Origin of the sequence: Streptomyces sp. CC224B, from assembly GCF_030010595.1 — a bacterium.
GTDB classification, from domain to species: domain Bacteria; phylum Actinomycetota; class Actinomycetes; order Streptomycetales; family Streptomycetaceae; genus Streptomyces; species Streptomyces longispororuber.
On sequence record NZ_JASCXL010000020.1, the window covers coordinates 1 to 57,671 of the forward strand.

37 protein-coding genes and 1 pseudogene (2 of these 38 only partly in view) are annotated in these 57,671 nt (G+C 71.3%); 14 read left to right on the plus strand and 24 right to left on the minus strand.

The window, feature by feature from the left end; all coding sequences use genetic code 11:
• Window positions 1-342 precede the first annotated feature (342 nt).
• The 4 genes from QK440_RS10465 (at window position 343) to QK440_RS10480 (ending at window position 6,396) form a co-directional block, all read left to right on the plus strand.
• On the plus strand, window positions 343-1,005 hold the full coding sequence (locus QK440_RS10465) for a response regulator transcription factor (protein ID WP_190139663.1): 663 nt from the start codon (window positions 343-345) through the stop codon (window positions 1,003-1,005).
• A gap of 78 nt (window positions 1,006-1,083) precedes the next feature.
• Entirely contained in the window at window positions 1,084-2,367 is a 1,284-nt protein-coding gene (locus QK440_RS10470; protein ID WP_282792751.1) for a ribonuclease D, read from the plus strand.
• 676 nt (window positions 2,368-3,043) lie between these two features.
• Complete coding sequence (locus tag QK440_RS10475; protein WP_282792752.1) at window positions 3,044-4,270, plus strand: acetyl-CoA C-acyltransferase; 1,227 nt, start codon at window positions 3,044-3,046, stop codon at window positions 4,268-4,270.
• Window positions 4,267-6,396 carry a 3-hydroxyacyl-CoA dehydrogenase NAD-binding domain-containing protein gene (locus QK440_RS10480; RefSeq protein WP_282792753.1) on the plus strand — a complete coding sequence of 710 codons (2,130 nt, stop codon included), beginning with the start codon at window positions 4,267-4,269 and terminating at the stop codon, window positions 6,394-6,396. The genes QK440_RS10475 and QK440_RS10480 overlap by 4 nt, the downstream gene beginning before the upstream one ends.
• Window positions 6,397-6,540: 144 nt before the next feature.
• Here QK440_RS10480 and QK440_RS10485 read toward each other — a convergent pair whose 3' ends face one another.
• Window positions 6,541-7,575: a hypothetical protein gene (locus tag QK440_RS10485; RefSeq protein ID WP_282792805.1), complete on the minus strand. Its 1,035-nt coding sequence runs from the start codon at window positions 7,573-7,575 to the stop codon at window positions 6,541-6,543.
• Window positions 7,576-7,695: 120 nt separating this feature from the next.
• Here QK440_RS10485 and QK440_RS10490 point away from each other — a divergent pair, with 120 nt between their 5' ends.
• Window positions 7,696-8,070 carry an NTP pyrophosphohydrolase gene (locus QK440_RS10490; protein ID WP_282792754.1) on the plus strand — a complete coding sequence of 125 codons (375 nt, stop codon included), beginning with the start codon at window positions 7,696-7,698 and terminating at the stop codon, window positions 8,068-8,070.
• A gap of 2,021 nt (window positions 8,071-10,091) precedes the next feature.
• Here QK440_RS10490 and QK440_RS10495 read toward each other — a convergent pair.
• The 3 genes from QK440_RS10495 to QK440_RS10505 all read right to left on the minus strand — a co-directional run bounded on the left by QK440_RS10495 (window position 10,092) and on the right by QK440_RS10505 (window position 14,725).
• Window positions 10,092-12,302, minus strand: coding sequence for a DUF87 domain-containing protein (locus tag QK440_RS10495; protein ID WP_282792755.1), 2,211 nt, complete (start codon window positions 12,300-12,302; stop codon window positions 10,092-10,094).
• Between the two features lie 49 nt (window positions 12,303-12,351).
• The gene (locus QK440_RS10500; protein ID WP_282792756.1) at window positions 12,352-13,476 is read right to left on the minus strand and encodes a hypothetical protein; all 1,125 of its coding nucleotides are present in this window, start codon (window positions 13,474-13,476) and stop codon (window positions 12,352-12,354) included.
• 118 nt (window positions 13,477-13,594) lie between these two features.
• Entirely contained in the window at window positions 13,595-14,725 is a 1,131-nt protein-coding gene (locus QK440_RS10505) for a DNA methyltransferase (RefSeq protein WP_282792757.1), read from the minus strand.
• 29 nt (window positions 14,726-14,754) lie between these two features.
• Here QK440_RS10505 and QK440_RS10510 point away from each other — a divergent pair, with 29 nt between their 5' ends.
• On the plus strand, window positions 14,755-15,054 hold the full coding sequence (locus QK440_RS10510) for a helix-turn-helix transcriptional regulator (protein ID WP_282792758.1): 300 nt from the start codon (window positions 14,755-14,757) through the stop codon (window positions 15,052-15,054).
• 492 nt (window positions 15,055-15,546) lie between these two features.
• Here the strand turns inward: QK440_RS10510 and QK440_RS10515 are convergent, their stop codons facing one another.
• From QK440_RS10515 to QK440_RS10545, 7 genes and pseudogenes are all read right to left on the minus strand, one after another.
• Complete coding sequence (locus QK440_RS10515; protein ID WP_282792759.1) at window positions 15,547-16,317, minus strand: transposase family protein; 771 nt, start codon at window positions 16,315-16,317, stop codon at window positions 15,547-15,549.
• Window positions 16,318-16,358: 41 nt separating this feature from the next.
• Window positions 16,359-17,167: pseudogene (locus QK440_RS10520) on the minus strand (IS5 family transposase); the annotation flags it as partial.
• A 477-nt stretch (window positions 17,168-17,644) separates the two neighbouring features.
• On the minus strand, window positions 17,645-18,724 hold the full coding sequence (locus QK440_RS10525; protein ID WP_282792760.1) for an NlpC/P60 family protein: 1,080 nt from the start codon (window positions 18,722-18,724) through the stop codon (window positions 17,645-17,647).
• Between the two features lie 25 nt (window positions 18,725-18,749).
• The gene (locus QK440_RS10530) at window positions 18,750-19,232 is read right to left on the minus strand and encodes a poly-gamma-glutamate biosynthesis protein PgsC/CapC (RefSeq protein ID WP_190139669.1); all 483 of its coding nucleotides are present in this window, start codon (window positions 19,230-19,232) and stop codon (window positions 18,750-18,752) included.
• The gene (gene pgsB / locus QK440_RS10535) at window positions 19,229-21,169 is read right to left on the minus strand and encodes a poly-gamma-glutamate synthase PgsB (RefSeq protein WP_282792761.1); all 1,941 of its coding nucleotides are present in this window, start codon (window positions 21,167-21,169) and stop codon (window positions 19,229-19,231) included. Before pgsB ends, QK440_RS10530 begins: the two co-directional genes overlap by 4 nt.
• Before the next feature lie 6 nt (window positions 21,170-21,175).
• Window positions 21,176-23,419: a HAMP domain-containing protein gene (locus tag QK440_RS10540; protein ID WP_282792762.1), complete on the minus strand. Its 2,244-nt coding sequence runs from the start codon at window positions 23,417-23,419 to the stop codon at window positions 21,176-21,178.
• 278 nt (window positions 23,420-23,697) lie between these two features.
• Entirely contained in the window at window positions 23,698-24,894 is a 1,197-nt protein-coding gene (locus QK440_RS10545) for a CapA family protein (RefSeq protein WP_282792763.1), read from the minus strand.
• Window positions 24,895-24,917: 23 nt separating this feature from the next.
• Between QK440_RS10545 and QK440_RS10550 the strand changes: the two genes are divergently transcribed.
• Entirely contained in the window at window positions 24,918-26,036 is a 1,119-nt protein-coding gene (locus QK440_RS10550; protein ID WP_282792764.1) for a hypothetical protein, read from the plus strand.
• A 60-nt stretch (window positions 26,037-26,096) separates the two neighbouring features.
• Here the strand turns inward: QK440_RS10550 and QK440_RS10555 are convergent, their stop codons facing one another.
• From QK440_RS10555 to QK440_RS10605, 11 genes are all read right to left on the minus strand, one after another.
• On the minus strand, window positions 26,097-27,578 hold the full coding sequence (locus QK440_RS10555; protein ID WP_282792765.1) for a glycosyltransferase family 39 protein: 1,482 nt from the start codon (window positions 27,576-27,578) through the stop codon (window positions 26,097-26,099).
• A 73-nt stretch (window positions 27,579-27,651) separates the two neighbouring features.
• Window positions 27,652-29,184 carry an amino acid permease gene (locus QK440_RS10560; RefSeq protein ID WP_282792766.1) on the minus strand — a complete coding sequence of 511 codons (1,533 nt, stop codon included), beginning with the start codon at window positions 29,182-29,184 and terminating at the stop codon, window positions 27,652-27,654.
• A 270-nt stretch (window positions 29,185-29,454) separates the two neighbouring features.
• Complete coding sequence (gene dxs, locus QK440_RS10565) at window positions 29,455-31,371, minus strand: 1-deoxy-D-xylulose-5-phosphate synthase (RefSeq protein ID WP_282792767.1); 1,917 nt, start codon at window positions 31,369-31,371, stop codon at window positions 29,455-29,457.
• Between the two features lie 257 nt (window positions 31,372-31,628).
• Entirely contained in the window at window positions 31,629-32,885 is a 1,257-nt protein-coding gene (locus tag QK440_RS10570) for a sugar ABC transporter permease (protein ID WP_282792806.1), read from the minus strand.
• Between the two features lie 41 nt (window positions 32,886-32,926).
• Window positions 32,927-33,721, minus strand: coding sequence for an ATP-binding cassette domain-containing protein (locus QK440_RS10575; protein ID WP_282792807.1), 795 nt, complete (start codon window positions 33,719-33,721; stop codon window positions 32,927-32,929).
• 278 nt (window positions 33,722-33,999) lie between these two features.
• Window positions 34,000-35,100 (minus strand): substrate-binding domain-containing protein, encoded by a 1,101-nt coding sequence (locus QK440_RS10580; protein ID WP_282792768.1) that lies wholly within the window; start codon window positions 35,098-35,100, stop codon window positions 34,000-34,002.
• A 122-nt stretch (window positions 35,101-35,222) separates the two neighbouring features.
• On the minus strand, window positions 35,223-36,422 hold the full coding sequence (locus QK440_RS10585; RefSeq protein WP_282792769.1) for an ROK family transcriptional regulator: 1,200 nt from the start codon (window positions 36,420-36,422) through the stop codon (window positions 35,223-35,225).
• Between the two features lie 216 nt (window positions 36,423-36,638).
• Complete coding sequence (locus QK440_RS10590) at window positions 36,639-37,568, minus strand: carbohydrate ABC transporter permease (protein ID WP_282792770.1); 930 nt, start codon at window positions 37,566-37,568, stop codon at window positions 36,639-36,641.
• 15 nt (window positions 37,569-37,583) lie between these two features.
• Window positions 37,584-38,513, minus strand: a complete 930-nt coding sequence (locus QK440_RS10595) for a sugar ABC transporter permease (protein ID WP_282792771.1) — start codon at window positions 38,511-38,513, stop codon at window positions 37,584-37,586.
• Between the two features lie 32 nt (window positions 38,514-38,545).
• Window positions 38,546-40,024, minus strand: coding sequence for an N-acetylglucosamine/diacetylchitobiose ABC transporter substrate-binding protein (ngcE, locus tag QK440_RS10600; RefSeq protein WP_282792772.1), 1,479 nt, complete (start codon window positions 40,022-40,024; stop codon window positions 38,546-38,548).
• A gap of 388 nt (window positions 40,025-40,412) precedes the next feature.
• A complete protein-coding gene (locus QK440_RS10605) occupies window positions 40,413-48,143 on the minus strand; it encodes a type I polyketide synthase (RefSeq protein ID WP_282792773.1) in 7,731 nt (2,576 codons plus the stop codon).
• A 454-nt stretch (window positions 48,144-48,597) separates the two neighbouring features.
• Between QK440_RS10605 and QK440_RS10610 the strand changes: the two genes are divergently transcribed.
• The 5 genes from QK440_RS10610 (at window position 48,598) to QK440_RS10630 (ending at window position 55,979) form a co-directional block, all read left to right on the plus strand.
• Window positions 48,598-49,758, plus strand: a complete 1,161-nt coding sequence (locus QK440_RS10610) for an SDR family oxidoreductase (RefSeq protein WP_282792774.1) — start codon at window positions 48,598-48,600, stop codon at window positions 49,756-49,758.
• A 348-nt stretch (window positions 49,759-50,106) separates the two neighbouring features.
• Window positions 50,107-50,715: a DUF6230 family protein gene (locus tag QK440_RS10615; protein WP_282792775.1), complete on the plus strand. Its 609-nt coding sequence runs from the start codon at window positions 50,107-50,109 to the stop codon at window positions 50,713-50,715.
• Window positions 50,706-51,077: a DUF6114 domain-containing protein gene (locus QK440_RS10620; RefSeq protein ID WP_282792776.1), complete on the plus strand. Its 372-nt coding sequence runs from the start codon at window positions 50,706-50,708 to the stop codon at window positions 51,075-51,077. Before QK440_RS10615 ends, QK440_RS10620 begins: the two co-directional genes overlap by 10 nt.
• On the plus strand, window positions 51,074-51,892 hold the full coding sequence (locus tag QK440_RS10625; RefSeq protein WP_282792777.1) for a hypothetical protein: 819 nt from the start codon (window positions 51,074-51,076) through the stop codon (window positions 51,890-51,892). The genes QK440_RS10620 and QK440_RS10625 overlap by 4 nt, the downstream gene beginning before the upstream one ends.
• Window positions 51,893-52,172: 280 nt before the next feature.
• Window positions 52,173-55,979 (plus strand): GH92 family glycosyl hydrolase, encoded by a 3,807-nt coding sequence (locus QK440_RS10630; protein WP_282792778.1) that lies wholly within the window; start codon window positions 52,173-52,175, stop codon window positions 55,977-55,979.
• On the opposite strand, the gene QK440_RS10635 is transcribed toward QK440_RS10630, so the two are convergent.
• On the minus strand, window positions 55,933-56,388 hold the full coding sequence (locus QK440_RS10635) for an ATP-binding protein (protein WP_282792779.1): 456 nt from the start codon (window positions 56,386-56,388) through the stop codon (window positions 55,933-55,935). The genes QK440_RS10630 and QK440_RS10635 overlap by 47 nt on opposite strands.
• A gap of 112 nt (window positions 56,389-56,500) precedes the next feature.
• Between QK440_RS10635 and QK440_RS10640 the strand changes: the two genes are divergently transcribed.
• Together QK440_RS10640 and QK440_RS10645 are read left to right on the plus strand one after the other, a co-directional pair.
• A complete protein-coding gene (locus QK440_RS10640; RefSeq protein ID WP_282792780.1) occupies window positions 56,501-57,328 on the plus strand; it encodes a helix-turn-helix transcriptional regulator in 828 nt (275 codons plus the stop codon).
• Window positions 57,325-57,671 carry the 5' portion of a DUF397 domain-containing protein gene (locus tag QK440_RS10645; protein ID WP_282792781.1) on the plus strand. The gene runs 28 nt beyond the window's last position, so the window shows 347 of its 375 coding nt (coding positions 1-347); its start codon is at window positions 57,325-57,327; the stop codon falls past the right edge of the window. The genes QK440_RS10640 and QK440_RS10645 overlap by 4 nt, the downstream gene beginning before the upstream one ends.
• Window positions 57,638-57,671, minus strand: the end of a protein-coding gene (locus QK440_RS10650; RefSeq protein ID WP_282792782.1) for an MFS transporter. Its footprint extends 1,310 nt past the window's final position; 34 of the gene's 1,344 nt are visible here — the last part of the coding sequence; its start codon lies beyond the right edge, outside the window; the stop codon is at window positions 57,638-57,640. The genes QK440_RS10645 and QK440_RS10650 overlap by 62 nt on opposite strands.

Sequence of the window (57,671 nt, forward strand, 5' to 3'; positions counted from 1 at the left end):
CGCGGTCGGCGGGGACCCGGCGCGGGGTCCGGGCCCGGCTCCGGCGCGGGCGGTGCGCGGGGCGGAGGCCGGGCCGGTCCGTCAGCCGGGGCGCCGCGCCGGTCCGTCGCACGGGGTGGGGGCGCGTGCGCCCGCTTGACGCGCCGCGTGCGCCATACGCCCAGGTGAATCGTCGGATGATCGATCGCGTGTCCGAATCGCCCGAATTGTTACTCACCAAATCGTGATCATTTCCTAAAGGCCGAGACAGGAGGTGCCGAAGAGGTCTGTGACCTTGAAACGCACGGTTCGCCCCGGCTTCATCCCCGAGCCGGCCCCGTCCCGCCACCCCCAGGAGGCCTGGTGTCCGTTCTCCTCGAGCAGCCCGCAAGCCTGGTCGCCTACCGCCCGAACAAGCCGACCGCCATGGTCGTCGTGGCCGACCCCCGTGTCCGCTCCACCGTGACCCGCCACCTGTGGGCCCTCGGGGTACGGGACGTCATCGAGGCCTCGTCCATCGCGGAGGCTCGTCCCCGCATCGGCAACCCCCGCGACATCTGCGTCGCGGACGTCCACCTTCCCGACGGCTCCGGCCTCACCCTCCTGTCCGAGACCCGCGCCGCGGGCTGGCCCAACGGACTCGCCCTCTCCGCCGCCGACGACATCGGCGCCGTGCGCAACGCCCTCGCGGGCGGCGTGAAGGGGTACGTGGTCACCGGCACCCGCACCAACCTCGGCCTGCCCACCCGGCCCGGCGCCGCGCCCATCGGCTCGGCCGCCGCCCGTATGCACCGCCGCCCCCCGGGCGCCCCGAGCCACCCGGGCGGCTACCGCGAGCTGTCGGGCCGCGAGGTGGAGGTCCTGCGGCTCGTCGCCGAGGGCCAGTCCAACAAGGCGATCGGCGTCTCGATGGGCCTGTCGGCGCTGACCGTCAAGAGCCACCTCGCCCGCATCGCCCGCAAGCTCGGGACCGGCGACCGGGCCGGGATGGTAGCGGTGGCCCTGCGCACGGGAATCATCCACTGACTGATTTACACCCCCTGGCCGCCCGTCGACGTAACGTTCCGTCGACGGGCGCCGTCCGTTCACAGATACCCTTGACAGGTGACCGACGCCCAAGAGACCGCAGCAGACAGTTCACTGCGAACCACCGGAGGCGCTCCTCCGGACGAAGGCGTCGCAGGCGTCTCCGTCGACGGGACACCCACCCCCCTGCTCGAACCGCGTGACGGCGTCCCGCCCGTCGTGGCCGACCCCGCGTCGCTCGCGCAGGTCGTCGCGGCATTTGCCGCCGGTACGGGACCCGTGGCCGTGGACGCCGAGCGCGCCTCCGGCTACCGCTACGGCCAGCGCGCCTACCTCGTCCAGCTGCGCCGCGAAGGCGCGGGGACCGCGCTCGTCGACCCCGTCGCCTGCCCCGACCTGACAAGCCTCGGCGAGGCTCTCGCCGGCACCGAGTGGGTGCTGCACGCCGCCACGCAGGACCTGCCGTGCCTGCGGGAGATAGGCATGATTCCGTCGACCGTCTTCGACACGGAGCTCGCCGGACGCCTCGCCGGGTTCCCGCGCGTCGGGCTCGGCGCGATGGTCGAGAGCGTCCTCGGCTTCGTCCTGGAGAAGGGGCACTCCGCCGTCGACTGGTCGACCCGGCCGCTGCCCGAGCCGTGGCTGCGCTACGCCGCCCTGGACGTGGAGCTCCTCGTCGACCTGCGGGACGCGCTGGAGAAGGAGCTCGACCGGCAGGGCAAGCTCGACTGGGCCCGCCAGGAGTTCGACGCCATCGCGAGCGCCCCGCCCGCGCCGCCCCGCAAGGACCCCTGGCGGCGCACCTCCGGCATGCACAAGGTGCGCCGGCGCCGCCAGATGGCGGTCGTACGCGAGCTGTGGACCGCCCGGGACCGGATCGCGCAGCGCCGTGACGTCTCGCCCGGCAAGGTGCTCAGCGACGCCGCGATCGTCGAGGCCGCGCTCGCGCTGCCCGCCAACGTCCACGCCCTGAGCGCGCTGCCCGGGTTCGGGCACCGCATGGGGCGCCGCCAGCTCGACCAGTGGCAGGCCGCCGTGGAGCGGGCGAAGGCGCTGCCCGAGGCGGAGCTGCCGCAGCCCGGCCAGGCGCTGACCGGGCCGCCGCCGCCCCGGTCCTGGGCGGACCGGGACCCGGCCGCGGCGGCGCGGCTCTCGGCGGCGCGGGCCGCCGTCTCGGAGCTGGCCGAGCGGTTGAACATGCCGCAGGAGAATCTGATCACTCCGGACACGGTGCGGCGGGTGTGCTGGGAGCCTCCGGCTCAGGTGAGCGTGGAGTCCGTCGCGGACGCGCTGGCCGCGCACGGCGCCCGCCCCTGGCAGATCGCCCAGGTGGCCCCCGCCCTCACCACCGCCCTGACCTGACCTGCCCCGGGGCCTCTCCCACACCTGGCGGGGCTGGGGCGCACCCGCGGCGGGTCTTCCCGCCCCTCACCCGAATCGCCCCGGCTCCGCAGGCCCGGCCCCGACGCGGAGCGCCGCACGTGGCGCCCCACAGTGCCCGCCGCTACCGCGGCGGGACTTTCCCACCCACCCGAATCTCCCAGCCTCGCAAGCGCGGCCCGGAGCGAAGCACCGTGCACGGGGGCGTGCGCCCCGCCCACCGCCCAAGCCCTCTGCCCCCGTGCCCGAGCCCAACGGCCACCACGCGCCCCCACCGGGCGGGGGCCGGAGGCCGGCCCTCCCCTGCTTGCGCGACGTGGCCGCGCCCCGCGAGGCGCAGCAGACAGGGCTTGCTGTGGGCAGTCGTCCCGCAGGGCGGGACGGGTGGGCACAGCCGCAGGTGCCGCCCCGCCGTTGCACGCGGCCCTGCGCGCGGCGCGGCAAGCCCACCCCGCGCGGTGTGGCCGGGCCCTCGAGCCATCGCGGTACGGGGCCGGGCCGGGGACAGGGGCCCGGGAGGACAGGGAGGCGGGCGACCGGGGTGAGGGATATGTGACGCGGACCTCTTCGGGGCTGCCCTTGGCCTACTAGTTACCGGTAAGTAGCATGGGCCGAGGAAGCGCGCCGCAGGCGCACCGCACCCTGGAGGAGAGCCATCGTGCCTCGTACCGTCAGGGACGTCGTCTTCGTCGACGGCGTCCGCACCCCGTTCGGCAAGGCGGGCCCGAAGGGCATCTACCACGAGACCCGCGCCGACGACCTGATCGTGAAGTCGATCCGGGAGCTGCTGCGCCGCAACCCGGGCCTGGACCCCGCCAAGATCGACGAGGTCGCCGTCGCCGCCACCACGCAGATCGGCGACCAGGGGCTCACCCTCGGCCGTACGGCCGGGATCCTCGCGGGCCTCCCCCAGTCCGTGCCGGGCTACTCCATCGACCGGATGTGCGCGGGCGCGCTCACCGCCGTGACGACGACCGCCGGGTCGATCGCGTTCGGCGCGTACGACGCCGTGATCGCCGGTGGCGTCGAGCACATGGGCCGCCACCCGATGGGCGAGGGCGTCGACCCGAACCCCCGGTTCGTGAGCGAGAAGCTGGTCGACGAGTCCGCCCTGTTCATGGGCATGACCGCGGAGAACCTGCACGACCGCTACCCCTCCATCACCAAGCTGCGCGCCGACGAGTACGCCGTGCGCTCGCAGGAGAAGGCCGCCAAGGCGTACGCCGACGGCAAGATCCAGCAGGACCTGGTGCCGATCTCCGTGCGGCGCACCAGCCCCGAGGGCGGGGAGACCGGCTGGGGGCTCGCCACGCAGGACGAGCCGATGCGTCCGGGCACCACGCTGGAGAACCTCGCGAGCCTGAAGACGCCGTTCCGTACGCACGGCCGCGTCACCGCGGGCAACGCCGCCGGTCTCAACGACGGCGCCACCGCCTCGATCATCGCCTCCGAGGACTTCGCCCGCGAGAACGGCCTGCCGGTGAAGATGCGGCTCGTGTCGTACGCCTTCGCGGGCGTCGAGCCGGAGGTCATGGGCTACGGCCCGATCCCCGCCACCGAGAAGGCGCTCGCCAAGGCCGGGCTCTCCATCGGCGACATCGGCCTCTTCGAGATCAACGAGGCCTTCGCCGTCCAGGTGCTCGCCTTCCTTGAGCACTACGGCATCGCCGACGACGACGCGCGCGTCAACCAGTACGGCGGCGCCATCGCCTTCGGCCACCCCCTCGCCTCCTCCGGTGTCCGCCTGATGACGCAGCTCGCGCGGCAGTTCGAGGACCAGCCCGAGGTGCGTTACGGCGTCACCACCATGTGCGTCGGCTTCGGCATGGGCGCCACGGTCATCTGGGAGAACCCGCACCACAAGGACGCCGGAGGCGACAAGTGAGCACCACCACCGAACTGCTGAAGGGTGCGGCCGAGCTCTTCCCGGACGAGGTCGTCACGCAGGCGCACGTACGCCACCTCGACCTGCCCGCCGGGGCGGGGCGCTTCGCGCTCGTCACGCTCGACAACGGCTTCGACCACACCAAGCCGACCACCTTCGGCCCGCAGTCGCTCGCGAACCTGAACGCCGCGATCGACCAGGTCGAGAAGGAGGCCGCGGAGGGGTCGATCGTCGGCGTCGGCATCACCGGCAAGCCGTTCATCTTCGCCGTCGGCGCCGACCTCAAGGGCGTCGAGCTGCTCAAGCGGCACGAGGACGCGCTGGCCATCGGCAAGGGCGGGCACGACGTCTTCAAGCGGCTCTCGGGCCTGGCCGTGCCGACGTTCGCGTACTACAACGGCGCCGCCATGGGCGGTGGCGTCGAGGTCGGCCTGCACTGCACGTACCGGACCGTCTCCAAGGCGCTGCCCGCGTTCTCGCTGCCCGAGGTCTTCCTCGGCCTGGTGCCGGGCTGGGGCGGCTGCGCCCTGCTGCCGAACCTGATCGGCGCCGACCGCGCGGTTTCGGTCATCATCGAGAACTCGCTGAACCAGAACAAGCAGCTCAAGGGCCAGCAGGTCTACGAGCTCGGCATCGCCGACGCGCTCTTCGAGGGCGCGGACTTCCTGGAGCAGTCCCTGGTGTGGACCGCCTCCGTCCTCAACGGCGAGACCGAGGTCGTGCGCGCCGACGTCGACCGCGGCGAGGCCTGGGACGCGGCGGTCGCGCGCGGCCGCGCCGTCGCGGACTCCAAGGTGCACGGCGCCGCCCCGGCCGCCTACCGCGCGCTGGACATCATCGCGGCCGCGAAGGACGGCGACGCCCAGAAGGGCTTCGACGCCGAGGACACGGCCCTGGCCGACCTCATCATGGGCGGCGAACTGCGCTCCGGCATCTACGCGTTCAACCTCGTGCAGAAGCGCGCCAAGCGCCCGGCCGGCGCCCCGGACAAGAACCTGGCCCGCCCGGTCACGAAGGTCGGCGTCGTCGGCGCCGGCCTGATGGCCTCCCAGCTCGCCCTGCTCTTCCTGCGCCGCCTGGAGGTGCCGGTCGTCCTGACCGACATCGACCAGGAGCGCGTCGACAAGGGCGTCGGCTACGTCCACGCCGAGATCGACAAGCTGCTCGGCAAGGGCCGGATCAACCAGGACAAGGCCAACCGCCTCAAGGCCCTGGTCACCGGCGTCCTGGACAAGGCCGAGGGCTTCTGTGACGCGGACTTCGTCATCGAGGCCGTGTTCGAGGAGATCGGCGTCAAGCAGCAGGTGTTCGCGGAGGTCGAGGCGGTCGCCCCGGCGCACGCGATCCTCGCCACCAACACCTCCTCGCTGTCGGTCTCCGAGATGGCGTCGAAGCTGAAGCACCCCGAGCGGGTCGTCGGCTTCCACTTCTTCAACCCGGTCGCGATCCTCCCGCTCCTGGAGATCGTCCGCGGCGAGCAGACCGACGACGCCTCGCTGGCCACGGCGTTCGCCGTCGCCAAGAAGCTGAAGAAGACCGCGGTCCTGACGAAGGACGCCCCGGCGTTCGTCGTGAACCGCATCCTCACCCGCTTCATGGGCGAGATCCAGAACGTCATCGACGAGGGCACGCCGGTCGACGTGGCCGAGAAGGCCGTCGAGCCGCTCGGCCTGCCGATGTCGCCGCTGGTCCTGCTCGAACTCGTCGGCCCGGCCATCGGCCTGCACGTCTCGGAGACCCTCCACCGGGCCTTCCCGGACCGCTTCACGGTCTCCCCGAACCTGAAGGCCGTCGTCGAGGCGGGCAAGCGCGGCTTCTACGTCTACGACAGCGGCAAGCCGGAGCTGGACCCGGAGGTCGCGGCGCTGCTCAAGCAGGGCGACTCCGTCCTCACCGAGGAGCAGGTCCGCGCCCGCGTCCTGGACGCCGTCGCCCAGGAGATCGGCCTCATGCTGGACGAGGGCGTCGTCGCCGAGGCGCAGGACATCGACCTGTGCCTGATCACCGGCGCCGGCTGGCCCTTCCACCTGGGCGGCATCACGCCGTACCTGGACCGCGAGGGCGTCAGCGAGCGCGTCAACGGCAAGCGGTTCCTGGAGCAGGGCGTAGCCAGCGTCCCCGCGTGACCGCAATCCGGTGAACTGGTGAACTGGTGAACTGGTGAACTGAGGGGCCCGGCCCGCCTGTTGGCGGCCCGGGCCCCTTGCCGTACGCGCGACACGTACCGTATGCGGCTTCCGTACGTACCTGCCGTACGCGGCATACGCCGGTCAGCCGCTCGTGGCGGCCTGCTGCCACGCCTGCAGTGCCAGGCCCGGCTCGTCCTTGCGGTGGGTCAGGCGCAGGTCGTCGGTGCCGGGCACGAACGACGCGGCGACCACGCGGCCCGCGGCGTCCTCGCCGAGCGCGATCCGCGCGTCCACCGGCAGCGCGGGGCCCGACTCCGTCCACCAGGCGCCCGCCGACTCCAGTTCGGTCGGGTAGGCGGCGAAGGCGATGCGGCCGCTCTCGGCGCGCTGCGCGAGCAACGTGCAGTCATGACCGTCGAGTTCGCAGCGCACGGCGGCGACGGGCCCCGGCCCGGCGGCGGGCAGCACCCGTACCGGCTCCTCCTCGCCCCGCCAGGCGCGTACGTCCCCCTCCTCGTCCGTGAAGAACAGCGTGGTGTGCTCGGCGGAGGTGGCGAGGGCGCGCAGGGTGCCGGGGCGGGCGCGGGCCGGGAGCGGTTCGTCGAGGACGGGGACCGTGCCCGGGCCCTCCTGGCGCCAGCGCAGGAGCGCGTCCGGCGTGGCCGCGTACGCCACGACGCGCCCCGACGCGGCGGTGGTGACGGCGAGCGGGCCCTTGACGTCCTTGCCCTTGAGGTCCCGCCAGGGGCCCCAGCCGCCCTTCTCCTTCTGCCCGCGCATGCTGACGCCGCCGCCCCTGTTGGGTACGAAGACGTGGGCGCGGCCCTCGGCGTCGACGGTGACGGCGGGCACGCCCGTGCGGTCGCCCTTCTTGTTCGGGTGGCCGAGCGGGCTCCAGTCGAGGGCGGCGAGGTGCGGCTGGAAGTGCGTGGCGTGGACCAGGCCCGACTCGCCCGGGACGGTGGGGCGCCACGAGACGAGGTGGACGTAGGTGTCGGCGCCCTGGCCGACGGCGAGCAGCGGGTGCACGCGCTGGTCCCCGCCGACGACGCGGGGGGCGGTCCAGGGGCCGCCGGGGAAGCGTTCGGTGCGGCACTCCACGGTGTCGCCCCGCGGGCCGAAGGCGTAGGCGCAGAGCCTGCCGTCGCGTCCGCGTATGAGCCAGTCGCCGTTCACGGCCGAGGAGGTGGGGGCTGGAGGCATGCGGCGTTTCCGGGGCGTGGGGTGGGTTGCGGTGCCCCCCACTTTAGTCGGCGGCGGGCGGGGCGCCCCACCCGGGCGTGCGACCCTTGCCGCATGGAGAGAGTGACCCTCGTGGTGGATGCCGCGAATGTGGTGGGTTCCGTGCCGGACGGGTGGTGGCGGGACCGGAAGGGGGCGGCGGAGCGGCTGCGGGACCGGCTGGTGCCGGTCGCCTCCGGCGGGCTTCCCGGGGTGCCGGGGCCCTTGGACGTGGTGCTGGTGGTGGAGGGGCAGGCGCGGGGGGTGGCCCCGGTGCCCGGGGTGCGGGTCGAGGCGGCGCGCGGGAGCGGCGACGACCGCATCGTGGAGCTCGTCGCGGAGACGCCCGCCCCCGGCGTGGTCGTCACCGCCGACCGCGGCCTGCGCGCCCGCGTCACCCCCCTCGGAGCCACCTGCCTGGGCCCCCGCACGGTACGCCCGACCCCGTAACCGCCCCCGCCCCCACGGCTCCCCGACACCTGGCCCTCATCGCAGGCGGGGCCCACCCGTCCCGGACCCGCCCGGCAACAACTGCAAAGCAGCGAAGCTGCTACGGCCCCAGTCTGGAAAGTTGTTCAGTACCAATCGCTGTGCCCTCCCGTCCCCAAGCTGGGACACCGCCGAAGGTGTCCCAGTGGTACCGACGAAACGGGCTCACCGTGAACAAGATGAGCCCGTTTTGCTGTGTCTAGGCAGCCCGAGGTACGTCGTCAGATCTGACGATAGTCGCGTCGGCAGCGCGAGGACCATCGTCGGCCGGGGTGCCTACGACGGTCGTGGTGATTAACCGTGTAGTTAAGCTGTTGGCTACTGTGGAGATAGCTCTCAGGCTGTGGTGAGGTAGCTCTCAGGGTCCAGGTGTCAAGGGCTTTGGTCGCACGGCGGCGGGTGGGGCTGCGTTTGGGGCGGGCGCCGTGCAGGGCGACGGCGGCGGTCCAGCTGGTGAGGTTTCCCCGGTTGGCGTTGGTGAGTTAGAAGGCGACGAGGATCGTCTGGGTGGCGATGCCACGGATGCGGCGGGTTCCTCCAGGCTTGGTGCGCTCGCGGAGGGACCCTTGGCGAAGTCGTTCATGCCCTCGAGGGCGTTCCGGAGGTTGAAGTAGACACGCTGCCATTCCTCGGTGCAGTACTGGAGGGGCTGCCACAGGTTGGCGCCAACCTCGGGATGAGCGTGACGGTGCGTAGGACGCAGCGCTTGGAAGGGCTTGCGGGCCTGGGCTCCGGCATGCCGAAGTGAGCGGCCACCGGTGCGTCGGCGGTTCCAAGGGAAGAGGCTACCGGTGTGGTTCAGTGGCGGCGCTGTACGTGCTCGCAGTTCACGGTGACCGGCGCCGGACCGTGCATTGCCCGATCATTGCCGCGTTCACCTCGGGCGTGATGCCGGTGGTGGCGGGCGTCGATGTGCGGCAGCCCGGAGGACGCCCCTACTGGAGGTCGTCTGGCCGGCTCGAGACGCTGTCGCTTGGGGAGGCGGTACTCGGGTGGAGGCAACTGTTGCAGGAGTACGCGCAGCGGGCGGCCAGCACGGAGGTCGAGCGGGAGGCGCCGCAGCAAGGTGCAGCAGGAGCGGGGGGCGGATCGCCTGCGAGCTGCACGACATAGTGGCGCACTCCATCTGGGGACTGGTTGTGCAGGCCGAGCCGCACTTGACGCATTGGAGAGCCGATCGGAGATGTGCACGATCGGCGATGCGGCGGATGCAGTCCTCGGCCAAAGAGGGGGTGTGGAGCCTGCGCGCAATTGTCGCGATGTTGCGGTAAGGGACCCGTTGACGAAAAGGGGCGGGTCGCCGATTACCGCTCGGTGACCATGGCGGCGCCGAACTCCGGTCGGGCTCGCTCCTATCCATAGAGTCCCGGCCAGGGCATTGGCAGAACTTGTGTGACGTCACTCGCGGGCCTGACGCCATCGAAAAGCTCGAGATAGTTGTGACGTGTGGCCTGATTCGGGAAAACAACGGCCGCTCGTACGGATTCTAAGTGTGCTGTGGCGCTGGGCGATCGAAGGCCACGGCCAGAGGCCCGATAAACCTTCCCCACGACATTGTTCCTTGAGTCAGAGGCGAGCCTAAGAGGTTCTGCCACTGGTGGAGTAGGCGTCGTGTATCTAATGGGAAGCGCAAGGGTTACGGTCCTTCGACCGCAGTCCACGCAAGGTCGAAGAGAATTGCTCCCTTTTTCGATCAGTTGGTAGGTGATAATGACCGAACAGGTTGCTGCAACCTCTTTGGAAACCGATCCGCTCTGTTCGAGGTCGGCGAGGCGGCCGGAGAGCGCGGTTGGAGATCCCGGGCATGGCCTTCTCGTTTTCTTTGGACCGTCGTGGAGTCTTGAACCTTTGCAGAGCCAGCAGGATGTGCATCGTCCACTCACCCACCGGAAGGACCTGAAGGAGGCCGCTTGAAGTCCGGGCCAGAGGAATGTTGTGGTCGACTATAGCCTTTACTCTCCTTCCGTGGCAGGGGGACGAGCCTAGAAGGGAGGTTCCTCTTCGGTCTGCTCGGCCTCGGACAGAGCAGCGGATCGAGGTGTACCGTCGGTGGCCTCCTCTTTCGACGCATGCTTTTTGAGCATGACGTATTTGGCCGTCCTTCCGGGGTTCTTGTCGTCATCGCGGGTTTCAGTGGTCCATTGCCCCGGATATAGTTCGTCAAGCGCCTGCTTGACCAGGCGGTAGCCCCAGTCCCTGGCGGAACCATCGCGCAGGGCATAGGCCGGAGCCTTCTGGGCCAGCAGGTGAGTGATGCGGCCCCATTTGATGCCTCGTGGGGTGTCGATCATCTTGGGGAGTTCCGTCTTGTCTCGCAGATGCACGATCGCGATCGCGCTGTCGTCCCCGGCGATCTCGTCACTGTTCGCGCCTCCGGTGGCGTTGGGACGGTTGGCAGTGAGGCTGGCGGAAGCCGCTCGTGCTTCGGAGCGGCGCTCTTCGACGGCAGCGCGAGCACCCGAGGCGAAGCTCCGGGGGGCCGGGATGTCGTAGTCCGGATCGGCCATCTTGTAGGAGTCCTCAAAGCTGAGGATGCGTACGGAGACGGGGTATGGGGTGGACTGGCGATCTCTGCCGGGGGCGCTGGACCAGTAGATCCCATTGCCGACGAGGGGCTCGTTGAGCAGGGTGGCCAGCAGGTCCTCGGAAAAGTGGGCGTTGGCCTTCTTCAGGGCAATCAGGTCGCCCTGCGAGAGCAGGTGGAAGACGAAGAAGTTGTCGCCCTGGCTGAGCAGTTCCTGCGGCAGGCTGCCCGGTTGCTGGGTAATCAACAGTGCTCCGAGGTCGTACTTGCGGCCTTCCTTCACCCACGAGACGAAGGGGCCGTCTTCGCTCTGGCTAGAGCCGCCGAGGACGGACTGAGCCTCTTCGATCACGGCGATGGTGGGGATGGACTTCGGGTCGGCTTCGGTGAACTGGTTCTGGTTGTGCTCGAAGATGTCGCCGAGGATCACGCCGGCAAGCTGAAGCCCTTGGGAGCCTCGCATCTGAGAGATGTCCACTACGCAGAGCTTGCCCTGGGCCAGGCAGTCCTTCAGGGCACTCAGGAGCTGACTGTCCGGGTCGTGCAGGGCGTTGACCACTCGGGTCATGTTGCCGATCGCCGCGTTGGTTTCGGCTTCCTGACTGCTGTCGAGGTGCAGGATCTCCTGCACCTGGCTACGGTCGGCACCGTACTTCTCACGGTGGATGAGGTCTACGAGCTGTCCCCACCTTGGACCGTCGAGGGACTTCAGTTTAACGACATTCTGCTGGTCCTGCTTCTCCGGCGGTAGCGCGATACCGAGCACACGCGAGGCCTGCAGCTCTTTGATGTTCAACTTGACGCCGTTGACAACGAAGGACTGGTAGAAGTTGCTGGGCGCCTTGCGGTTGGTGAAGACGACCAGCTTGTCGCGCAGGTGCGGCACGTCGCACAAGGCGGGGCGGCCTTTGAAGTCGGGCCAGAAGTACTCGCCGTCCGGGTCGAAGATAATCGTGCCGACGGGAGCCTTGCCGCTGCGTCGGTCGACGGTGGGCTGCTCTTCGTATAGGGAAGAGAAGAGCAGCTTCACGAGGTTTGACTTACCGAAGCCGGCGCGGGCGAAGACGAAGCTGCGCCGGGCCACGAGCTTATTAATTTGAAACTTCGGCATAATCGTCGGGTGTTGGATCTGCATCCATGAGGTGTCGCCTACGCGGTTGTCATTGCCGGCGTAGACGAACTCTCCGAAGGCCAGGTACCCAATTGGGACCGCACCGTCCTCGGAATCGTTGGCGTTCACGACCTCAGAGAGGAGGTCGTCGCCCAGCAACGCGACCTGGGCGCCGACGTGGGGAAGGCGCCGGTGGCTAGGGACGAAGATGTGCTTGTCCCCTTCCAGACGGAGTACGCCGAGGATGCGGATGTCGACCTTGTACTTGAGGTATCGCTCGCGCAGTTCATCCGGGATGGGCCGGTTGTCGCGCACCGCACGGGTGGCATAGTCCTCGCCGATGGGTGAAACGAGTCGCCCTTGGGAGGAGATGGTGGTGATCCGCCCGAGGATGGCTTCCCGCTCATGCTCGAGCTGTACGAGGACGAACTGGCCGTGCATGGCCATGGTTTGGAAGTTGTCGTGGTGCGGGAGTACCAGGTCGGCGTGGAACTCCATGCCGCTTTCGGAGAAGCCGCGGAAGGTACCGACGACTTTGTCGCGCTCGAACAGGCTCATCGGGGTTCGTGCTCCACAGGATGCAGGGGTGGGATGCGGCGGAGAAGTGCTACTCGTAGCGGCGGGCGGCGACGTCGGACGCTAGCCGGAGGGCGTCAATCACCTGGGCCTTGTCCTCGCCGACCTGGTCGCGGACGGCGTCGACGAGTTGGTCTTCGATGATGTCGAGGTCCAGATCGGCGACGCGGGAGAAGCTGTCGGCCTGCTGGATGCAGTTCGGGTAGAGAGGGACGGGGAAGCCGGCAACGGCGTCGGCCTGGAGGTAACCGAAAACGGCCTGAGCTTCCTTGTCCTGGCGGGACATCAAGTCCACGGTCCAGATGGGGTCGCCGGAGTGCGGGCCGAAGCGAACAAAATACATCGACCCGAAGTTGAACTTCGGCTTCTCACCGGGTTCCTCATCGTCCACGTTGCGGGTGTACTCGTCCCATAGATACGCCTCGTCGAGCATCTCGGCGGGGACCTTGGCGAAGCATGCAGCACCGTTGTCGAAGACGCCGGACAGCGAGATCGCCAGCCGGTAGTACTCGAGCACTTGAGTCTTCTTCGCCAGCCCCACCAGCCAGACCTTGCGCCGGTCTTGTCGCCAGATGCGCTCTATGGCCTCGTACATCTGCTCGCCCATCTTCACGAACAGCTCGCCGGAGAAGATCTTGCTGCGCAAGAGTCCGTCCCGGACGATCAGGGTGTCGACCGCGTAGTCGCGGTGGCAAACCAGGTCATAGAGGGTGGCCCACTCGCACAGGTCACGAAAGACCAGCACCCAGCTCGGAGACCTGCCTGACATCATTGGAGACAACTTCTGGAGCGTCTCGACGCCCAGTCCTCGCATCATCTTGCCCAGGGCGGTACGCGGGTTGCCGTGCTCGTCGAACTGCCGTCGCCCCAACTCGTCGATGTCGGAGATCGGCGAGACCACCTCCAGGCACAGCTCCTTACCGTTGGAGTCCACGACTCGGACGACCTGGAGATAGAAGGGGTTGAAGGCGACCTTGTTGTTGCCACCGTCGGAGGCCATCAGCGCCACCGATGTCGCGGCTCGGGGCTTGATCACCTTCACGCCTGCGCGGATGGTGAAAGCCTGTTCGACTAGCTTCTCCAACTCGGTGCGGCCGGCCTCGACCTGCTCACCGATCAGCCGGTTGAGCTGCTTGATCTGGTCCGCGTCGAACATGCCTCTCCCCACCACGTTCGTGCTGTCGCCTACGAGTGGTTCACTCGTCTGGGGCACAGCATGGCACGGGCCACTGACAACCGGTTATGCAGTTGTGGGAAGTAACCGGATTACCAGTTCAGTGCGGTAGCCCGACGAGTTCGGCGACGACATCGATCTCGTCGATGGCGGAGCCAGCCTTGCCGAACTGCTCGGCTTGCCGGGTGCGCTTGGGCGGAACCCCGGCCGGACGGACTTCCTTGACTACCCAGCCAGCCTTCGCCTCCTTCAAGGACACCAGCAACATCTCTTCCGGATTGGTACGTGCCGAGGGCAGAGCGCCGAAGCGGATAGCGAGTCGTGCCCCCTGGTAGCAGCGGCGGGCCGTGGCAGCCCACACCTCGGCCAGGGCTTGCGTAAACGCTTCTTGGTTCGGCTGGCGAGCAATCTGCCCGTGAGTGCCGTACGGGACCTCGGGAGGACCGCCGACGAACCATGACCGCAACCACTGGTCGGCCACGTAGGTACGCATGCCGTAGTACGGAGGAGAAGTGACGACCAGGTCGAAGCGCTGGCGCAGCCCACTGAGGGTCTCGACGGAATCACCCAGGTAAACCCGGCCGCCGTGGGCGAGCGGCGCAGCATTCAGTAACCGACTGGCCCGCCGTTCGATGACCTCAAGCACTGGGACGCGCACCGGCTCCATGGCACGCTTCTTCCAGAACGTCACCGCGTAGGCAGGCTTGGACGCATACGTACGCGGCATCTGGTTCGAAAGGTATGATGGCAGATTCTTATTGCGCGGCCCGTGGAGTATGCCCAGAAGGATGGCCCGCAGCATCGCCGCTGTCGGCGTGGTCGTCTCCAAGAGGTACTCGCGCAACGTCACCAGCTCGCGCAGGGTTTCGCTCTCGTAGCACCACTGCCAGAACTCACCCTCGGGTACGTCGCCTCGCGTACCGCCATCGAAGATCTGCCGCGCAAGACGGACAACGGCGCCAGGAGTGATCTGGACGAGTTTCGCCTGGGCGATGGCGGCAGCCACTGGATTGATATCGATGCCGACGGACGGCAGTCCGGCCAGGCGTGCGGCGTACAAGGTGGTACCCCGTCCACAGAACGGATCCAGTACGCGTGTGGCATCAGGGGTGGCCGCGAGCTGCTGGAGCGGGAAGTCCAGCGGAAACATCGTGTAGTAAGGGCAGACGGCGTTCAACCGCAGGGCATCTTCAGGCCAGTCGGGGGAAGGAGCCACCGCGGTCACCGTCATGAGTATCAATATACAGGTATAGTTACACCATGGCACGCAGGAGGCTCGATCCCGCCGCGCAGCGTCGCGGGCAGCGGCTGGCCTCCCGGCTGACCCAGGCCCGCCGCGCATCCGGGCGTTCGGCCGAGGCTGTTGCCCGTAGCGCAGGTGTCTCGGTAGAGACCGTGCGCAGCATCGAAAAGGGCCGTACGGCGACACCGGAGTTTTTTACCGTGGCCGCGCTAGCCAGCGAACTAGGCCTGTCTCTGGATGAGTTGTACGAGCACACGCGCCACACCGCTGTCAGTGATCTCGTGCGCAACGAACCCACGAACAACGCGTCGGCTTGATCCACCCCCGCGCCGACAAGAACTACAAGGTGGCTCAACGTTCAGCCATGGCGTGAACGTTACGGAAGCACGAAGGACACATTCCGTCGCGCTTCAGGGTTCCAGTGAGGGCCATCTGCGGTGACGAGATGGCGCGTGTCAATTCGGGTCGCTTTGGGCGACAGACCGGCCGGGGCATCCGACCGCCTCGCAGCCTGGCCTTCCGGTCTAGTGCGTTGCACCGGGGACGGTCTACTCTTTCGTGAGCCGTCCGTTGTGGGATGGCTGCTTGGCTGTTGGGGAATTCATTAGTACTCAATGGGCCCTAGCGTCACAGCACATTGCACTTACTAGCTTCGCCGAACTCTGCCTCGGTAGCTATCCCCCCCTGGCCTGACCGTGTGACACCATGGGTGTTCCGGTGTGAGCGTGATGCTGCGGCGCTTACGACCTAAAGCCTGTTGCAGAAGGATGGGTGCAGGCAGGTCAGGACACTTTTTCGACTTGCTCTGATCATGTGGCCAGGGCGAGGTTGTGCATGTGGGCGACGGCGCGGACGGCGTGGTGAAGACCGTTACCGCGTTGTCGGCAATCGCGCAGGATCTTGTAGTTCTTCAGCGCGGCGAAGGTGTGCTCCACCCGGGCCCGCACCCGTCGGTGCTCGGCGTTGTCCGCCTCCTCGCCGGGCAGCAGCGCTCGCCGCTGACGTTTGCGGTGCGGGACCACCAGGCCGGTGTTGACGTACGCACCGTCACCGAGCACTGTGACACCTTCGCAGTGCTCGGCAAGCCCCGAGCTCCGCCACACCTGGGCGTCAGCCTTGTTGCCCGGAGCCGGCCGGGCGGTGGCCACCACCAATCGCGTATCGGCATCGATGATGACCTGCACGTTCGCGGAGAACCGGTAGTTGCGGCTGGAGGCGGCAACACGGCGGTCCCGGACCGGGATCAAGGTGCCGTCCACGATCCAGAGCCGGTCGACAACGTGTGCCGCAGGCTTGGTCTGTTCCAGCGCCAGCAGCGGTCCCAGCTTCTGGATCACCCGGCAGACCATCGCGGGCGAGACACCGAACAACGGTACCAACTGCCGCATCGTCAAGATCGTGCGGCAGTACACCGCTACCAGCAGCACTCGCTCCGCCAGCGGCAGACACCACGGACGCCCCATCCCGGTGCCGTCGCCACCTCGCTCGCGGACCACCTTCAGCAGCCGCTGAAAGGCAATGAACCATAGCCCGGTGAACGTCTCCACCCACAATGCCTCAGCTCGTAACACCCCGCCCATACAAGAAGAATGCCCAGTTCACCACCTTCTGCAACAGGCAGACAGGCGAGGGTGACCATGGCCTGGTAGTGGCGTGCGCGTTTGTCGTAGCGGGTGGCCAGGGCCTTGTTCTGCTTGAGTCGGTTGAAGCAGCATTCAACGACGTTGCGGCGCCGGTAGATGCCGGGGGCGAAGCCGCAGAGGCGCTCGCCTCTGCGGCGGCGTCCGGCACGCTGGTCGATGCGCTCGGGGATCGTGGCCGCGATACCGCGCTGTCGCAGGTAGGCACGGATCTTCCGGGACGAGTAGCCCTTGTCGGCCACCACCCGCACCGGCCGGGTCCGTGGCCGGCCCGGGCCGCACCGGGCCACCCTGACAGCGGCCATGACCGGCTCGAGCTAGGTGCAGTCATTGACGTTCCCGCCGGTGACGGTGAAGGCCAGCGGCCGGCCCTGCCCGTCGCAGGCCAGGTGGATCTTTGTGCTCAGCCCGCCGCGGGACCGGCCGAGTGCCTCACCTGTCCATGGCCCCCTTGTCGGGCACCCGCGGCATGCTGGTGGGCCCGCACGACGGTGGAGTCGACACACACAAGGGACCAGTCGACCTCGCCGACAGCGTCCGAATGCTGCTGGACGTGTGCCAGGAGCCGGTCCCAGGTGCCATCCCGCGACCAGCGCCGGAACCGTTCGTAGACCGTCTTCCACGGCCCGTACCGTTCCGGGAGATCCCGCCAGGCCGCTCCCGTGGACAGTTTCAACAAGGTCCCGTTGACCACCTGCCGCCGGTCCCGGACCGGACGTCCCATCCGCGGCCGGGGCAGCAACGGCTCGATCACCGCCCATGCCTGATCAGTCACCTCATGACGACGCACCACAACCAGACAACGCACTCACCGACTTTGCGGACACGCCCTAGGCCTTATCAGAGAGAACGTCGGCGGAACCCACTCGGACTGAGAGTGCCTGTCCTGAGCGGCAGGAACAACCATAAGAGCACACAGAAAGCGGCGGTATCCCGGTCACGGACAGTGCAAGACAGGCGGGTTTAGGCGGTGTCTCAAGCTCTCGACTCCGCCGAGCAGAAGAGACCCCACTCGCCCTGCGGGAAGATTGCCGACAGCGAAGGACCACACTGTGAGCGGGGACGCCGATCCCGGCGCCCATCGCATGCACAGTCCCACCGCCCGCCCCCGCCCGGGATCGAACTCGCCCGGCGCAAGGTGCAGGGCAGTGAAGTTACTGCACCCACCCGCCCCAAGCTCTTGACGAAGCAGGGCGTTACGAGCGGGCGGGCAGGGCCCCCGGCAGGTAGGCGGGGGCCCCGGGGGCGGGGCCCGCCTGCGGGTTGGTTACAGGCGCTTTGCGCTGCGCAACCCCACCGCGTAATACCCGTTCCCGTCCAACCGCGACGTCCCCCCCTTGTCCCCGATGGTCGGCCCGTCCTCCTCCTCCCGGCTGGAGATGAAGATCTTGTGCCCCTCGGCGTCGTGGCCGAGGAAGATCCCCACGTGGTCCAGGCGCTCCTTCGTACGGGCGTCCAGCTTGAAGAAGACCAGGTCCCCGGGCTGCACCACGTCGATGGTCTTGGGCCGGTCGGCCGGGCCGAGGCCGACCCCGTCGAGCTTGATGACCTCCGTGCCGGCCTTCCCGCGCGCCATGCCGTTGGCCGTGCGCGGCAGCCCGTCACCGGAGCTGTCGGTCGCCATCAGCGGGTACCGGGCGCGGTAGCCGAAGACCGTGCGGATGAAGCCGGAGCAGTCGATGGCTCGGGCGCGCTTGGCCTCGGGCTGGATCGTGGTGCCGTCGCGGAAGGTGTAGGGGATGCCGAGGTAGTCGTAGAAGTCGGACTGCTCCTCGCGCAGGTCGTTGCCCTCGCTGCCGTTGGGGTTCAGCGGGCCGAAGCTGGCGTCCCCGCGGTAGGCGATGCCCTCGTCGTCCTTCTTGATGGGCGCGCCCTCCACGTACTGGAAGGCGATGGCGAAGATGTCGTCCTCCTCGCTGCCCGCGTACTGCTTGTACCAGTCCTTGAACCACTTCTCCTTCTCCGCGCCCTGGCGCCAGGTCTCCGGCATCAGCCGGACCCAGTCGTCGGTGACGACGCGGGACTTGGTGTTGGCGGGCTCGGCGAAGGTGCGGCTGGGGCCGGAGAGCGTCGCGGTGCGGGCGCCGTCGGTGAAGGTGGCGAGGACCTTGCCGCCCTCGGTGCGCAGCACGGAGCGGTCGGGGTTGCGCAGCCGCTCCCAGGTCTGCTTGCCGCCCTGCGGCGAGGCGCCGTTCTCCAGACGGCCGGGGCTGTCGGTGACGGCCTGCACCTCGGGCGACTTGTCCTGTTCGTCCTTGCGTAGCTCGACGGTCAGGTAGGCGCTGCCGGCCAGCAGGGCGAGCACGGTGGCGGCGTGGATGGCGGGGCGCTTCTTCTTGGGCGGCATGTGTGGCTCCGGTGGGTCGGGCCGGTCAGGCGGACGGCATGAAGCCGAGAAGGATCCCGGCGGTGAGGACGACGTAGGCCATGAGGGTCACCGAGCCCGTGGCGAGCAGGGTGGGGCCCTTGGGCTGGCGCACGAGCTGGTACGCGATCAGGCCGGGCACGATGAAGCCGAGGGTCTGGTTGCTGTACATCAGCGGGAACTCGATGGAGAGCACGATCATCACGGTGGCCTGGAGCACCACGCCGGTGAGCACCACCGCGGCGAACAGGCGCTTGCCGTAGAGGATCACGAAGCGCTGCATGAGGAGCGTGCAGACGTAGGTCAGGACGGTGACGCCGACGACCATGGCGGCGCGCTGGAGGTCCTCGACGAGGGTCAGCGCGAGCCAGCCCGGGGTGATCATGCCGCCGGGCGAGAGGTTGGTCGTCAGGTAGCAGACCAGGGAGAAGAGCAGCCCGAGCGCGATGCCGACCGCGGCGATCTCGGGGGTGAGGACGGAGGGGATCAACGGGGCTCTCCTGGGCTGTGCCACTGCTGGTTGTCGTCGGCGGCGGGCTGGGCGGGCGGGACACGCGGCTCGAACAGGCCGCGGGGGTTGTGCTGCTGGGACTCCGGCGGGGCGTGCGACGCGCGGTTCTCCTGGGGCGGGTACGCCTCGTGGCCGGGCGCGCCCTGGTGCTCGTAGGCGCCGTGCTGGTCGTAAGCGCCGTGCTGGTCGTACGCGCCCTGACGGCCGTCGTACGCGCCGCCGTGCTGGTCGTACGCGTTCTGCTGGTGCGGGCCCTGCTGGTGCGAGCCCTGCGGGTCGTACGCACCCTGCTGGTGCGAGCCCTGCGGGTCGTACGCACCCTGCTGGTGCGCGTTCTGCCGGCCGTACGAGCCCTGCCGGCCGTAGGCCCCCTGCTGCTCGTACGAGCCGTGCTGGTCGTACGACGCGTGGGAGCCCTGCGACGCCGCGTACGGGTCCTGGCCGTGCTGGTGGTGCTGGCCATAACCGCCCTGCTGGTCGGCGTAGCCCTGCGCGGCGTACGGGTCGTGGCTCCCCTGCGTCTCGTACGACGGGTACGCGCCGTACGCCTGGTCGTGGGCGCGCTGCGCCGGGACCGGGGTGAGCTGGGGCGCGGGCGCGTAGCGGTTCTCGTACGCCTCCGAGTAGTGCTGGTACGGGTCGAGGTGCGGCTCGTACAGCGGGGTGGACTGGGTCTGCTCGGGCGCGCTCTCGCCGGCCGCGGCGGCCGCCGGGGCGGGCGCGGGCTCCTCGCTCTCGTCGGCGGGGAGTTCGGCGAGGTGCTCCAGGAGCAGCTCGCCCTGGCCGTGGATGTTGCCGATGGCGACGAGCGAGGAGTTCTCGCCGAGCTGGCCGAGCAGCTGGCCCATGAACTCCTCGGGGTCGCGCCGGTCGCCGCCGAGGTCGACGGCGCGGGAGCGCCACTCGGCGGGGATGGCGTCGATGGCGCTCTTGGCGGGGTGGCCGATGACGAAGACCTTGTCCGGCTGGAGGTCGGGGATGATCTCGCCCATCTGGCCGTTGCGCTCGACGCGGTCGGGGCGGCAGTTGATGACGACGTTCAGCGGCCGGTGGATGGCGCCGAGGTCGAGGAGCTGGTTGATGTTCATCAGCGTCGACTCGGGGTCGTTGGCCGCGAAGACGTTGGCGAAGCGGAGCTTCTTGCCGTCCTCGGTGACGTACCGCTCGACGGAGAGGACACCGGGGTCCGGCGGGGCGTCGTACATGCCCTGGAGGGCGACCTCGCGGCCGACGCCGAGGAGTTCGGCGACCTTCAGGGCGATGGCCACGTTCTCCTTGAACGTGAACCAGCTGAAGCCGCGCAGCTCCTCGTCGGTGACGGTCTCCGGGTCGGCGTAGACCAGCTCGCAGTTCCGGGCGTCCGCCTCCTGCTTGAGGATGTCGAAGCGGTCCTTCTCGGCGGTGACGCAGATGCCGTTCTCCGGCATGGAGCGGGACAGGGAGCGGGCGACGTCGTCGAGGGTGGGGCCCATCTCGGCGAGGTGGTCCTCACGGACGTTGCAGAGCACGCCGATGGTGGAGCGGATCAGCTTGGACTGGTTGATCTCCTGGAGCGCGGGCATGACCGCCATGCACTCGATGACCAGCGCGTCCGGGTTGTACGCCGCCGCGCGGCGCACGATGCCGATCTGCTCCACGACGTTGGCGATGCCGAACTTGCGGTAGACCGGCTCCTCGGTGGCGTCCGGGTGGATGAACCGGGCGGCCGTGCCGGTGGTCTTGGCGACGGTGACCAGGTCGCCGCCGCGCAGCGCGCCCGCGCACAGGCGGGTGATGGAGCTCTTGCCGCGGATGCCGTTGACCAGCACCCGCGACGGTATGTGCTCCAGGTTCGTGAAGTGCCGCCGCTGCTCGATCACGCCGGCGACCAGCAGCACGGCGCAGCACACCACGAGGACGGTGTAGAGGAAGTACACGGCGGTTCAGTTCCTTCCGGCGAGACCGGCCGGGGCGCCGTCCCGCTTGCGCTGCGAGCCCAGTTGCTGCCTGATGAGCTCCAGGCTGCGCGTGACGGCGCCGACCTCGTCGTGGTGGACCGGGTAGAGGACGGTGCGGCGGTCGCCGTCGGCGAGCTTCTCGGCCTGGTCGGCGAGGAGCCGCAGCGGGCGGACGACGATGATGTGCAGCCAGCCCAGGCACGCGGCGGCGGCGGTGGCCCCGAGCATGCCCGCGAGGACCGTGCGGTTCTGCAGGGTGTACTCGGGGATGGCGAGCCCGGAGGCCGACTGCCAGGTCACCACGGTCCAGCCGACCGGCGCGGCGGCGCCGCTGCCGGCGAACGGCGAGGCGGCGGCGATCTCGATGTCGTCGTCGTCGCGGTACAGCACGCCGCTGGGCCGCGGGTTGGCGCCGACCTTCTGGCGGGCGCTCTCGACGAGCCCGTCGAGGCGGCCGTTGGGCAGGCCCTGGAACTCGCGGTAGCCGGTGTTGCCGCCGATGATCTTGCGGTCCTTGTCGACGACGCGGACCGCGCCGAGGCCGGGGCGCTTGAGCAGCGAGTTGAGGAAGTCGATGCGGAACTCGCCGACGACGGCGGCGCCGTCGCGGCCCTGCACCTCGGCGGTGCCGATGATCACCGGTTCCTCGCCGCCGTCGTCCTCCACGCGGATCGGCTCCCGGATGGAGGGCTTCTCCCCGGCGGCGCGCGGGTCCGAGCCCGCCTTGGACAGCACCTTGCCGGACTTGTCCAGGACGTAGAGCGACCGGTACCGGCTGTGCTGGTGCAGGGTGCTCTCCAGGACCTTGCCCATCTGCGCCGGCTCGGTGCCGGTGCCGATGAGGGAGGCGACGGAGGTGAGGTCGGCGTGGCCCTCGTTGAGGGCGCGGCGGACCCGGTCGGAGATGGTGTCGGTGCGCTCGCGCTGGTCGTTGACGAGCTGCTGCGGCACCTGGACGTCGCCCCCGGGGCGGTTGAGGAGCAGCAGCAGCGGCGCCGACCACAGGAGCAGGAGCACGCCGGAGACCGCGACGAGGGTGCGGGCGCCGAACGTCCGGCGGCCGCCCTTGCCGGCCTTGGGGGGCCGGGCGGCCTCGGCGGGCTCGCCGAGGAGCTGGCGGCGCAGCCGCTCCAGGGTCCGGCCGATGCGGGCCGCCTCGCCGTACTTGGGCACGGTCACCGGGCGGCCGAGGTCGCCGCGGGTGAGCCGGCGGCTCTCCAGGAACAGCCGGATCAGCGGGCGCTGCACGGTGCGCAGCAGCAGGAAGATGGTCACGCCGCCGATGAGGAGCAGCGCCCCGGCGGCGATCAGGCCGAAGGCGGAGCCCTCGACGCGCTCCTCGTCCTCGGTGACGGGCACCATCGCGACGACGCTGAGGCCGAGCCCGGTGGCCACGGTGGCCTCGCCGGCCTCGGGCGGCGCGAGCGAGGCGTAGCCGCCGATGGCCCGCTCGCCGAGGAAGCGCTCGCCGATGAGGTGGCCGCTGACGCCCTTGTAGCCGCCGGAGCCGGGCTCCTTGGCGCGCAGGGGGTGCTGGCGGGACTTCTTGGCGGCGATCTGGGCGAAGGCCTTGATCTGCTTGTTGGCCTGGGCGACCTCGCTGCGCTCGGTGGGCCCGCTGACCTGCTCGGGCTCGGGGATGCCGTCGGTGCTCAGGATGTGGCCGTCGTGGCCGACGACGGCGATGGAGCGGAACTCGCCGAGGCTGATGCCGGGGAAGCGCAGGCTGCTGGAGGCGACGAGCAGTTGCTGCGGCTGCCCCTTCCAGGCGAGCACGGCGAAGGCGAGCAGCCGGGTCTCGCCGTTCTCCAGGCGGACCATGCGCGGCTGGAGGCCGTCCTCGTCCTTGAGCTTGGAGCGGTCGATGGCGGCCAGCGGCACGTTCTCGCCGCGCGCGGCGAGCAGCTTGCCGGAGCGGATCTCGACGACGGCGGTGCCCATCCACTTCTGGTACACGCTGCTGATCTTGTCGAGCACGGCGTCGGGCGCCACCGGGTCACCGCCGTTGAACAGGCCGGCGGTGCGCGTCAGGTCGGTGACGGATTCGTCGATGGAGGCGCGCAGGGCGATGGCGCCGTCCTCGGCGAAGTGTTGCTGGGACTGCTTGACGGCTTTCGGTACGGCGTCCTGGCCGACACGACCGAGCGTGAGGGCGGTGACGCCCGCCAGGGCGAGGAGCAGGACCGACAGCACGGCGATCGGGGGCCGGATGCCTCCGATGAGTGACATGTCGGTCCTTCGGCGGACCTTGTGCCGCCGCTTCGTGGACGAAGCGGCCAAGGGGGTGCTCCTCTCCTGGAGTGACACGGTGTGGTGACACGGCGTACGGATATCGCCCCGCGGCGTGCATGTCGGTGCATGGGCACACAGCGCGATCGGAATGTCATGACCCATGGCGGGCCCGGATGGATGTACGAGAACGGCGAGATGTGAGCTACATCAAAGATCCACTCACGGCGCGGCGCCAGGGGGCTTCACGCTGTTCATCCTCGGTTCTCCGGAACGTTTCAGTCCGGCAGTGCCTGGAGCGGGGCGAGCCCGTCCTGACCGGCCCCGCGGTTGAGCAGCGTGCCCTCGGTGCGCTCGAAGGCGACCTTGTAGCGGGAGCGCCGCTCCCCGCCGACGTCCTTGCCGTCGCGCAGCGTGGCCGCGACGTCGAGGAGGCGGTAGTCCTGCACGGCGCCCTTGGGCACCTTCCCGGCCTCGTCGGGGTCCGGCGGGATCTCCACGAACGTCGGCACGTACTTGGCGGCGACGTCCCAGCCGCCGTCACGCCTGGTGAACTCGAACCAGCCGATGACGCCTTCCTCGGTCAGGCCGCTGGGCCGCTCGTGCCGGGCGATCTGGTTGCCGAGCCCGTAGGCGATCCAGGTGTCGCCGATCTTCTCCATCGGCTGGACGACGTGGGCGTGGTGGCCGATCACCAGGTTGATGCCGGTCTCCTTGGCGATCCTGCGGGCCAGCTCGACCTGCGGGGCGCCGGCGTTGGGCTGGTACTCCTTGCCCCAGTGGATGCTCAGGATCACGACCTCGGCGCCCGCGGCGCGGGCCTGCTTCTCGGCCGCGGCGATGGCGTCGAAGTCGGTCAGGTTGGCGATCCACGGCTTGCCCTTGGGGACCTCGTGGCCGTTCCAGTTGAGGGCGTAGGACAGCTGCGCGACCTTCACGCCCTTGACGTTGGTGATCAGCGGCTTCTTGGCGTCGGCGGCGCTGCGGTACGAGCCGGTGTGCTCAAGCCCCGTCTGGTCCAGCCGGTCCAGGGTCCGGGTGACGCCCTCGACGCCGTGGTCGAGGGTGTGGTTGGAGGCCGTGGAGCACTGGTCGTAGCCGATGTCCTTGATGGTGGTGGTGATCTGCGGCGGCACCACGAAGTCCGGGAAGCCCTGGAAGGGGCCCTGCGGTGTGCCGAGGACCGGCTCCAGGTGGCAGATGCCGAGGTCGGCCTTGCTGATGACGGGCTTGATCCCGGCCATCATCGGGCCGAAGTCGAGGCCGTGCTCGCCCTTGCCGGTCCGCTTGGCGTCCTTGCGGGCCTGCTCGGTGAGCTGGGGGTGGATGAGGATGTCGCCCGCGGCGGCGACGGTGAAGGTGGGATCGCCGGAGGCCTCGTCGGAGTCGCCCCCGAAGGGGCCGCACGCGGTGCCCGCGAGGAGGACGAGCGAGGCTGCGCAGACCGGTATGAGCCTGCGGGAGGGACGTGTCATCACGAGGATATCTTTATACAACCATGACTCCCCCTCCAATTCGGTTGATAACGAGTGCAAATCAATACCGGGTTCGTGGCAACCGTCCGGCGCGCCGGGTCCGGCGGGTCGGGCCCGCCCGCCGGGCCCGCCGGGCCCGACGGGCCCTCGGCGGGCTCGCCCTCGCACTCGCCGGCGTCCTGGGCCTCACACAGTGCGGCTCTCCGGACGCGGACCGGGAGCGCCCCGCCGCCTCGGCCGAGCACCCGCCCGGCGAGCGGCCCGCCCGCTCGCCCTCGCCGCCGGAGGGTCGCCCCACCGACGCCGACGGCAGCGACGAGGAGGACCTGCTGCGGCTGATCGCCGACTACACCTCCGACTTCACCGAGGACCGCGGCTACCGCCGCCCCTCGTACCGCGAGCGCCGCACGGTCGCCGAGGGCGTCGCGCTGCTCGTCGACCGCGAGCGCCGGCGCGCCGAGCGCCGCCTCAACGACGTGGACTTCGAGGTGCGGACGATCACCGACGCGGCCACCGGCAGGCGCTACGCGGAGGTCGCCGACCGCACCGACCACGCCGCGGCGCCGCGCGGCTGGGGGCGGGTGTACGTGGACCTCGACCACCGCGTGCGCTGGTCCGCGCAGGTGCCGCACCCGGTCGCCGACCGGGACACCGAGCAGCTCGGGGCCCAGCTCATGCGCCGCGCGCCCGGTGGCGTACTGATCATCGCGGGTGCACATCGCAAATCCGGCCGCGGGGACGAGGCGGACGTGGCGCACCACCGGGACAGCGTGTTCCACGCCCTCTGCGACGAGCTGGCGGCGCGCGGCCTGCCCGGCATCCAGATCCACGGCATGGCGGACGACTCGGCCCCCGACCACGACGTCGTCGCCTCCACCGGCAAGGGCCGCGAGGCTCTGACCGAGGGCCGCGACCTGGCGGACGCGCTGCGCCGCCGCGGCTACGAGGTCTGCCGCGCCTGGGCCCGCTCCTGCCCCCTTGAGGGCCGCAAGAACGTTCAGGGTCGCAACGCCACCGCCCAGGACACCGAGTTCCTGCACGTGGAGTTCGCCCCGAAGATGCGGGAGGAGCGCAAGCACCGGCGGGCCGCTGTGGCCGCCCTGGCCGAGGTCACCCGCGACTGGCGGCGCTCGCGCTCGTAGGAGCGGCCGGGGGCGGTGGGGGACGGCCGGGGGCGGCCGGGGAGTGCGGCCCGGAGCGGCCTACGGCCCGCCCGGGTTCCAGGAGCGCGCGTACACCACCGCTCCGCCGACCTCCCCCACCGGCTCGTACCCGCCGCGCAGCACCCGCTGGAAGCCCGGCACCCGCTCGGGCCCGTACGGCTTGCCCCGGGAGTCGTCGACGACGAGGGCGGGCGGGCGCCGCGCCAGCTCCGCCCGGAAGACGTCCCAGGCGCCCGCCACCGCGTACCTCTCGCCCACGCGGGGACCGTCGCGGCCGCCGCTGTAGTTGGTCAGGAGCCCGGCGGTCAGATAGCGGCTCGCGGGGGTGCGGTCGGCGAGCCAGTACGTCTCGGGGTGCATGCCCCACAGCAGGACGCGGTCGCCGGGCTCCGTGCGCGCCCGCACCTCCCGGGCGAGCCGCTCGGCGTGGTCGAGCTCGGGGCGCGGGGTGAGCAGCCCCCAGGCCACGAAGAGGGAGCAGGCGCAGGCGGAGGCGAGGACCGCCCGGGCCGTGCGCTCGCCGGGCAGGACCTGCAGCGCCGCCGTGCCGAGCAGGGCGAGCGGCGGGGTGAGCTGCAGGAAGTAGTGGCCGAAGAAGTGGAAGCCGAGCGCGACGGCGGCCGCCGAGGAGCTGAGCCACAGCCACAGGTCCGCCGCGCCGGTCCGCGCCACGCGCAGCGCGCGCACCACCGGCGGCAGCAGGCCCGCGCAGGCCACGGCCAGGAGCAGCGTGTTCGCCGTACCGCGCAGCAGGACGTGGAGTTCGGAGCCGGTGAAGGAGGCGTACGCGCCCGAGCCCGTGACCGTCCAGAAGACGAAACCGGCGGGCGTGGTCACCAGGGCCGCCGCGAGCACGGGCGCGCCCGCCCCGGCGGCGAGCCGCAGCACCTCCCGGCGCCGCCCGGGTCCGGGCGCGCCCGACCGCCACAGCAGCCAGAGCACCGGCACGAGCACCGCGGCGCCGGTCTGCTTGGCGAGGAAGGCGCAGGCCACCGCGGCCCCGGCGAGGGCCGGACGGCGCCGGTCCGCGCACCACACGGCGGCGGCCGTGCTCGGCAGCATGAAGACCTCGAAGGTGGCGGCCTGCGCGTCCTCGGGGTTGAGCCCGACGGAGGCGAGCAGGTACAGGACTCCGGCCGTGCGGCCGGCGCCGTCGCCCCAGCGGCGGCGGGCGAGGGAGGCCAGCAGGGCGGCGGTCAGGAGCTGCGCGCCGACCGCGAGGACGCGTACGGACGTCAGGGACTCGTCCCCCCACAGCGCGAAGGCGGCGCGGTACAGCCAGGGCACGAGCGGCGGCTTGCGGTCGACCACGGTCTCGTACAGCTCTCCCCCGTCGGCGAGCAGCCGGGCCTGGACGGCGAGGTAGCCCTCGTCGGGGTTCCACAGCGGGCGGACGAAGGACGGCAGCCGGGTGGCACAGGCGAGCAGCGCGAGGGCGGGGAGCAGCCGGGCCCAGTAGCCGGTCGCGGCGGGGACCGCAGGAGTTACGGAGCGTGGTGGGGCGAGCGGCTCGACGAGCATGGCCAGCACCGTATCCGGCCCCGCAGTTCGCGTCGAAACGGAACATACGGGGCCGAAGTGGCGCGCAATGTGGTTACTCGCTGTCGCGGCCGGGCGGGCGGGTGCCCGGGCCCGCGGTGGCTTCGGCGCCCGCCTCGCCCCGCCCGAGCCGGCTGTGCGAGCGGCCGTAGAGGAAGTAGACGACGACGCCGAGGGCCATCCAGGCGCCGAAGCGGACCCAGGTCTCGGCGGGCAGGTTGAGCATCAGCCACAGGGAGGCGGCCACGGAGAGCGCCGGCAGCGCCGGGACCCAGGGGGTGCGGAAGGCGCGGTGCAGGTCGGGGCGGGTCCGGCGGAGGATGATCACGCTGATCGCCACGATGACGAAGGCGAAGAGGGTGCCGATGTTCACCAGCTCCGCGAGTTCGCTCAGGGGGGTGAACCCGGCCACGACCGCGATGATCACACCGAGCAGGACGGTCGGCCGGTGCGGGGTCTTGAAGCGCGGGTGGACGCGGGAGAAGAAGCGCGGCAGGAGCCCGTCGCGGCTCATCGCGAAGAACACCCGGGTCTGGCCGAGCAGCAGGATCATGCAGACGGTGGTCAGGCCGACGGCCGCGCCGAAGCTGATGAAACCGGCGTACCAGGGGTGGCCGGTCGCCTTGAAGGCGTCGGCGAGCGGGGCGTCCACGGAGAGTTGGCTGTAGTGCTGCATGCCGGTGACCACGATGGACACGGCCACGTACAGCGTCGTGCAGATGAGCAGCGAGCCGAGGATGCCGCGGGGCATGTCCCGCTGCGGGTTCCTGGTCTCCTCGGCGGCGGTGGCGACGATGTCGAAGCCGATGAAGGCGAAGAAGACGACCGAGGCGGCGGTGAAGATCCCCATCACGCCGAAGTTGGCCGGCGCCCAGCCGAACAGCGTCTGGATCAGCGGCGAGTGCAGCCCTCCGCCCGCCTCCACCGGCTGGGACTTCGGGATGAACGGGTCGTAGTTGTCCCCCTTGACGAAGAAGGCGCCCGCGATGATCACGACGAGGACGACGACCACCTTGACGGCGACGACGATGGAGGTGATGCGCGCGGAGAGCTTCATGCCGAGGACGAGGACGCCGGTGAGCACCAGGACCAGGGCGGCGGCGAGGATGTCGAACCCGAAGCCCTCGGCGCCGTCCCGGCCGCTGAGCGCCTCGGGCAACTGCCAGCCCGCGTTGTCGAGCAGCGAGGCGATGTACCCGGACCAGCCGACGGCCACCACCGCCGTGCCGAGCGCGAACTCCAGGACCAGGTCCCAGCCGATGATCCAGGCGGGCAGCTCGCCGAGCGAGGCGTACGAGAAGGTGTACGCCGAGCCGGCGACCGGGAGCGTGGACGCGAACTCGGCGTAGCAGAGCGCGGCGAGGGCGCACACCACGCCCGCCACGACGAAGGCCAGGGCCACGGAGGGCCCCGCGTTGTTCTTGGCGACGGTGCCGGTGAGGACGAAGATGCCGGTGCCGATGATGACGCCGACGCCGAAGACGGTCAGATCCAGCGCGGACAGGGATTTCTTGAGCGCGTGCTCTGGTTCCTCGGTGTCGAGGATGGACTGCTCGACCTTCTTCGTCCGGAAGAGGGTGCTGCTCACGGGCGTACCTCCCACGCGTGTCGTCTTCGACATCTTCGAGAGGGGAGGTACGCCGAGTGCCCCGGCGCGGGCCGATTCACGCGAAGGGACCCGAAACCTACGGCTGACTGGGTGGTGACACCAGGCGGTGCGCTTGGCCCGCGACCCACGCACGGGCAGCCGCCAACGAAACGGCAACTCCTACGGGGGGGCCTCAACAGGCCGGGGTGACCAGGCACGGGCGGGCGGGTGGGCAAGGAAGAACGGAGAGCCCACCCGCCCCCGGCGGGGTCAGTCCCGCACGGGCTCCTGTACGGAGGCCCGCTCGACGCGCCCGTCCATCTTGGCCACCAGCCCCGTGACCTGCCGCGCGATGTCCGGCGCGGTCAGCCCGATCTCCGCCATGACCTCCTTGCGGGAGGCGTGGTCGAGGAAGCGCGGCGGGATGCCGAAGTCCCGCAGGGGCACGTCCACGCCCGCGTCCCGCAGCGCCTGCGAGACGGCCGCGCCGACGCCCCCGGCACGGGAGTTGTCCTCGACGGTGACGACGACCCGGTGCTGCTCGGCCAGCGGCGCCATCGCCTCGTCGACCGGCTTGACCCAGCGCGGGTCGACGACGGTCGTCGAGATGCCCTGCTTGTCGAGGAGGTCGGCGATCTCCAGGCACATCGGGGCGAGCGCGCCCACGGAGACGAGCAGGACGTCCGGCCGGGCGGCGTCCGCGCGGCGCAGCACGTCCATGCCGCCGACGCGGCCGACGGCCTGCACGGCGGGGCCGACGGCGCCCTTGGAGTAGCGCACGACGGTCGGGGCGTCGTCGACCTCGACGGCCTCGCGCAACTGGAGGCGGACCTGGTCGGCGTCGCGCGGCGCGGCGATGCGCAGGCCGGGCACGCACTGGAGGATGGACATGTCCCACATGCCGTTGTGGGAGGCGCCGTCGGTGCCGGTGACCCCGGCCCGGTCCAGGACGAAGGTGACGCCGCACTTGTGCAGGGCCACGTCCATCAGGAGCTGGTCGAAGGCGCGGTTGAGGAAGGTGGCGTAGACGGCGAAGACGGGGTGCAGGCCGCCGGTGGCGAGCCCGGCGGCGGACACGGCGGCGTGCTGCTCGGCGATGCCGACGTCGTAGACCCGGTCGGGGAACTCCTCGGCGAACTTCTTCAGGCCGACGGGCTGGAGCATAGCGGCGGTGATCGCCACGATGTCCTCGCGCTCGCGGCCGAGCTTGACCATCTCCTCGCCGAAGACGGAGGTCCAGTCCATGCCGGCGGCGGCGATGGGCAGGCCGGTGTCGGGGTGGATGGGGCCGATGCCGTGGAAGTGGTCGGCCTCGTCCTGCTCGGCGGGCTCGTAGCCGCGGCCCTTCTCGGTGATGCAGTGCACGATGACCGGGCCGTTGAAGCGCTTGGCGCGGGCCAGGGCGGACTCCAGGGCCTCGATGTCGTGGCCGTCGATGGGGCCGACGTACTTCAGGCCGAGGTCCTCGAACATGCCCTGCGGGGCGATGAAGTCCTTCAGGCCCTTCTTCGCGCCGTGCAGCGTCTCGTACAGCGGTTTGCCGACGACCGGGGTGCGCTCCAGGATGTCCTTGCCGCGGGCCAGGAAGCGCTCGTAGCCGTCGGTGGTGCGCAGGGTGGCGAGGTGGTTGGCGAGGCCGCCGATGGTGGGGGCGTAGGAGCGCTCGTTGTCGTTGACGACGATGACCAGGGGGCGGTCCTTGGCGGCGGCGATGTTGTTCAGCGCCTCCCAGGCCATGCCGCCGGTGAGGGCGCCGTCGCCGATGACGGCGACGACGTGGTCGTCCTTCTTCAGGACCTCGTTGGCCTTGGCGAGGCCGTCGGCCCAGCCGAGGACGGTGGAGGCGTGGCTGTTCTCGATCACGTCGTGGTCGGACTCGGCGCGGGCGGGGTAGCCGGACAGGCCGCCCTTGGCGCGCAGCTTGGAGAAGTCCTGGCGGCCGGTGAGGAGCTTGTGGACGTAGGCCTGGTGGCCGGTGTCCCACAGGACCTTGTCCTTCGGCGACTCGAAGACGCGGTGCAGGGCGATGGTGAGCTCGACGACGCCCAGGTTGGGGCCGAGGTGGCCGCCGGTCTTGGAGACTGCGTCGACGAGGAAGCCGCGGATCTCGGCGGCCAGCTCGGTGAGCTGCTCCGGGGTGAGACGGTCCAGATCGCGCGGTCCCGTGATGCGGGTCAGCAGCGGCACCCGTGCCTCCTTGCAGTAGAGCGTGTAGCGCCTGTTCGAGCATTGCCGGGCCTGTCGAGTCTAATGTTCCGCCGTTGTCGGCGGAGTCCGGCCCGCGAGGTGTACCTCACGCGATCGGCTGTAAACCGACGGGTGCCCCGACCCGGCACGGGAACACGCGTTCCCGTCGTCACCCGTGCCCGCACGCGGCCGTGCCCGGCACCGGAAGGACCGGTACCGGGCACGGTGCCGCGCGTGCGGGCGCGGGAACGGCGGGATCAGGCGCGGCCCGCCGACTTCTGGGTGCGCCGGGAGACCGAGTCGATCACGACGGCGGCGAGCAGCACGGCGCCGGTGATCATGTACTGGATCTCGCTGGCCATGCCCTCCAGGTTCAGGCCCTGCTGGATCGACTGGATCACGAGCATGCCGAGCAGCGCGGACCAGATCTTGCCGCGGCCGCCGAAGAGGCTGGTGCCGCCGATGACGGCCGCCGCGATGACGATCATCAGGGTGTTGCCGCCGCCGAGGCTCTTGGTGGCGCCGCCGGACAGGCTCGCGATGAACAGGCCGCCGAAGGCGGCGAGCATGCCGGAGATCGCGAAGACCGTGATCCGTACGCGGTCGACGTTGATGCCCGCGCGGCGCGCGGCCTCGGCGTTGCCGCCGACCGCGAAGACCTGGCGGCCGAAGGTGGTGCGGCGGACCACGAAGTCCGCGAGCACGAGCACGGCGAGGAAGAGCACCAGGGCGAGCGGCAGGCCGCGGGCGCCCTCCGGCTCGTTCAGGAAGTACGCGACGACGAAGCACAGGACGGCGAGCACGCCGGTGCGCAGCAGGATCTCGCTGAGCGGCCGCGCGGGCAGGCCCGCGCCCTTGCGGCGGCGCGCGTCCAGGAGCTGCGCGCCCGCGTACAGCAGGACCGCGGCGAACGCGAGGCCGTACGCGGCGGCCTTGTCGGCGAAGAAGTGGGTGGTGAGGTCCTCGACGACGGAGCCGGAGGGCGTGTTGATGCTGCCCTCCTTGCCCATCAGCCAGATCTGCAGGCCGCTCCAGCCGAGGAAGCCCGCGAGCGTGACGACGAAGGCGGGGACGCCGACCTTGGCGAAGAAGATCCCGTGCACGGCGCCGATGACCAGGCCGCAGACGACGGCGCTGACCACGGAGAGCCAGTCGCCCCAGCCGTGGTTCACGCTGAGCACCGCCCACACGGCGGCGCCGACGCCGGCGACGGAGCCGACGGACAGGTCGATCTCGCCGAGCAGCAGTACGAAGACGATGCCGACGGACATGATGCCGACGCCGGAGGTGAAGACGGCGATGTTGGCGAGGCTGGAGGCGGAGAGGAACTTGTCGTTCTGGAACTGGAAGACCAGGGCGATGACGATCAGGCCCACGACGACGGGCAGGGAGCCCAGCTCACCGCCGCGCACCTTGCGCAGGAACTCCGTCCAGTAGCCGGCGAAGCCCTGCTCGCGCACGAGCAGCCGGGGATCGACGGCCGCGGCGGGGGCCGCCGAGGGCTCGGCGTCCACGGCGGTCGCGGACTTGTCGAGGGGTGTCTTGGCGAGGTCGCTCACTTCGCCTCCTCCTTCGTGGCGGTACGCGCCCGGCGGCGGGTCACGGCGTTGTCCGTGGCGCCGGTGATGGCGGCGATGATCTCTTCGGGGGAGGTGTCGGCGACGTCGAAGACGCCGTTGTTGCGGCCGAGGCGGAGCACCGCGACGCGGTCGGCGACGGCGCGCACGTCGGCCATGTTGTGGCTGATGAGGATGACGCCGTGGCCGCGCTCGCGCAGGCGCTCGACCAGGTCGAGGACCTGCGCGGTCTGCTCGACGCCGAGGGCCGCGGTGGGCTCGTCGAGGATGACGACCTTGGGGTCGCCGACGAGGGCGCGGGCGATGGCGACGACCTGGCGCTGGCCCCCGGAGAGGGCGGCGACGGGGATGCGGACGCTCGGGATGCGGATGGACAGGGTGTCCAGGAGCTCCCGGGCGCGCTTCTCCATGGCGATCTCGTCGAGGACGGAGGCGGTCCTCAGCTCGCTGCCGAGGAACAGGTTGGCGACGACGTCCAGGTTGTCGCAGAGCGCGAGGTCCTGGTAGACGGTGGCCACGCCGAGGTTCTGGGCGTCGTGGGGGCGGCCGACGCGGACTTCGCGGCCCTCCCACTCGATGGCGCCCTCGTCGATCGGGTGGACGCCTGAGATGGTCTTGACGAGCGTCGACTTGCCGGCGCCGTTGTCGCCGACGAGGGCGACCACCTCACCGGTGTGGATCTCGAGGTCTACGTCCGTGAGCGCCTGGACGGCGCCGAACCGCTTGGAGACCCCGCGCAACGCCAGCACGGGCGTAGCGGACACGTGAATCAGCTCCTTCGCCGCCGGACCGGCGGGGATGGTGGATCGCTGGAAGGAAGAGGCCGGGAAAAGGCCGGCCAAGGACAGGGGGCGCCGGTGCCCGCCCTCCGGCCGCGGCGCGGAGGGGGTGCCGCGACGGGAGCCCGGAGGGAGAGGGAGCACGCGGGCACCGGACACCGGACACCGGGGAGGTCAGCGTGACCGCGGGGCCGCGTCGACCACCGGGGGTACGGCGACCGCCGGGGGCGCGGCGGAATCGTTCCGCCGCCCGCCCCGGGACCCGGCCGGGGCTACTTGATCCCGGCCTCCGCGCAGGCGGCCTTGAACTGCTTGGTGCAGATCTCGCTCGCCTTGTAGACCTTGTCCTTGATGATCGTGTCGGCGACGTCGTCCTTCGTGATGGCCTGGGCGTCGTAGAGCTTGGCGGGGATGTTCTTGAAGTCGCCGCTCAGGGAGTTGACCTTGCGGTCGATGAGGTCGTCGATGTCCTTGCCCTTGAGCAGGCGCACCGCGATCTCGGCGGTGGTCTCGGCCTCCGGCTTGATCTGCTTGTAGATCGTGAAGGCCTGGTCGCCGCTCAGCAGGCGCTGCACGCCCGCGAGTTCGGCGTCCTGGCCGCCGACGGGGACGTCGATGCCGCGCTGCTTGAGGGCGGTGATGATGCCGCCGGCCATGCCGTCGTTGGCGGAGTAGACGCCGTCGATGCCGTCCTTGCCGAGCTTGTCGATGGCGGTGGCCATCTTCTTGTTGGCCTCGTCGGGCGACCAGTCGGGGATGTCCTGCTCGTACGCGATCTTCTTCACGTTCTTGTCGAGCACCGAGTGGGCGCCCTTCTTGAAGAACGGGGCGTTCGGGTCGGTCGGCGAGCCGTTGATCATGACCACGTTGGCGTCCTTGGCCTTGGACCCGAGGGCCTTGACCAGGGCGCCGCCCTGCAGGCGGCCGATCTTCTCGTTGTCGTAGGACACGTAGGCGGACAGCGGGCCCTCGGCCAGGCGGTCGTACGCGACGACCTTGACGCCCTGCTTGTCGGCGCGCTCGATCCAGCCCTTGGTGGACTTGTAGTCCACCGCGTCGAGAATGATCACCTTGACGCCCTGGGTGATGAGGGCGTCGAATTGCTTCTTCTGGGTCTCGATGTCCTGCGCGGCGTTGTTGTACTTGATCTCGCAGTCGCCGCACAGCGACTTGATCTTCGACTCCATGATCGGGCGGTCGAAGGTCTCGTAACGCGTGGTCTTGTTCTCCGGAAGGAGCAGACCAATGGTCTTTCCGTCGCCGCCACTTCCCTTGTCGTCGTCACCGCCGCCGGCCTCGCCGCAGGCGGCGAGACCGAAGGCCATGGAAACGGTGGCGGTGCCTATGACGACGCGACGCGTCCATGCATTCATTTGGGGGTGCCTCCCTGACGTGGCCGCGTCGTTGCGGCCGAGGTGGCTCGAAGTCAACTCGGCCGCCCGACACGCGTCAAGGAGTAAATCCTTAACGAGATGACAACGGTGCCATGCGTTATCTAAGTGAAGGCAGGTGCCGCCGTCGGGACCGACCCGTCCAAAAGCGTCGAATCCCCCATCTCGCTGAGGGCGAGCGCGAGCGCGCCGAGCACCTCCGCGCGGGAGCCGAGGGCGCCGGGCAGGACGGAGAGCTGCCGGGCCGCGCTCGGGATCGCGTACCGGCCGACGGACTCGCGGATCGGCCCGAGCACCAGCTCACCGGCCTCGGCGAGGGCGCCGCCGAGGACGACCCGGCTGGGGTTGAGCAGGTTGCAGAGGTTCGCCACCCCGCTGCCGATGTGCCGCCCGACGTCGGCGATCACGCGCCGGCAGCCCGGGTCCCCCTCGCGGGCCAGGGCCACGACGCCCTCCATGGTCAGGTCGTCGCCGTGGCTGGAGTGCAGCAGCGGCAGCACGTAGCGGGCGGCGGCGAAGGTCTCCAGGCAGCCGCGGTTGCCGCAGCGGCAGACGGGCCCGGACTCGTCCAGCGTGATGTGCCCGATCTCCCCGGCCGTGCCGCCGGGGCCGCGGTAGATGCGCCCGCTGATCACCAGGCCCGCGCCGACACCGCTCGCGACCTTGATGTACGCGAGGTCCCTGACGCCCTTGCCGCTGCCCCAGACCAGCTCGCCGAGGGCGCCCAGGTTGGCGTCGTTGTCCACGTGCACGGGCACCCCGAGCCGGTCCTTCAGCTCCTCGGCGGGCTTGGTGCCCGCCCAGCCCGGCAGGATCGAGGTGGAGCCGAGGGTGCCGGACTCCACGTCGATGGGCCCGGGCACGCCGAGCCCGACGCCCGCGACCTTCGACCGGTCCACGCCCGCCCGCTCGATGAGCCGGCCGACCAGGCGCTCGGCCCGGTCGAAGCCCTGGGCCGCGGAGGCGTCCACGTCCAGCGGCTCGGACTGCTCGGCGAGCACCTTGTGGGCCAGGTTGCCGAGGGCCACCCGCAGGTGGGTGTGGCCGAAGTCGACGCCGATGACCATGCCCGCGTCGCCGCTGAGCGAGACGCTGCGGGCCCGGCGGCCGCCCGCCGAGGTGGGCGTGACCTCGACCGTGCCGCCGTCCTTCAGCTCCCGGACGATGTTCGACACCGTCGCGGCGGACAGGCCCGTCGTCCTGGCGATCTCCGCCTGCGTGAGCGACCCCGCGAGCCGTACCGCGCGTACGACCCGCTCGAGATTTGCTCGGTGCAGTGACGACTGCGACCCCGGAGTCTCCATCGACTCATCCACTCCCGCCTACGGCGGACGGCACCGTCGCCGCCCGTACAAGTTGTGAACTCCAAGCTGTGCTGTAGGTGTTACCTCAGTCAAGTCCTTGACAGAAATCCGGGGCCCGGCCGCGGGGCCGCCGCGCGCACGCGAACAGGGCCGGGGCCGGACGGTGGGCACCCGCCCGCCCGTCCTGCCCCGGCCCCGCGCACCGGGCGCGTCCGTTCACTTGATGGTGGCCGCCGTGAGCCCCGACTGGACCTGCCGCTGGAAGGACACGTACACCACGAGCACCGGGATCATGGAGATCGTCATGCCCGCGTACAGGGCGGGCAGGTCGGTCTCGTAGTTCCCCTGGTTCATCAGGCTCACCAGGCCCTGGGCGAGCATCGAGCGGTCCTCGTCGCCGCCGCTCTGCTTCTGCATGAGGGTGAGCGGCAGGATGTACTGGTTCCACTGCCCCAGGACGTTGAAGATCCCGACGCTGATCAGGCCGGGCTTCGCCATCGGCACCATGATCTGGAAGAACACCCGGGTGTGCGAGGCGCCGTCGATGACCGCCGCCTCGTGCACGGCCGTCGGCAGCGTCCGGAAGAACGAGTGCAGGTAGAACACGGTGAAGGGCAGCGAGTACGCCACGTACACGAGGATCAGTCCCTGGTACGTGTTCAGCATGCCCAGGCGGTCGACCATGAAGTACAGCGGGACGAGCGCGAGGAACACCGGGAACATCGACCCGGCCACGAAGAAGTAGTACAGGAACCGGTTGCCGAAGAACTCGTAGCGGGCCAGGACGTACGCCGCCATGGCGCCGAGCAGCATCGTGAGCGGGATGGAGAAGGCCATCACGATGAGCGTGTTCAGGAGGTAGTCGCCGACGCCCTTCTCCCAGCCGCGCTGGAACGCGTCCAGGCTCCACTCGGTGGGCCAGGTCCAGGCGCTGGACTTGATCTGCGAGTCGGACTTGAAGTTGCCGAGCAGGATCCAGAACAGCGGCAGGACGATCATGATCGCCCACAGCACCAGGAAGCCGTGCGAGAAGGCGTTGAGGGTCCTGCCCTCCATCACGTCCGTGCGGCCGGGTCCGCCGCGCCCGCCCCGCTGGCCGGGCACCCTGACCTTGGTGACGGGGGGCTGTGTCGCGGGAGCCGTCATGGTGCTCGCGCCTCCCTAGTACTCGATGCGGTCGCGGCGGCTGAGCCGCAGCGTGACGATGGACACGATCAGGGTGAGCAGCAGCATCACGACGCCCATGGCGCAGGCGTAACCGCTCTTGCTGTACGTCTGGAAGTTCCGCATCAGGTACGTCGAGATGACCTCGCTGCTGTGGTCGGGGCCGCCGCCGAAGTCCTGCGAGGTGAGCGTGGAGATGAGCAGGAAGGCGTCCATGGACAGGATCGCGAGGAACACCCAGGCCGTCTGGATGGTCTCCCACAGCAGCGGCAGGGTCACCCGGAAGAAGGTCTGGAACCGCCCGGCGCCGTCCAGCAGCGCGGCCTCGTAGATGTCCCGGGGAATGGACTGCATGGCGGCGGAGAACAGCACCATGTAGAAACCGGCGCCGGCCCAGATCATCACGAAGACGATGCACCACAGGACCAGGTCGGGGTCGTTCAGCCATTCCGTGGGGTGGTTCTTGTCGCCGAGCCCCACGGCCTGGAGCGTGCCGTTGATGAGGCCCGAGTCGTCACCGCGGTAGACCGCTTTGAACAGAATGGCGAGAATCGCGACGGAAAGGACCTGCGGGAAGAAGAAGATGATCCGGTAGAAACCGGAGCCTTTCACCCCGGAGACGCCGCCCGCTCCGCCGCGCCCGCCGACATTCACCATGAAGGCGAAGAAGAGTGACAGCAGAATCGTGAGGGTGGGCACGAGAATCAGGAGCAGGGCGTTGTGCTGGAGCGCCTTGATGAAGACGTCGTCCTTCGCCAGGTCCTGGTAGTTGTCGAACCCGATGAAATTGAACTTCTGGGAAGCCCCGCTCCAGTCGGTGAAGGAGTAGCTGATGGTCTGGATGTAGGGCCAGACCACGAGCAGCAGATAGAGCCCGACGGGAAGGACGAGGAATCCCGCGATGAAGGGGTACTTTTTCCGATGCATGACACCCTGCTCCCGGTCCCGCGCGCCCCTCGCTACTTCCGCCTGTGCTTGTCCGTGCCCTTCTTGGCTTCCTTGTCGACGGCCTGCTGGCAGCGCTCCAGCCACTTCTTCGGGGTGATGCGTTTGGCCATCAGCTCACCGGTGGCGTTCTGGATCTCGACGTCCAGCTCGCCGTACCACTCCGAGTAGCGGTAGTTGAAGCGCTCGTCGACGGGGCAGTTGTCGACGGCCGCGAGGGCGGTCTTGATGCCGGGGCGCAGCTCGACGCTCTTGTCCACGTACTCCGGGCCGAGCACGGACAGCGAACTGGCCTTCCGGGCGAAGTCGGTGGCGCCCTCCTTCGACAGCATGCGGCGCAGGAACTCCAGGCCGCCGGGGACGTTCTTGGCCTTGGACGGCACGATGAACGGCTCGTCGGCGCCGACGCGCACCGCGTGCAGCTTCATCTTGGAGCCGGGCAGCAGCGGCAGCGGCAGGAACGTCATCTCGAAGTCCTCGGGCGTCTGCTTGGCCTGCTCGTTCTCCAGCCAGGACCCGGAGGGGATGAAGACCGCCTTGTACTCGTTCCACTTGGTCTGGGCCTCGGTGTGCTCCAGGGAGTTGGTGCCCGGCATGAGCAGGCCCTTCTCGACGATCTCGTAGACCGCCTCGATGGAGCGCTCGGCGGCGTCGTTGCCGACGAACGCCTTGGGGTCGAGGTTGTCGATCGCCTTGACGGCGTCCATGCCGCCGGTCTTCGCGATCAGGTCCATGATCACGATGTTCATGTAGTACGGGTACTTGCCCTGGTGGGCGAGGCCGCCGATGCCCTTGGACTTGGCGTCCTTCATGATGTCCAGGAGCTGGTCCCAGGTCTTCGGGACCTCCCAGCCGTGCTTCTTGAACAGCTTGTTGGAGTACCACAGGCCCCAGGCCGCGTACACGTAGAACAGCGCGTGGAACTTCCCGCCGAACGTGCCCTGTTCGATGGTCCCCGGCAGCATGATGTCGCGGATCTTCTTGCTCGGGTCGTCGATGGAGGGCGCGTCGAGCAACTGCGTGAGGTCGGTGAGGTGGCCTTCCTTGTACAGCGTGTCGAGCTTCATCTTCTTCGACCCGGAGTCGTCGACGACGTCCGGCGGGTTGCCCTTGTTGAAGCGGGGCTGGAGCTTGCCGGTGACGTCCTGCTCACCGCTGTGCGAGACCTCGCCGCCGTACTTCTTCTCGTACGACGCCTCCCAGGCCTTGGCGTACTCGTCGCCGTAGCCGCCCTTGAAGATGAAGACGTCCAGGTCGTTGCCCTCGGCGACGCCGAAGGGGTTCTCCTTGGTCTTCTTGACCGTCTTCGCCTTGTCGTCGTCGTCCCCGCCGCCGGAGGCGCACGCGGACAGAAAGCCCATCGTGGGTACGGAGATGAGGCCGAGGGCGGCGCTCCGCTTGATCAGGTCGCGGCGTCCCAGGCCGTCGCTGCCGGGCGTACGGGGTGTGCCGGGCGTACGGGGTGACGCGGGCGTACCGGAGGTGGATCCCATGCTCAAGTCCTCGCTCTCTTCCAGGACTCAGGCGGTGAACCGGATCCTCCCCGGCACCGCGGAGTTGTGGAGCTGGTGTCGTGCGATGGTGCGGGATTGTCCGACGGGGGCCGAGCGGTCGCCGCATTCGGCCGACCGGGCCGCCCGGACGCGGACAGGTATAGTCCACTCGCCGCGCGGCAAGCAAGATCGAAAGCAGCTTTCGGCCGCCACCTTTTCCGAGTTGAGACCTCGTGTGGCGAAACCTCGCGGGGTGTCGCGCGGGGGCCTCGTGGGGTGAGGTCCCCCGCGGCGAATTCCCGGTCGGCCGAGGAGGGGCCGCAATTCCCGGCCGAATCCGGGACGAATGCCGGACGCTTTCCCGGCCCCCGGCGGCGGGGGCGGCCCCTCAGGGGCACGGGGTGGGCGCGTCCGCGGTGCGGCGCGTCTGGGCGGGCAGGGCGACGGCCGCGTCGGCACCGGAGGGCGCGGGCTCGGCGGGCTCGTCGCCCCGGGCCAGGCCCAGGCGCAGGTGGACGAGGCGGGCGATGTCGACGAGCGTGCTGTTGCGGTTGCGCAGCAGTTCCATGGGCGGGATCTCGATGCCGTAGCGGCGCTGGAGGGTGACGAGGAGTTCGGCGCCCATGAGGGAGTCCATGCCGTAGCTGTCGACGCGCTGGTGCGGGTCGAGCTGGCCGGGTTCCATGCGCATGACCTCGGCGAGCATCTGGCGCAGGCTCTCGGTGAGGTGGTGCACCGCGTCCTCGGCGGACATCCGGCCGAGGCGCCGGACGAGCTCGTCCCTGCCGAGGTCGTCGGCGGCTCCGGCCGGGACCAGCGCGGCCAGGCGCGGGCTGCGCACCACGGGCAGCAGGCTCCGGGTGACGCCCCAGTCGAAGGTGCCGACCAGGGCCGTGCCGGCGTCCGCCGCCAGCAGCGCCTCCAGGTGGGCGAAGGCACGCGCGGGGGCGAGGGAGTTGAGGCCCACGGCTTCCAGGGCCGGGGTGAGGCCGGTGCGGGCGACGTAGCCGACGTCGGCGACGGCTCCCCAGGCGACGGCCAGGGCGGGCAGGCCCGCCTGCCGGCGGCTGCGGGCGAGGGCGTGGAGGTAGAGGTTGCCGCCGCAGTAGGGGGCCTGGCGGACGTTGCCGATGGTGGCGGCGGCGGAGGAGTACAGCAGGAAGAGGTCGCAGGCGCGGTCGCGGGTGAGGGCGTCCAGGACGGCGGCCCCGCCGACCTTGGGCGCCATGACGGCGGCGGTCCGGTCGGCGTCCAGGGCGAGGAACTCGTCGTCGTCGAGGTGCATGGCGCAGTGGACGACGCCGCGCAGCGGGTGCCCGCCCGCGTCGAGGCTCCTGGCGAGGGCGGTCATGGCCGGGGCGTCGGCCGCGTCGGCGGCGTGGGCGGTCGCGTGCACACCCCGCTCGCGCAGCCGGGCGAGGACGTCCGGCGCCTCGGGGGCGGCCGCGCCGCGGCGGCTGACCAGGGCGAGGTGCCGGGCCCCGCGGTCGGCGAGCCACTCGGCGGTGGCCGCGCCGAAGCCGCCGGTGCCGCCGGTGACCAGGTAGGTGCCGTCCGGGTCGAGCCGCAGGGGGGCGTCCGGGCGGCGCTCCACGAGGGGGGCTTCGTCCAGCGGGTCGAAGGCGACGACGACCTTGCCGATGTGCCGGGAGTGCTGGAGGCGGCCGAAGGCCTCCTCGACGCGGGCCGCGGGGTGGACGCTGTGCGGCAGCGGGCCGCAGGCGCCGGTGGCGAGGGCGTCGAGGACGTCGTCGGCGAGTTCCTGGAGCGCCTCGGGGCGGTGGACGAGCTTGGTGAGGTCCACGCCGAAGAAGGCGATGTTGTCGGCGAACGGCCGCAGCGGCAGGGGCTTGTTCTCGTAGATGTCCCGCTTGCCGAGCTCCACGAACCGGCCGCCGGGGCGCAGGAGTTCCAGGCTGCGGGTCAGCGCCTCACCGGCCAGCGAGTTGAGCACGACGTCGACGCCGCGGCCCGCGGTGAGCTCCCTGACCCGCTCGGCGAAGTCCAGGGTGCGGGAGTCGAGCACGTGCCGGACGCCGAGGGTGCGCAGGAGGTCGCGCTTCAGGTCGCTGCCCGCGGTGGCGACGACGTGGGCGCCGCGCGCGTGGGCGTAGCGCACCGCCGCGAGGCCGACGGCTCCGGCGCCGCCGTGGACCAGGACGGTCTCGCCCGGCCGGAGCCGGGCGAGGGTCTTCAGGCCGTAGACGACGGTGGCGGCGGCCACGTACACGGTGGCCGCCTCGGTGAGGCGCATCCCGTCCGGTACCGGCAGCAGGACCGGTTCAGGGGCCGCCGTGCGGGAGGAGAGGGCGGCGGGGGCCAGGCCGAACACCCGGTCGCCGGGGGCGAAGCGGGTGGCGTTCTCCCCGCAGGCGACGACGGTGCCGGCGCACTCGAAGCCGATGCCGTGCTCCCCCAGGGCGCTCTCGAAGGCCTGGCCGGGCAGCAGGCCCGTGGCCTTCATGATGTCGCGGTAGTTCAGCGCGGCGGCACCCACCTCGATCAGCACCTCGCCGGGGCCGGGCGCCGCGGACTCCGCCTCCTCCCACGCCAGTCGGTACGTCAGGCCGGGGTTGCGCACCCGCAGGGTGTACGACGTCCCGCCGGTGGCGGGGGCGGCCGTGGGGCGGTGCCGTTCGCGCGGGACGAAGCGGCCCCGCCGGGTGAGGACGATCTCGTCGTCGTCGGTCTCGGTGAGCAGTTCGCGGGCGAGGCGCCGCGCGTCCGCGGCCGGGTCGTCACCGGCGTGCAGGGCGATGCGGCGGCAGCCCGCGTCGGGGTGCTCGTTGGCGACGGTACGGGCCACGCCCCAGGCCGCCGCGTCCAGCGGGTGCGGCTCGGCACCGGCGGTCGGCACCGCCCCGCAGGGCCGGGTCACCAGGGTGAGCCGCACCTGGCCGCCGGGGAGGTCCTGACCGGCGAGGAGGCAGGTGCGCAGCACCTCGGCCCGCCGGGCGGCAACGGCCGTGGCACGGCTCGCCTCCTGCTCGGCCGGTGCGCCGAGGACCAGCACCACGTGCACGGTGCCGTCCGCCGAGGCCTCCACCGCCGCGGCGAGCACACGCTGCCAGCCTTCACGGGTGACGGGGGCGGCCGCCGGCCCGGTGCGGCAGGCCCCCCGCTCGGTGAGGACCGCCGTCAGCGCGGCGCCCAGCGCACGGGCGCCGCCGGACTCGGTGACGACGAGGTGCGTGCCGGGGGGCGGGGGTGGTGCGGCGGGGGCGGGGGCGGGACCGGTGGCCGGGCCGGATGCGGAGGCGGCAGCCGGACTGGGCACGGAACCAGCGCCCGTACTGGGCACGGAGGCGGCAGCCGGATCGGATACGGCACCGGCAGCCGAGCCGGGGCCGCGCCCCGAAGCCCGCCCGGGCACAGAACCCGCACCCGCACCCGCCACGGACCCAGTAGCCAACCCAACCCCCCTCCGCGCGAGCAGCACCGACATCTGGCGGTGGACCGCCGTCCCGGGCTCCGCGCCGAGCTGGACAACGTCCTCGTAGCCGCAGCGCCGGAGCAGGGGCGGCCAGGCGTCGCGCGGCAGCAGCAGGGAGTGCGGGCGCAGGCCGGTGTCGGTGTGGTCGTAGAAGCTGTCCAGGAAGCCGAAGAGGCCGGCGATCCTCTCCGGGTCGTGGACCTCGGTGGCGAGCAGTGCCCCGCCCGGTGCCAGGAGCGTGGCGACGTGCCGCAGCGCGGTGCCCAGGTCCCGCGCGGCGTGCAGGGAGAAGCCCGCCACCACCAGGTCGAAGCCGCCCGGCGCGAAGCCCTGTGCGCCGGGGTCGGTGTCGAGGTCGAGGGTGCGGTGGTCGAGGAAGTCGTAGGCGGCGAACCGCGCCTTGGCGCGGGTGAGGAAGAACCCGGCGACGTCCGTGAAGCAGTAGCGGGTGCGGTCGGGCGGCAGCAGGGGCAGGAGGGCCGCGGTGGTGCCGCCGGTGCCCGCACCCACCTCCAGGACGCGCAGCGGCCGGTCGGCGGGCCAGCACCGCACCATCTCGGTCACCAGGGTCTGCAGGAGCCGGTTGTGGAGGCGGGTCAGCGGCGCGAGGTCGTAGAAGGCCTCCAAGGCCTGCGCCGAGGCCTCTCCGGTCAGCAGTTCCAGCGGGTCGCGGGTGCCGCGCAGCAGCGCGTCGAGGTGGCGGCTGTGGTGGGACAGCAGGGAGATGAAGTCGACGTTCGCGGGGTCGTCGGCCAGGCCCCGCCGGAGGGCCTCCGCCCAGTCCTCCGCGGCCCGCGCGGTGGCGTGCAGGCGGTACCGGCCGTCGCCCTCCGCCGTGAGGTACCCGTGCCGGAGCAGGGCGGGCAGCAGCAGGTCGAGCAGGCGCAGCCCGCGCTCGGCGAGGCCGTGCCCGGCCAGCTCCGGGAGGCGGAACGCGGCGCCGGGGTCGGGCAGCAGCCCGGCGAGGCACCGCGCGAGACCGGACACCAGGCCCCGGTCGAGGGCCTGGCCCGCGCTGTCGTCGGCCGCCGACCGCCGCCACGCGGCGACGACGCCCTCGACGCGGTCCCGGCAGGCCTCGGCGAGCGCGGCGGGGGCGGGCAGGGGCGAGGGCGCGCAGGGCTCGTCGTCGTGGGGTGCGGCGCGCAGCACGGTGTGGCTGACGGTGAGCGGCGCCCGGTGGGCGGCGGCGAAGCGGCGCAGGCGGCAGCCGTCGAGCCGGGCGGTGACGGTGCCGTCCGGGTCGCTGAGGGTGATGTCCCAGCAGACCTCGTCCTCGGTGCGGGACCGCTCGCGGACGAGGACGGTGCCGGTGGGGGCGGGCGGCTGCCAGACGCGGACGGCGTCGATGGAGGAGGGCAGGAAGCACCGGCCGTCGGCGACGCGGTCGGCGAGCAGCGGGGCCCCGGCCTGCAACGCGCCGTCCAGCAGCCCCGGGTGGACGGTGTACGGGTCGGCGGGCCGGTCGCAGGCGTACCGGGCGAGGACCTCGCCGTCACCGACGCGCAGCCCGGTCAGGGTGCGGAAGGACGGCCCGTAGTCGAGCCCGGCACGGGCGCAGGCGCGGTAGTGCGCGTCGGCCTCGACCGGGTGCGGGAACCGGTCGTCGCCCAGGTCCGCCGCGGACAGGCGGGGCGGCCGGGGGCGCACGAGGGCGCGGACGCGCGCGCGGACGTGCCGGCGGGGCTCCGGGGAGTGCTCGTCGGTGCTGGCGACGAGCAGGGTGCCGTCGTCGGGGTTGAGGGAGGTCTGCACGCGCAGGGCGGAGGTGTCGGGCCAGGGCAGGACCAGGACGGCCTGGATGTCGAGGTGCTCCACCTCCACCGGGCCGCCGAGCGCGGCCCGTCCGGCGGCCAGGGCCAGCTCCACGTAGCCGGTGGCGGGCATGACCACGGAGCCGGCCACCTTGTGGTCGGCGAGCCACGGCGTCAGCACGGCGTCCGGGGCGCCGGACCACACGGGTGCGGGCGCCCGGCCGCGGACGCCGAGCAGCGGGTGCTCCAGCGCCCCGCCGGCCCAGGCCTCCTTCGCGCCGCTCCAGTGCCGCCGCCGCTGCCAGGGGTACGCGGGCAGCTCCACGACCCGCCCCCGGCGCGGGAAGTAGCGGGCCCAGTCCGTGCCGGTCCCGGCCGCGAGCAGGGCGGCGCGGGCGGCGGCCAGGCACCGGCGGCCGTCCTGGTCGCGGCGCAGGGTGTCCAGGACGGCGGTGCGGACCTGGCGGCGGGCGCGGGTGAGGCGGCGCAGATAGCTCCGGAGCACCGGGTGCGGGCCGATCTCCAGGAACACGTCCGCGCCGCCGCCCAGGGCGCCCTCGACGGCGGCGGCGAAGGCGACCGGCTCGCGGACGTTGCGCCACCAGTACTCCCCGTCCAGGGCCTGTCCCGCCAGGCGGGAGCCGGTCACCGTGGAGTGGTACGGCACCCGTGCGCCGCCGGGCTCCAGACCCTTGAGCGCGGCGGTCACCTCGGCCTCCTGGGCGTCCATGGCGGCGCTGTGGAAGGCGTAGTCGAGGCCGAGGTCGCGGAAGAAGACGCCGCGCTCCTCCAGGCGGCGGCCCAGGTCGGCGAGGGCAGGCGGGTCACCGGCGAGGGTGGTGTCGTCGGCGGTGTTGATCCCGGCGATCTCCAACCGGCCCGCGTACGGGGCGATTTCGCGCTCCGCCTCCCGCGGGCCGAGGCCCACCGCGGCCATCCGCCCGCGCCCGGCGGTGGCCGCCTGCGCCCGGCTGCGCACCGCGATCACCTCCGCCGCCTGCGCCAGGCTCAGCGCGCCGCAGGTGTGGGCGGCGGCCACCTCGCCCACGCTGTGCCCGAGCACCAGGGACGGCTCCGCGCCCTGCTCCCGCAGCAGCGCGACGACGCCCAGTTGGAGGGCGAAGAGCAGCGGCTGGGCGACCTCGGTCGCCTCCAGGCGCCACTCCTCGGCCGGGCGCCGGAACACCTCGGCCACGGACCAGCCGAGCACGGGCCGCAGCTCCCGGTCCACGGCGTGCACCGTCTCACGGAAGAGGGGCTCGTGGGCGTACAGGTCGGCGCCCATGCCGGGCCACGCGGAGCCGTTGCCGGAGAACACGAACGCCACCTGCCCGGCCTCGACGGCCTCCACCGGTACGCGCGCGTCCGCCCGCCGCAGCCGCGCGGCCGCCTCGGCGGCGCCGTGGGCGAGGACGGCGGTGCGGTACGGGTGCGGGGCCCGCCGTCGGCACGACGTGTAGGCCAGGTCGTAGAAGTCGCCCTCGTCGGCGGCCTCCAGCCGCGCGGCCGTCCGGGCCACCGCCTCGTCCAGGGCCTCACGGGTCCGCGCGCTCACCAGCACAGGCAGCCCTTCCGGCGGGCCCGCGGGAGCGGCCGACTCCCGGCCCGGGGAGCCGTCCGGCTCCGGCCCCGACGGCTCGGCGGGCGGTGCCTCGGCCAGGATGACGTGGGCGTTGGCCCCGCCGAAGCCGAAGGAGTTGACCCCGACGACCGCCCGGCCGCCCGCGGGCAGCGGCCGCGCCTCGGTGACCAGGTCCAGGCCGAGGCCGGGGAAGTCGATGTCGGGGTGCGGCACGTCGGCGTGGAGGGAGGCGGGGATGCGGCGGTGGCGCAGCACCAGCAGCGCCTTGCAGATCCCGGCCATCCCGGACGCGGGCTCCAGGTGCCCGAGGTTGGTCTTGACCGAGCCCAGCGGCAGCGCGCCGTTGATCCTCCGCACCCCAAGGGCGCGGCCGACGGCCTCGGCCTCGGCGGGGTCGCCGACCGGGGTGCCGGTGCCGTGCGCCTCGAAGTAGACCAGCTCGTCCGGGTGCACCCCGGCGGCGGCGTACGCCTGCCGCAACAGGGCCTCCTGCGCGCGCGGGTTGGGCAGGGCGAGGCCCATGGTGCGGCCGTCGCTGTTGCTCGCGCTGCCCAGGACGACGGCGTGGATCCGGTCGCCGTCGGCGCGTGCCCGCTCCAGCGGCTTGAGCAGCAGCACCCCGCCGCCCTCGGCGCGCACGAACCCGTCCGCGTCGGCGGAGAACGCGGCGCAGCGGCCGCGCCGGGACAGCATCGAGGCCTGGGAGAAACCCACGTAGTGGTAGGGGCTCAGGAGGATGTTGGCGCCGCCGCACACGGCGAGGCCGCTGGTGCCCTCCCACAGCGTGTGGCAGGCCCGGTCGAGCGCCACCAGCGCGGACGAGCAGGCGGTGTCCACCGCCATGCTGGGCCCGCACAGGTCGAAGGCGTGGGAGAGCCGGTTGGCGGCGATGGACGAGGCGGCGCCCACCATGGTGTACGCGTTCACCGACCGCATGTCGAGGAACTGCAGCGGGCCGTACGAGGCGTCCGAGATGCCCACGTACACGGCCGTGTCGCTGCCCGCCAGGTCCGCCGGGTCGACGGCGGCGTCGTCCAGGGCCTCCGCGGTCAGCTCCAGGAGCAGCCGGTGCTGCGGGTCCATCTGCGCGGCCTCCTTCGGGGAGATGCCGAAGTAGGCGGCGTCGAAGCCCGCGACGTCGTCGAGGAACCCGCCGGCCGCGGTGTAGCTCTTCGCGGGGCGCGGCACCACCGGGTCCACGAACCGCTCCGCCTCGAACCGGTCGGACGGCATCTGCCCGACCACGCTGCGCCCTTCGCTCAGGACCGTCCACAGGCCGGCGAGGTCGTCGATGCCGCCCGGCAGCCGGCAGGAGACCCCGATGACGGCGATGGCTCGTTCGTCGGGCACGGCGCAGTGGTCCATGGTGCGGCCTTCCGCGGGTCGGAGGACGGGCCGGCAGCCCGTGCCGACCCCAACAGCAGCACGTACCGTATCCGTTCAACTACTTTTCGTGACACGCCGGGACGGTGTCGTCGCCGGTCCGGTGCGACGGGCCCGGGGCCGGGGAGGCCGGGCCTCCGCCGTGCGCGGCGGTACGTTTCTGTGGCGCGGGGGGGGCGCGGCACCGCGGCCGGTTCACCCGAAGCGGTGGCCGGTCCGGCGCGGAGCGCGGTGCACTCGTTCGCGCGGTACCGGCGACCGGGCCCGGGCACGGGGCACCTCCACCCGCCCCGGCACCTCTAGCGTGGGCCCCCGCGCGGCCGGTGCCGGTCCGGCCCCACGCCCGGTCGGCGTCACACCTCCGCCAACCCGCAGGCCACGCACCCGAGTCGGGTGCCCCTCCCCCGCCAAGGAGCCTCCCGTGTCCATCCTGCTCACCGGAGCCACCGGCTTCGTCGGCTGCCGCGTCCTGCGGGAACTCCTCGCCGACGACACCGACGACACCGACGACACCGACGAACCCGTCACCGTGCTGGGCCGCGGCACCCCGGACGAGCTCCGGGCGCGGGTGGAGGCGACCATGACCTGGCTGACGGAAGCCCCGCCGCCGCCACGCGCCTTGGCGCGGCTGCGCTACGTCTCCGGGGACATCGAGCGGCCGGGCCTCGGCCTGTCGGCGGCCGACCGCGCGCGCACCCTGGACGGCCTCCGGGAGGTCTGGCACAGCGCGGCCCTGCTCAACTTCATGGACGCCCCCGCCCCGTTGCACCGCGCCAACGTGCGGGGCACCCGCCACGTGCTGGACCTCCTGGAGGCCGCGCCCGCGGCGGAGCTGCGCCACATCAGCACCGCCTACGTCGCCGGGCGCCGGAGCACCGGGCACGTCCTGGAGGACGACCTGAGCGAGGACAGCGGCTTCATGTCCCGGTACGAGGAGAGCAAGTACACGGCCGAACGCCTCCTGCGCGCCTGGTCGGCCGCGACCGGACGGGCGGTCACGGTGTTGCGCCCCAGTCTGCTGGTCAGTGACCGGCCTGCCCCCGAGGGGCTGCCGGGCCAGCCGGTGGACGTGTTCATCCGGCTCGTCGACCAGGTGGCGAACGGCTGGACCGCGCGCGGCCACGGCGTGGCGGAGCTGCTCAGGGGCGGCCTGCGGGGCGACCGGGTCCGCGTCCGGGTGGAGGCCGACCCCGAGGGCACCCTCAACCTGCTCCAGGTGGACCACGCGGCCCGCGCCATGGTCCGGGCCGCGGCCGCGCCCGTCGACGGCCCGCCCCGGGTGCGCACCCTGCACGTCACGCATCCGCGGGAGACCCCCTTCCGGACCGCCCTCGACGCCCTCGCGACGCGCTACCCCGGCCTCTCGCTGAGCGTGCACGCCGAGGTCGGCAACCCCACCCGCCTTGAGCGCACGCTGACCGAGGAGACCTGGCGCCACCTGCCGGGGCTGAGCACCCTGCGCCGCACCTACGACCGCACGCACTTCCTCAAGGCCGTCGGCGACCTGCCCGACCCCGACCCCGTCGACGAGGCGTACCTCGCGCGCGCCTTCAGCCGCGCGGACCTGCCGACGGCCGTGTAGCGCCCACCCGAGAAGGCGCGGCGCCCCCTCCGAGAGAGGTGCGGCACCTACCCGGCAATAGACGCAGCGCCCCCCGACGAAGGCGCGGCCCCCGCCCCAGGAAGGGCGTGGCCGGGCCGCGCGCCGGACGAACGCTTCGCCCGCACGGGGCAGGATCCGGCCCCACCGTGTCGTAGCCGCGCCCCGGCTCGTTCTCCTTCCATGATCTGTGGACGGCGGCCTGACGCCCGGTCGGCACACCGGCGCCCCGGCCCGGCGGCCGCGTTGCGCGCGCTCCGCCGCCCCTCTCGACACGCCGCAGGCCGGCAGGACGCCGTACGTCCGAACGAACGGGAAGCAGGAGCGCGGATGGTGGGTGGCAGACACAGAACGGAGAAGCCGGGGACGGACTGGCGCCGCTTCGCCCTGGCCGGCACGGCCGGCCTGGTGCTCGCGGGCGGGACCGTGGCGGCGACGACGGCGACCGCGGCGGTCCCGGTCTACTTCGCCGTCTCGGGCAGCACCTTCACCGTGACCGCCGACACGCTGCGCGGCCGGAACGCGGTGCAGTACGCCTCCGTCACGTCCGGGACGGACAAGAAGCACCCGGTGGCGGTGGCCTCGATCGCCGACGCCACGCTGACGAACCTCTGCCAGTCCTCGGTCACGCGGACCCCGCTGGGCGCGGTCACCCTCACCATCCGCACCGGCGAGAACCGCTCCGTGCACGCCCGTGACCTGGTCATCGACCTCCAACGGCTGGACGGCGACCTGCACTTCAAGGACGTGCGCATGGGCCAGGACGCCAGCACCCTCAGCGGTGCCGGGCCCCGCGCGCGCCCGGGCGCCTACGGGCAGCAGGCACGCCGTCTGGACATCAACGACGTCAAGGTGCGGGCCTGGTCGGTGGCCGCCGCCACCTTCGAACTCGCCGACGCCAGCATGTCGATCCGCCCCGGAGCCCACCCGTGCGCGTGACCTCCCCGCCCGCGGCCGGCCGGACGCTGCGCGGCCGCCCCCTGGCCGCGGCCGCCCTGCTGGCCGCGGCCGGCGCCGAGCTGGCCTACCTCCCGCTCGGGCGCCCGACCCTCCTCGCCCTCCAGGGGCCGGGCGCCACGTCCTCCCTCATGATCGCCGCTGGGCTCCTCTGCGTCTCCGTCGTCCTGCTGTACCGGCCGCGCCGGGCCCGCGTCTGCGGGGTGGCGGGGATGCTGCTCGGCCTGCTGTCCTGCCCGCTGGCCAACTTCGGCGGCTTCCTCGTCGGGATGCTCCTCGCGGTCCTGGGCGGGGCCCTCGCGTTCGCCTGGCGGCACCCCGCCCCGGCGGGCGGGGCGCCGTGACCGCCCGCACCCGCTGGGCCGCCGTCCTGCTGCTCCTGGCGACCGCGACCGCCGCCGCGGCCCAGCCGCACCAGCCCCTCGCCGCCGCCCCCCTGGCCGACCCGGTCACCGAACCGGCCCCGGCCCCGGGCCCGGCGCCCGCTCCGGCCCCGGCGAGCCCAACGGCCCCGGCCCAGGCGACCACGACGGCCCCGGCCCAGGCACCCGACACCCACCGGCCGCCCCGCCCCCCGGGCCGGACCACGGACCACCCCCAGGCACCCGAGGGCACGGCCCCGGCCCGGGAAGCGCCCTGCGACCCGCGCGGCCTCCCCGGCGGACCGCCCCGCGCCGACGTCCGGCGGGCCGCCGCGGCCCTCGCCGCCTGCCTGCGCCACCGCCCCGCCGACCCCGGTCACCGGTCCGAGGACCCCGGCCGCCAGGACCGGGCGACGGCCGCGCCCCTGAACCTGAGCGCCCGTACGCTGATCGTCACCGGGCTGCTGTGCGTCCCCACCCTGCGCGGCGACGGGGACTGCCGGGCCGAGTCGCTGACCCTGCACCGGCCGGTCCTGAGCTACGGGCACGGGCGGCTGTGCGTCACCGCGCCGCGGCTGACCGCCCACGGCCCGCTGCGGCTGCGCGCCGACCGCGTCCACGGCCGGATCTTCGGCGTGCTGCCCGCCGCCTTCTCCACCCGGGTCGTGCCGCCGGTGCCCCTGCCCTATCTGCGCCTCGACGACGTGACGGCGCGGGGCCTGACCGTGACCGCCGCCGACGTCCGCGCCGCGCCCATGTCCATCGCCGCCACCTGCCCCCGGCTCCACAGTCGGTAGCGCCCGCTCCGTCAACACCCTTGACACCATCCGGCACTTGCCGCCCTACTGGACCTCGCACGGCCACCTGACAACGTTGTCCGAACGACGGGCAGGGAGGGACGCAGGGATGGGACACGGCCATCGAGGGCCCAGACATCGGGGACGCGGAGACCGAGGAGACGGACGGTACGGGGACGGACGGTACGGGGACGGACGGCACGGGGACGAACGGTACTCGGACGGACGGTACGGGGGCGGTCAGCGGTGGCGCGGCCCGGCCGCGGTCGCCCTGGCCGGGGTGACGGCCCTCGCGGTGGTCGCCGCCGGGCAGGGGGCCGCGTCCGCCGCGCCGCAGGAACGCCCGCGCGCGGAGCGGGAGTTCCACTCGTCCTTCGAGGCGGGGCAGCCCGCGCCCGACTGGCTGAACACCGTCGAGACCGGGCCGGACGGCCGCAAGCGGGCCGGGGGCGTGAACGGCGCGTACGCCTCCGGCATCCCGGGCGGGGTCAACGACCGGGTCACCGGGGTCCGGGCCAGCGGCGAGCACGCCGGGTCGGGCGAGGTGAAGGAGAACCTCGTCGACGGCGAGAAGACGATGAAGTGGCTGGCGTCCGCCACGTCCGGCTGGGTGGAGTTCACGCTCGACTCCCCGGCCACGGTGGTGCGGTACGCGCTGACGTCCGCCAATGACCACGCGCAGCGCGACCCGAAGTCCTGGACGCTCCAGGGCTCGGCGGACGGCCGCGAGTGGAAGGACCTCGACAAGCGCGAGGGGGAGAGCTTCGGCGGCCGGTTCGAGACGAAGACGTACGACTTCGCGAACGACACCGCGTACTCCCACTACCGGCTCGCCATCGCGGCGAACAACGGCGGCGGCGAGATCCAGCTCGCCGACCTCCAGCTCTCCGTCGGCGGCACGGACGCGCCCGCCCCGCCCGAGGACATGCGCAGCGCCGTCGACCGGGGCCCGGCCGGGTCGCCGACGGCGAAGGCCCGCGCGGGCTTCACCGGCAAGCAGGCTCTGCGGTACGCGGGCACGCACACCGCGCGGGGCCGCGGGTACTCGTACAACAAGGTCTTCGACGTGGACGTGGAGGTGGGGCGGGACACCGCGCTCGGCTACCGCGTCTTCCCGGCCATGGACGACGAGGAGTACAAGGACTCGCCGTACGACGCCACGCACGTCTCCGTGGACCTGGCCTTCACCGACGGGACGTATCTGAGCGACCTGAAGGCCACCGACCAGCACGGCTTCCCGCTGACGCCGCGCGGGCAGGGTGCCGCGAAGGTGCTGTACGTCAACCAGTGGAACAACGTCGAGTCGCGCGTGGGCCAGGTGGCCGCCGGGAAGACGGTCGACCGGATCCTCGTGGCGTACGACTCCCCGAAGGGCCCGGTGAAGTTCCGCGGCTGGGTGGACGACATATCCCTGGCCGAGAAGGCTCCGCCGAAGCCGAAGGCGCACCCGTCGGACTACGCCTCCACCACCCGCGGCACCCTCTCCAGCGGCGGCTTCTCGCGCGGCAACACCTTCCCCGCGACCGCCGTGCCGCACGGTTTCAACTTCTGGACGCCGGTGACCAACGCGGGCAGCCTGGACTGGCTGTACGACTACTCCCGGCGCAACAACGACGACAACCTGCCCGCCCTGCAGGCGTTCAGCGCGAGCCACGAGCCGAGCCCGTGGATGGGCGACCGGCAGACGTTCCAGGTCATGCCGTCGGCCGCGAAGGGCACCCCGGACGCCTCGCGCTCCGGGCGGGCGCTGCCGTTCCGGCACGAGAACGAGACGGCCCGCCCGCACCACTACGCCGTGACGTTCGAGAACGGCCTGAAGGCCGAGATGACGCCGACCGACCACGCGGCGATGTTCCGGTTCACCTACCCCGGCGACGACGCGAGCGTGATCTTCGACAACATCGAGAAGACGGGCGACACCAAGCACGGCGTCGGCCTCACCCTCGACCAGGACAAGGGCGTCGTCACCGGCTACTCCGACGTCAAGTCGGGCCTGTCGACGGGCGCGACGCGGATGTTCGTGTACGGCACCTTCGACCAGCGGGTCACGGACGGCGGCAAGCTTCAGGGCGGCGGCACCACGGACGCCACCGGCTACTTCCGCTTCTCCCCCGGCAAGGACCGCGCGGTCACGCTGCGCCTGGCCACGTCGCTGATCAGCGTCGACCAGGCCAAGGCCAACCTGGACCGCGAGATACCCGGCGGCACGTCCTTCGACAAGGTCAGGCGCGCCGCCCAGAAGCGGTGGGACAGGATCCTCGGCAAGGTCGAGGTGGAGGGCGCGAGCGAGGACCAGCTGACCACGCTCTACTCCAGCCTCTACCGCCTGTACCTGTACCCGAACTCGGCCTTCGAGAAGGTCGGTAACACCTACAAGTACGCCTCGCCGTTCACCAAGCAGCCCGGGCCCGACACGCCCACCCACACCGGCGCGAAGATCGTCGAGGGCAAGCCGTACGTCAACAACGGCTTCTGGGACACCTACCGGACGACGTGGCCCGCGTACTCCCTGCTCACGCCCAAGAAGGCGGGTGAGCTGGTGGAGGGCTTCGTGCAGCACTACAAGGACGGCGGCTGGACGTCGCGCTGGTCCTCGCCCGGCTACGCGGACCTGATGACCGGCACCTCCTCGGACGTGGCGTTCGCCGACGCGTACGTGAAGGGCGTGCGCGGCTTCGACGCGAAGGCCGCGTACGAGGCGGCGGTCAAGAACGCGACGGTGGCGCCCGACAAGCCGGGCTACGGCCGCAAGGGCATGGCCACCTCGCCGTTCCTCGGCTACACCAGCAGCGAGACGCACGAGGGCCTGTCCTGGGCGCTTGAGGGCTACCTCAATGACTACGGCATCGCGAAGATGGGCGAGGCCCTGTACAAGAAGACGGGCAAGAAGCGGTACAAGGAGGAGGCCGCGTACTTCCTCAACCGCGCGCGGGACTACGTGCACCTCTTCGACGCCAAGGCCGGGTTCTTCCAGGGCAAGGACAAGAAGGGCGACTGGCGCGTCCCCTCCGAGAAGTTCGACCCGCGCGTGTGGGGCCACGACTACACCGAGACCAACGCCTGGGGCTACGCCTTCACCGCCCCGCAGGACTCGCGCGGCCTCGCCAACCTCTACGGCGGCCGCAAGGGCCTCGCGAAGAAGCTCGACACGTACTTCGCGACGCCCGAGACCGGCTCCGCCGAGTTCGCCGGGTCGTACGGGGGCGTCATCCACGAGATGACCGAGGCGCGGGACGTGCGCATGGGCATGTACGGGCACTCCAACCAGGTCGCGCACCACGCCGCGTACATGTACGACGCGGCCGGGCAGCCCTGGAAGACCCAGGAGAAGGTCCGCGAGGTCCTCGCCCGGCTCTACACCGGCAGCGAGATCGGCCAGGGCTACCACGGCGACGAGGACAACGGCGAGCAGTCCGCCTGGTACCTCTTCTCCTCGCTCGGCTTCTACCCGCTCGTCATGGGCAGCGGCGAATACGCCGTCGGCTCGCCGCAGTTCAGGAAGATGACCGTCCACCTGGACAACGGCCGCGACCTGGTCGTGAAGGCCCCGAAGAACAGCGCGAAGAACGTGTACGTGCAGGGGCTGCGGGTCAACGGCAAGAAGTGGACGTCCACCGCCCTGCCGCACCGGCTCCTCGCCCGGGGCGGCGTCCTGGAGTTCGACATGGGCCCCCGCCCCTCCGCCTGGGGCACGGGCAAGGGCGCCCAGCCGGTGTCCGTCACCCAGGACGACAAGGTGCCCTCGCCGCGGCGGGACGCCCTCAAGGGTGAGGGCGCGCTCTTCGACGACTCCTCCGCGACGAGCGCCCCGGCCGCGACCGTGGATCTTCCCGTCCCCGGCCGCACCAAGGCCGTGCAGTACACGCTCACCTCGGGCGACCGGTCCGCCGCCCCGCGCGGCTGGGTCCTCCAGGGCTCCCGCGACGGCGAGAGGTGGCAGACCCTCGACCGCCGCGCGGGCGAGTCCTTCGCCTGGGACCGGCAGACCCGTGCGTTCTCCGTACGCCACCCCAAGGCGTACGCGCAGTACCGCCTCGTCCTCACCGGGGGCTCCGCGACCCTCGCGGAGGTGGAGCTGCTGAGCTGACCTCCGGTCCGGCCTGACCGAACTCGGCCCAGACGACCTTGCCGGGGTGGCGCTCCCCCACCCCCCAGGCGTCCGCCAGGGCCGCCACCAGGAGCAGGCCGCGCCCCGACTCGTCGGCAACCCCTTCGCCGACGAGCCGGGGCCGGCCGTCCCCGCTGTCGTGCACCTCTACGCGTACGTCGGCTCCCGCCCGGATGAGCCGCAGCCGGAACCCACGCCCTGGCGGCACACCGTGCAGCAGGGCGTTGGTCGTCAGCTCGCTGACGACGAGGGTGATGTCCTCCGCGCGCTCGCCGACCTCCCACGCTGCGAGCGCCGCGCGGGTGAACACCCGCGCCGCCGGAATCGATTGGCGCTCACGCCGGTAGAACCGTTCACGGAGTGGTGTGGGGGAAGTTTCGCCGTTCATGTGACGAGAGTCACGCTGCGTGGCCATCATGGAGCAGTACGTGAGGTCGTACAGCTCGGCTGTACGACCTGGCACCGGTAAAGGCCCTGGTTTCGGTGGGAGTTGTACCCGCATGAGCGGCTCGCGACGACGGTCACGAAGGAATGCGTCGGCCATGAAGATGGTGGGCGCGCTGCTCGCCGTCCACCGGGAGGCCGCCGGGTACACCCAGAGATCCCTGGCCGAGCACTTCTGCATGAGCGAGGACCAGATCGCCTCCATCGAACAGGGGCGGCGCCCGTTGAAGATGGATCTGGCGATTCAGCTCGATGACCTCCTGGGCACCAACCGGACGTTGCAGACGGCTGTCGACCACATGCCGGAGGTGGATCTGGTTCCGCGGTTCGCGGAGGAGTACCTGGATCGGGAGGAGGAGGCTCTCGCGATCTCCTGGTACGAGTGCCTGCTGATGCCTGGACTGCTCCAGACCGAGGGGTACGCCCGTGCGGTCTTCCGCAGCCGCGTACCGGTGTACGACGAGGACGAGATCGAACAGCTCGTCGCGAAGCGAATCGAGCGACGGGACATCCTCCATCGCAAACAGCCTCCGACGGTCAGCTTCGTGATCTGGGAAGCGGCACTGCGGGACCAGTTGGGGGGCCATGAGGTGTACGTCCAGCAGCTTCGCCATCTGCGCGAGTACGCCGACCTACCTGGTCTGTGGCTACAGATTCTTCCGCTCGGCCGCACCACTCACGCCGGTCTCTCGGGCCCGTTCATCCTGCTGGAAACCCCGGAGCACCAACGCCTCGCATACACCGAGACCGGTCGCGGCAGTCAGTTGATCTCCGAGCTGGACGAGGTGGCGATCCTGAACCAGAAGTATGCGATGCTGCGGACACAGGCCCTCAACACCGAAGATTCGAAAGGCCTGTTGGACCGTATGCTAGGAGAGCGATGAGCGGCAGTACCGCGCTTGTATGGTTCAAATCCAGCTACAGCAGCGATGAAGGCGGCGCCTGCCTCGAAGTAGCCCACGACTGGCGGAAGTCGAGCTACAGCACCGAGCAGGGTGGCGCCTGCCTCGAAGTCTCACGCGGCTGGTGCAAGTCCAGCCACAGCGGAAGCGACGGCGGTAATTGCCTGCAAGTGCGCGCCGGATGGCGCAGGTCCAGCTACAGCGGGAGCGAGGGTGGCCAGTGCCTCGAAATGGCCCCAGCCCTCACCACCATCCACATCCGCGACTCCAAAGACCCCGGCCGGAGGCACCTCACTGTTGCCCCGGGGGCGTGGGCCGCCTTCCT

Coding starts and splice junctions, on each gene's coding strand:
- QK440_RS10490 (WP_282792754.1), top strand. CDS start 7,696: ATGGAGAGAGTGACCCTCGTGGTGGATGCCGCGAATGTGGTGGGTTCC.
- QK440_RS10495 (WP_282792755.1), bottom strand. CDS start 12,302: ATGAGCCTGTTCGAGCGCGACAAAGTCGTCGGTACCTTCCGCGGCTTC.
- QK440_RS10500 (WP_282792756.1), bottom strand. CDS start 13,476: ATGTTCGACGCGGACCAGATCAAGCAGCTCAACCGGCTGATCGGTGAG.
- QK440_RS10505 (WP_282792757.1), bottom strand. CDS start 14,725: ATGACGGTGACCGCGGTGGCTCCTTCCCCCGACTGGCCTGAAGATGCC.
- QK440_RS10510 (WP_282792758.1), top strand. CDS start 14,755: ATGGCACGCAGGAGGCTCGATCCCGCCGCGCAGCGTCGCGGGCAGCGG.
- QK440_RS10515 (WP_282792759.1), bottom strand. CDS start 16,317: ATGGGCGGGGTGTTACGAGCTGAGGCATTGTGGGTGGAGACGTTCACC.
- QK440_RS10525 (WP_282792760.1), bottom strand. CDS start 18,724: ATGCCGCCCAAGAAGAAGCGCCCCGCCATCCACGCCGCCACCGTGCTC.
- QK440_RS10540 (WP_282792762.1), bottom strand. CDS start 23,419: ATGTCACTCATCGGAGGCATCCGGCCCCCGATCGCCGTGCTGTCGGTC.
- QK440_RS10545 (WP_282792763.1), bottom strand. CDS start 24,894: ATGACACGTCCCTCCCGCAGGCTCATACCGGTCTGCGCAGCCTCGCTC.
- QK440_RS10550 (WP_282792764.1), top strand. CDS start 24,918: ATGACTCCCCCTCCAATTCGGTTGATAACGAGTGCAAATCAATACCGG.
- QK440_RS10555 (WP_282792765.1), bottom strand. CDS start 27,578: ATGCTCGTCGAGCCGCTCGCCCCACCACGCTCCGTAACTCCTGCGGTC.
- QK440_RS10580 (WP_282792768.1), bottom strand. CDS start 35,100: ATGAATGCATGGACGCGTCGCGTCGTCATAGGCACCGCCACCGTTTCC.
- QK440_RS10585 (WP_282792769.1), bottom strand. CDS start 36,422: ATGGAGACTCCGGGGTCGCAGTCGTCACTGCACCGAGCAAATCTCGAG.
- QK440_RS10590 (WP_282792770.1), bottom strand. CDS start 37,568: ATGACGGCTCCCGCGACACAGCCCCCCGTCACCAAGGTCAGGGTGCCC.
- QK440_RS10595 (WP_282792771.1), bottom strand. CDS start 38,513: ATGCATCGGAAAAAGTACCCCTTCATCGCGGGATTCCTCGTCCTTCCC.
- ngcE (WP_282792772.1), bottom strand. CDS start 40,024: ATGGGATCCACCTCCGGTACGCCCGCGTCACCCCGTACGCCCGGCACA.
- QK440_RS10615 (WP_282792775.1), top strand. CDS start 50,107: ATGGTGGGTGGCAGACACAGAACGGAGAAGCCGGGGACGGACTGGCGC.
- QK440_RS10635 (WP_282792779.1), bottom strand. CDS start 56,388: ATGAACGGCGAAACTTCCCCCACACCACTCCGTGAACGGTTCTACCGG.
- QK440_RS10640 (WP_282792780.1), top strand. CDS start 56,501: ATGAGCGGCTCGCGACGACGGTCACGAAGGAATGCGTCGGCCATGAAG.